The sequence below is a fragment of the Pantoea sp. SGAir0418 genome (assembly GCF_043529865.1).
The window spans coordinates 3141386-3199056 of the sequence record NZ_CP027911.1; the positions used below are offsets into that span (position 1 = coordinate 3141386).

The 57671-nt window shown below is 56.5% G+C and carries 48 protein-coding genes, 2 tRNA genes, 3 rRNA genes and 1 pseudogene (2 of these 54 running past the window's edge); 19 read left to right on the forward strand and 35 right to left on the reverse strand.

The window, feature by feature from the left end; translation table 11 throughout:
• Window positions 1–293: pseudogene (rnhA, locus tag C1N84_RS14785) on the forward strand (ribonuclease HI) (it extends 275 nt beyond the left edge of the window).
• Here rnhA and C1N84_RS14790 read toward each other — a convergent pair.
• Window positions 278–1012 carry a class I SAM-dependent methyltransferase gene (locus tag C1N84_RS14790; RefSeq protein ID WP_394541654.1) on the reverse strand — a complete coding sequence of 245 codons (735 nt, stop codon included), beginning with the start codon at window positions 1010–1012 and terminating at the stop codon, window positions 278–280. The pseudogene rnhA and the gene C1N84_RS14790 overlap by 16 nt on opposite strands.
• 40 nt (window positions 1013–1052) lie before the next feature.
• Between C1N84_RS14790 and gloB the strand changes: the two genes are divergently transcribed.
• Both gloB and mltD read left to right on the forward strand, forming a co-directional pair.
• Window positions 1053–1808, forward strand: a complete 756-nt coding sequence (gloB, locus tag C1N84_RS14795; protein WP_059010980.1) for a hydroxyacylglutathione hydrolase — start codon at window positions 1053–1055, stop codon at window positions 1806–1808.
• Window positions 1809–1879: 71 nt separating this feature from the next.
• Entirely contained in the window at window positions 1880–3256 is a 1377-nt protein-coding gene (mltD, locus tag C1N84_RS14800; protein WP_031279674.1) for a murein transglycosylase D, read from the forward strand.
• A gap of 193 nt (window positions 3257–3449) precedes the next feature.
• Here the strand turns inward: mltD and C1N84_RS14805 are convergent, their stop codons facing one another.
• Entirely contained in the window at window positions 3450–4250 is an 801-nt protein-coding gene (locus C1N84_RS14805) for an endonuclease/exonuclease/phosphatase family protein (RefSeq protein ID WP_031279675.1), read from the reverse strand.
• 148 nt (window positions 4251–4398) lie between these two features.
• Complete coding sequence (locus C1N84_RS14810; RefSeq protein ID WP_394541655.1) at window positions 4399–5577, reverse strand: MFS transporter; 1179 nt, start codon at window positions 5575–5577, stop codon at window positions 4399–4401.
• Window positions 5578–5677: 100 nt separating this feature from the next.
• On the opposite strand from C1N84_RS14810, the gene yafC reads away from it, so the two are divergent.
• Complete coding sequence (gene yafC / locus C1N84_RS14815) at window positions 5678–6586, forward strand: DNA-binding transcriptional regulator YafC (protein ID WP_021507312.1); 909 nt, start codon at window positions 5678–5680, stop codon at window positions 6584–6586.
• A 12-nt stretch (window positions 6587–6598) separates the two neighbouring features.
• On the opposite strand, the gene dkgB is transcribed toward yafC, so the two are convergent.
• The 7 genes from dkgB to gmhB form a co-directional block, all read right to left on the reverse strand.
• The gene (gene dkgB, locus C1N84_RS14820; protein ID WP_264441613.1) at window positions 6599–7402 is read right to left on the reverse strand and encodes a 2,5-didehydrogluconate reductase DkgB; all 804 of its coding nucleotides are present in this window, start codon (window positions 7400–7402) and stop codon (window positions 6599–6601) included.
• Window positions 7403–7572: 170 nt separating this feature from the next.
• Window positions 7573–7649, reverse strand: a tRNA-Asp gene (locus tag C1N84_RS14825).
• Window positions 7650–7749: 100 nt separating this feature from the next.
• A 5S ribosomal RNA gene (gene rrf / locus C1N84_RS14830) occupies window positions 7750–7865 on the reverse strand.
• A 197-nt stretch (window positions 7866–8062) separates the two neighbouring features.
• Window positions 8063–10967: ribosomal RNA gene (locus C1N84_RS14835) — 23S ribosomal RNA — on the reverse strand.
• A 214-nt stretch (window positions 10968–11181) separates the two neighbouring features.
• Window positions 11182–11256 (reverse strand) — tRNA-Glu (locus C1N84_RS14840).
• An 88-nt stretch (window positions 11257–11344) separates the two neighbouring features.
• A 16S ribosomal RNA gene (locus C1N84_RS14845) occupies window positions 11345–12886 on the reverse strand.
• Together the 16S, 23S and 5S rRNA genes with 2 tRNA genes alongside form the textbook arrangement of a ribosomal RNA operon.
• A gap of 405 nt (window positions 12887–13291) precedes the next feature.
• Window positions 13292–13852, reverse strand: a complete 561-nt coding sequence (gene gmhB, locus C1N84_RS14850) for a D-glycero-beta-D-manno-heptose 1,7-bisphosphate 7-phosphatase (RefSeq protein WP_058780475.1) — start codon at window positions 13850–13852, stop codon at window positions 13292–13294.
• Window positions 13853–14040: 188 nt separating this feature from the next.
• On the opposite strand from gmhB, the gene metN reads away from it, so the two are divergent.
• From metN to proS, 6 genes are all read left to right on the forward strand, one after another.
• Complete coding sequence (metN, locus tag C1N84_RS14855) at window positions 14041–15072, forward strand: methionine ABC transporter ATP-binding protein MetN (protein ID WP_127833709.1); 1032 nt, start codon at window positions 14041–14043, stop codon at window positions 15070–15072.
• A complete protein-coding gene (locus C1N84_RS14860; protein ID WP_021507464.1) occupies window positions 15065–15718 on the forward strand; it encodes a methionine ABC transporter permease MetI in 654 nt (217 codons plus the stop codon). The genes metN and C1N84_RS14860 overlap by 8 nt, the downstream gene beginning before the upstream one ends.
• 37 nt (window positions 15719–15755) lie before the next feature.
• Window positions 15756–16571 carry a MetQ/NlpA family lipoprotein gene (locus C1N84_RS14865; RefSeq protein ID WP_021507465.1) on the forward strand — a complete coding sequence of 272 codons (816 nt, stop codon included), beginning with the start codon at window positions 15756–15758 and terminating at the stop codon, window positions 16569–16571.
• A 127-nt stretch (window positions 16572–16698) separates the two neighbouring features.
• Complete coding sequence (gene rcsF / locus C1N84_RS14870) at window positions 16699–17100, forward strand: Rcs stress response system protein RcsF (protein WP_021507466.1); 402 nt, start codon at window positions 16699–16701, stop codon at window positions 17098–17100.
• Window positions 17097–17804, forward strand: a complete 708-nt coding sequence (gene tsaA, locus C1N84_RS14875; RefSeq protein ID WP_104094480.1) for a tRNA (N6-threonylcarbamoyladenosine(37)-N6)-methyltransferase TrmO — start codon at window positions 17097–17099, stop codon at window positions 17802–17804. Before rcsF ends, tsaA begins: the two co-directional genes overlap by 4 nt.
• 91 nt (window positions 17805–17895) lie before the next feature.
• Complete coding sequence (proS, locus tag C1N84_RS14880) at window positions 17896–19614, forward strand: proline--tRNA ligase (RefSeq protein WP_021507468.1); 1719 nt, start codon at window positions 17896–17898, stop codon at window positions 19612–19614.
• A gap of 32 nt (window positions 19615–19646) precedes the next feature.
• Here the strand turns inward: proS and arfB are convergent, their stop codons facing one another.
• Window positions 19647–20057, reverse strand: a complete 411-nt coding sequence (gene arfB / locus C1N84_RS14885; protein WP_394541656.1) for an alternative ribosome rescue aminoacyl-tRNA hydrolase ArfB — start codon at window positions 20055–20057, stop codon at window positions 19647–19649.
• Between the two features lie 216 nt (window positions 20058–20273).
• Between arfB and C1N84_RS14890 the strand changes: the two genes are divergently transcribed.
• Together C1N84_RS14890 and rof are read left to right on the forward strand one after the other, a co-directional pair.
• Window positions 20274–20474, forward strand: a complete 201-nt coding sequence (locus C1N84_RS14890) for a YaeP family protein (RefSeq protein ID WP_021507470.1) — start codon at window positions 20274–20276, stop codon at window positions 20472–20474.
• On the forward strand, window positions 20461–20724 hold the full coding sequence (gene rof / locus C1N84_RS14895; protein ID WP_021507471.1) for a Rho-binding antiterminator: 264 nt from the start codon (window positions 20461–20463) through the stop codon (window positions 20722–20724). Before C1N84_RS14890 ends, rof begins: the two co-directional genes overlap by 14 nt.
• A gap of 39 nt (window positions 20725–20763) precedes the next feature.
• Here the strand turns inward: rof and C1N84_RS14900 are convergent, their stop codons facing one another.
• The 4 genes from C1N84_RS14900 to C1N84_RS14915 form a co-directional block, all read right to left on the reverse strand.
• On the reverse strand, window positions 20764–21072 hold the full coding sequence (locus tag C1N84_RS14900) for a c-type cytochrome (RefSeq protein WP_058780481.1): 309 nt from the start codon (window positions 21070–21072) through the stop codon (window positions 20764–20766).
• The gene (gene tilS, locus C1N84_RS14905; RefSeq protein ID WP_264441614.1) at window positions 21072–22385 is read right to left on the reverse strand and encodes a tRNA lysidine(34) synthetase TilS; all 1314 of its coding nucleotides are present in this window, start codon (window positions 22383–22385) and stop codon (window positions 21072–21074) included. Before tilS ends, C1N84_RS14900 begins: the two co-directional genes overlap by 1 nt.
• Before the next feature lie 54 nt (window positions 22386–22439).
• Entirely contained in the window at window positions 22440–22829 is a 390-nt protein-coding gene (locus tag C1N84_RS14910; protein ID WP_058770579.1) for a VOC family protein, read from the reverse strand.
• Window positions 22830–22904: 75 nt separating this feature from the next.
• Complete coding sequence (locus C1N84_RS14915; protein WP_264441615.1) at window positions 22905–25055, reverse strand: lysine decarboxylase LdcC; 2151 nt, start codon at window positions 25053–25055, stop codon at window positions 22905–22907.
• A 348-nt stretch (window positions 25056–25403) separates the two neighbouring features.
• Between C1N84_RS14915 and C1N84_RS14920 the strand changes: the two genes are divergently transcribed.
• Window positions 25404–26366 carry an IS110 family RNA-guided transposase gene (locus C1N84_RS14920; RefSeq protein WP_104189859.1) on the forward strand — a complete coding sequence of 321 codons (963 nt, stop codon included), beginning with the start codon at window positions 25404–25406 and terminating at the stop codon, window positions 26364–26366.
• Between the two features lie 116 nt (window positions 26367–26482).
• On the opposite strand, the gene accA is transcribed toward C1N84_RS14920, so the two are convergent.
• The 17 genes from accA to rpsB all read right to left on the reverse strand — a co-directional run bounded on the left by accA (window position 26483) and on the right by rpsB (window position 46135).
• Window positions 26483–27442 carry an acetyl-CoA carboxylase carboxyl transferase subunit alpha gene (accA, locus tag C1N84_RS14925; protein ID WP_021507476.1) on the reverse strand — a complete coding sequence of 320 codons (960 nt, stop codon included), beginning with the start codon at window positions 27440–27442 and terminating at the stop codon, window positions 26483–26485.
• Window positions 27443–27454: 12 nt separating this feature from the next.
• Window positions 27455–30937: a DNA polymerase III subunit alpha gene (gene dnaE / locus C1N84_RS14930; protein WP_264441616.1), complete on the reverse strand. Its 3483-nt coding sequence runs from the start codon at window positions 30935–30937 to the stop codon at window positions 27455–27457.
• Window positions 30938–30968: 31 nt separating this feature from the next.
• Window positions 30969–31595: a ribonuclease HII gene (rnhB, locus tag C1N84_RS14935; protein WP_058759533.1), complete on the reverse strand. Its 627-nt coding sequence runs from the start codon at window positions 31593–31595 to the stop codon at window positions 30969–30971.
• Window positions 31588–32736: a lipid-A-disaccharide synthase gene (gene lpxB / locus C1N84_RS14940; protein WP_058759532.1), complete on the reverse strand. Its 1149-nt coding sequence runs from the start codon at window positions 32734–32736 to the stop codon at window positions 31588–31590. The genes rnhB and lpxB overlap by 8 nt, the downstream gene beginning before the upstream one ends.
• A gap of 3 nt (window positions 32737–32739) precedes the next feature.
• Window positions 32740–33528: an acyl-ACP--UDP-N-acetylglucosamine O-acyltransferase gene (lpxA, locus tag C1N84_RS14945; RefSeq protein ID WP_021507480.1), complete on the reverse strand. Its 789-nt coding sequence runs from the start codon at window positions 33526–33528 to the stop codon at window positions 32740–32742.
• A 3-nt stretch (window positions 33529–33531) separates the two neighbouring features.
• Window positions 33532–33987 (reverse strand): 3-hydroxyacyl-ACP dehydratase FabZ, encoded by a 456-nt coding sequence (gene fabZ, locus C1N84_RS14950; protein ID WP_013507953.1) that lies wholly within the window; start codon window positions 33985–33987, stop codon window positions 33532–33534.
• Window positions 33988–34181: 194 nt separating this feature from the next.
• A complete protein-coding gene (gene lpxD, locus C1N84_RS14955; RefSeq protein ID WP_264441618.1) occupies window positions 34182–35207 on the reverse strand; it encodes a UDP-3-O-(3-hydroxymyristoyl)glucosamine N-acyltransferase in 1026 nt (341 codons plus the stop codon).
• Window positions 35208–35210: 3 nt separating this feature from the next.
• Window positions 35211–35708 carry a molecular chaperone Skp gene (gene skp / locus C1N84_RS14960; protein ID WP_021507482.1) on the reverse strand — a complete coding sequence of 166 codons (498 nt, stop codon included), beginning with the start codon at window positions 35706–35708 and terminating at the stop codon, window positions 35211–35213.
• Window positions 35709–35821: 113 nt separating this feature from the next.
• Entirely contained in the window at window positions 35822–38233 is a 2412-nt protein-coding gene (gene bamA, locus C1N84_RS14965; protein WP_021507483.1) for an outer membrane protein assembly factor BamA, read from the reverse strand.
• 51 nt (window positions 38234–38284) lie between these two features.
• Window positions 38285–39634, reverse strand: coding sequence for a sigma E protease regulator RseP (rseP, locus tag C1N84_RS14970; RefSeq protein WP_058759530.1), 1350 nt, complete (start codon window positions 39632–39634; stop codon window positions 38285–38287).
• Between the two features lie 12 nt (window positions 39635–39646).
• A complete protein-coding gene (gene cdsA / locus C1N84_RS14975) occupies window positions 39647–40504 on the reverse strand; it encodes a phosphatidate cytidylyltransferase (protein WP_010616187.1) in 858 nt (285 codons plus the stop codon).
• Between the two features lie 18 nt (window positions 40505–40522).
• Entirely contained in the window at window positions 40523–41275 is a 753-nt protein-coding gene (gene ispU / locus C1N84_RS14980) for a (2E,6E)-farnesyl-diphosphate-specific ditrans,polycis-undecaprenyl-diphosphate synthase (RefSeq protein WP_058759529.1), read from the reverse strand.
• Window positions 41276–41480: 205 nt separating this feature from the next.
• Window positions 41481–42683 carry a 1-deoxy-D-xylulose-5-phosphate reductoisomerase gene (gene ispC / locus C1N84_RS14985; protein WP_264441619.1) on the reverse strand — a complete coding sequence of 401 codons (1203 nt, stop codon included), beginning with the start codon at window positions 42681–42683 and terminating at the stop codon, window positions 41481–41483.
• Between the two features lie 115 nt (window positions 42684–42798).
• The gene (gene frr / locus C1N84_RS14990) at window positions 42799–43356 is read right to left on the reverse strand and encodes a ribosome recycling factor (protein WP_021507488.1); all 558 of its coding nucleotides are present in this window, start codon (window positions 43354–43356) and stop codon (window positions 42799–42801) included.
• Window positions 43357–43504: 148 nt separating this feature from the next.
• Entirely contained in the window at window positions 43505–44230 is a 726-nt protein-coding gene (gene pyrH, locus C1N84_RS14995; protein WP_010616191.1) for a UMP kinase, read from the reverse strand.
• 153 nt (window positions 44231–44383) lie between these two features.
• The gene (tsf, locus tag C1N84_RS15000; protein ID WP_058759527.1) at window positions 44384–45235 is read right to left on the reverse strand and encodes a translation elongation factor Ts; all 852 of its coding nucleotides are present in this window, start codon (window positions 45233–45235) and stop codon (window positions 44384–44386) included.
• A gap of 180 nt (window positions 45236–45415) precedes the next feature.
• Window positions 45416–46135, reverse strand: coding sequence for a 30S ribosomal protein S2 (rpsB, locus tag C1N84_RS15005; RefSeq protein WP_031279692.1), 720 nt, complete (start codon window positions 46133–46135; stop codon window positions 45416–45418).
• A 317-nt stretch (window positions 46136–46452) separates the two neighbouring features.
• On the opposite strand from rpsB, the gene map reads away from it, so the two are divergent.
• From map to C1N84_RS15025, 4 genes are all read left to right on the forward strand, one after another.
• A complete protein-coding gene (gene map / locus C1N84_RS15010; protein WP_021507491.1) occupies window positions 46453–47247 on the forward strand; it encodes a type I methionyl aminopeptidase in 795 nt (264 codons plus the stop codon).
• A 197-nt stretch (window positions 47248–47444) separates the two neighbouring features.
• On the forward strand, window positions 47445–50099 hold the full coding sequence (gene glnD / locus C1N84_RS15015) for a bifunctional uridylyltransferase/uridylyl-removing protein GlnD (protein WP_021507492.1): 2655 nt from the start codon (window positions 47445–47447) through the stop codon (window positions 50097–50099).
• Between the two features lie 172 nt (window positions 50100–50271).
• Window positions 50272–51096 (forward strand): 2,3,4,5-tetrahydropyridine-2,6-dicarboxylate N-succinyltransferase, encoded by an 825-nt coding sequence (gene dapD / locus C1N84_RS15020; protein ID WP_021507493.1) that lies wholly within the window; start codon window positions 50272–50274, stop codon window positions 51094–51096.
• A 294-nt stretch (window positions 51097–51390) separates the two neighbouring features.
• A complete protein-coding gene (locus C1N84_RS15025) occupies window positions 51391–51783 on the forward strand; it encodes a DUF3461 family protein (protein ID WP_010616197.1) in 393 nt (130 codons plus the stop codon).
• Window positions 51784–51821: 38 nt separating this feature from the next.
• Here C1N84_RS15025 and C1N84_RS15030 read toward each other — a convergent pair whose 3' ends face one another.
• From C1N84_RS15030 to dgt, 3 genes are all read right to left on the reverse strand, one after another.
• Window positions 51822–52979 (reverse strand): CdaR family transcriptional regulator, encoded by a 1158-nt coding sequence (locus C1N84_RS15030; protein ID WP_021507495.1) that lies wholly within the window; start codon window positions 52977–52979, stop codon window positions 51822–51824.
• Between the two features lie 200 nt (window positions 52980–53179).
• The gene (gene degP / locus C1N84_RS15035) at window positions 53180–54619 is read right to left on the reverse strand and encodes a serine endoprotease DegP (RefSeq protein WP_058759526.1); all 1440 of its coding nucleotides are present in this window, start codon (window positions 54617–54619) and stop codon (window positions 53180–53182) included.
• A gap of 136 nt (window positions 54620–54755) precedes the next feature.
• Entirely contained in the window at window positions 54756–56249 is a 1494-nt protein-coding gene (dgt, locus tag C1N84_RS15040) for a dGTPase (RefSeq protein WP_021507497.1), read from the reverse strand.
• A gap of 98 nt (window positions 56250–56347) precedes the next feature.
• Between dgt and mtnN the strand changes: the two genes are divergently transcribed.
• Entirely contained in the window at window positions 56348–57046 is a 699-nt protein-coding gene (gene mtnN / locus C1N84_RS15045; protein ID WP_021507498.1) for a 5'-methylthioadenosine/S-adenosylhomocysteine nucleosidase, read from the forward strand.
• Window positions 57039–57671 carry the 5' portion of a vitamin B12 ABC transporter substrate-binding protein BtuF gene (gene btuF, locus C1N84_RS15050; protein WP_058774800.1) on the forward strand. Its footprint extends 174 nt past the window's final position, so only the first 633 of its 807 coding nucleotides appear in the window; the start codon lies at window positions 57039–57041; the stop codon falls past the right edge of the window. The genes mtnN and btuF overlap by 8 nt, the downstream gene beginning before the upstream one ends.

Consider the following 57671-nt stretch of genomic DNA (forward strand, 5'->3'; position numbering starts at 1 on the left):
TGACCCAGCCATGTGACGTGGTGCTCAGCACCGACAGCCAGTACGTGCGCCAGGGCATCACCAGCTGGATTCACAACTGGAAAAAGCGCGGCTGGAAAACCGCAGAAAAGAAGCCGGTGAAGAACGTTGATCTGTGGCAGCGACTCGACGCGGCGCTCAGTACCCATCAGATTCAGTGGGAGTGGGTAAAAGGCCATGCCGGTCATCCCGAAAACGAACGCTGTGATGAACTGGCACGCAGCGCTGCCGGCAATCCTTCCCTCGACGATATTGGCTATCAGGTTGAGTCCTGATCGCTGGCTTCACGAAACTGCCGCGTGGCATTGACCGCTGGCCGTAACTGGGTTTTGCCGGGCATCATCTTCACTTTGCCCGGCGTCAGCGGGAAGGTGCGCTTACGCGCAACCACGATATTCAGACAGCCCAGCGCCGGCAGGTGCGTGCTGATCATCTTCCCGCCCTGGCGGTGCCACGGCACCACCTGAAAACGCGTACGATACACCACTTCATAGTTGAGTAAGCTCAGCCAGTCGAGCAGGCGCACCTGGCTGAACATCCGTCCGCTCCACGGTGCGCGGCGCTGTAATCCGGGCAGGCCTTTACTGATGCCCAGCAGGCTGAACGGATTGAAGCCGCTAATAATCATCCAGCCGTCATCAATCAGTACACGATCCACTTCGCGCAGTACGCGGTGCGGATCCTGGCTCCAGGCCAGCGTGTGCGCCAGCAGACAGGCATCAATTGATTTGGACTCAAATGGCAACTGCGTTGCGCTGGCGATGACCTGCAGCCCATCGCCCTCATTGCCCACATTAACCTGATGCGATATGGCACACTGGCGGGTATTGATTTCTGCGCTGAGGCTGCCAATTTTAAGCATATGAAAGCCGTACAGCTTGCCGAGATACGGTTGCAGTTGCTGAGTTAACGCGTCGCGGAAATAGTCGCCCCAGGGCATATCCTGCCAGGAGCGCGGCGCAGTCAGGATTTGGCGTGTTTTCGCTGGCTTCATGCTCTACCATTTTCCTTTTTCTACGACCTGAGAGGTGTTTATGAATCTTACCAGTATTCCCGCGTTGCAGGATAACTACATCTGGACACTGAACGATGAACAGGGACGCTGTCTGATCGTCGATCCGGGTGAAGCCCGGCCGGTGCTGGAAAAAATTCGCGCCAATCACTGGCAGCCGCAGGCCATTCTGCTGACCCATCATCATCACGATCACGTGGGCGGCGTTAGCGAACTGCTGGAGCACTATCCGCAACTTGAGGTTTATGGTCCGCAGGAGACCGCCGATGAAGGCGCGCGCACTATTCTCAGTGACGGTGATGAATTTACGCTGCTCGGGCTAAATTTCCGCGTCATCGCAACGCCTGGACACACTTTAGGACATATCTCATATTTCAGCTCACCTTATCTTTTCTGTGGCGATACGATGTTTTCGGGTGGCTGCGGACGACTGTTCGAAGGCACTGCGCAGCAAATGTTTGAGTCGTTTCAGGCGCTTAATCAACTCCCTGCCGATACGCTTATCTGCTGTGCGCATGAATACACTTTATCCAATATGAAGTTTGCTGCGGCTATTCTGCCTCAGGACCCGAAAATTTTGGCAAGGTATCAGCAAATTAAGGACTTACGCGCAGAAAATCGCATTACTTTGCCAACAAAACTGGCGCTGGAGCGTGAAATAAATTTATTCCTGCGTACGCAAGATCCTGATTTGCAAAAGGCTTTGGGCATTAATGTGTCGTCGGCTCCGTTATGGCAGACTTTTGCCGATCTACGCGAGAAGAAAGACCGTTTTTGATATTTCTGGTTGTGTTGTGCCGGTCGCTAACGTATAGTTGCTCGTCTTTTAAGCGAACTATTGACACACACATGAAGGCTAAAGCGATATTACTCGCCTCGGTCTTGCTGGTTGGATGTCAGGCATCAAGGAATGACGCCAGTATCCCGGTACAGCATGCACAGAGTCTGTCTTCAGCTGGTCAAGGTGAAAATGGAAAGTACGGAGATCGCTTGTTGTCGCCGCGCTGGCAAGATGATGGAACCAGCCTCGCAGAAGACACTGATCTCTGGAATCACATTAGTGACGAGTTGAAGATGGGGATTCCGGAAAACCCGCGAATCCGCGAACAAAAAACAAAGTACTTAAAAAATAAGAGCTATCTCCACGATGTAACATTACGGGCAGAGCCGTACATGTACTGGATTGTCGAGCAGATACAGAAACGTAAAATGCCGATGGAACTGGTACTGCTACCCATAGTGGAGAGCGCTTTTGACCCACACGCAACCTCTTCTGCGAATGCCGCTGGCATCTGGCAGATCGTTGCGCAAACGGGCAAAAACTATGGTTTGAAACAGAACCAATGGTATGACGGACGCCGCGATGTGGTGGCCTCAACCAAAGTTGCGCTGGATATGATGCAACGTCTGAACGGCATGTTTGACGGTGACTGGTTACTGACCATCGCCGCCTATAACAGCGGTGAAGGGCGTGTGCTGAAGGCGATGAAACAGAACAAGGCGCGCGGTAAGCCGACCGACTTCTGGCATTTATCGCTGCCACGCGAGACTACGGTTTACGTACCTAAAATGCTGGCCCTGAGTGATATTCTCAAGAACAGCAAGCGTTACGGTATTAAGCTGCCAACCGCCAATGAGAGCCGTGCACTGGCTCGCGTTGAAGTGGGACAGCAGATTGAACTGACGCAGGCCGCAGATATGGCCGGTATGTCGCTCAGCAAGCTGAAGACATTCAATGCCGGGTATAAAAACGGCACCACCGCGCCAAACGGACCGCACTATATTATGGTGCCAAAGTCCAACGTGGCTCAGCTGCGCAATTCACTGGCTTCCGGTGATATTGCTGCGGTACAGCCCGGCGAGCTGGCGAAAGTCAGCGCTGCAGGCAATAGCTATAAGGTCCGCAAAGGCGACACCTTATCGGGCATTGCCAGTAAGCTTGGTGTGAGCGTTAGTGCACTGAAGCAGCAGAATAACCTGCGCAGTGCGTCAGTACGCATCGGTCAGACACTGACCGTTGGCAGCAAAGCTGGCGCGTCGCAGCTGGCGGATAACGGCAACAGCATCACCTACCGTGTACGTAAGGGTGATTCTTTTGCCAGTATCGCCAAACGTCACGGTGTTAACACCAAAGACGTGATGCGCTGGAACAGTGACGCTAAAGACATTCAGCCCGGCGACAAGCTGACGCTGTTTGTGAAGAATAGCGCAACACCTGATACCTGATGCACCGAAAAGGCTGACTTTTGTCAGCCTTTTTCATTATTTACCTTTTCCCGTTCCCGCAGTCCGACACACTCACGCGTAAACCTCGTTATTATCGCCGTTGCGCCATGCCTTTAGCAGTCTGAAGTGGCTTATTGAGCAGGGTGCGGCATCAGCGCAGTGAATCATTCGCCTTTGGCGCGCCGCGCCTGGCTTAACGTTTAGCCGCGCCGGGACTGAATTCAACCAGCAGAGGATTGTGGTCAGAGGCACGCGTCACCAGCACCGACGCCTCGCTGACTTTCATGTCGCGGTAAAAGACAAAATCCAGCGGGCGGCCAAATGCCTTGCGTCGATGATCATCAGTAAAGTTTACTTCGCGCAGCGCCATCTCACGGGCAAAGCGGTAGAGCGCGTTCATACGCTGGCGGCTCCAGGCATTGAAGTCGCCGGCCATGATCACCGGCCCGCGATGATGCTGGATTTGCTCGCCAATCGGCCCCAGCTGTTTGCTGTACACATCAACGCCGAGGCTGAAATTGACCGCATGAATGTTGACCACCATCAGCATTTCGCCGGTGGGAAGCGGATAGGCAGTGACCAGAGCGGATTTAGACAGCCTCAGTAGCGGCTCACGCTCACGCAGCGGACAGCAGTAGACCGGATGGGCAGAAGCCAGCGTCATGACGCCAGAGGGGTGTTGCGGCAGCACAAAGGCCGGTACCTGATCGGCCGCCAGATAATTACTGGTGGCGAACTGCACCAGTTCCGGGGTGGTCTGCGCCTCCTGCAGCAGCACCAGATGGGCATCTTTACCGAAGCCCTGCAGTACTGACATCCAGTCTGCCCGCTGCTGTTTGAAGATATTCCACACCAGCACGCGCAGGGTTGGGTCGGCTGGCAGCGGTGCACCGGGCGGTAACGCCTGCCCAAGATGCAGCATCGCCCCTGGCGGAAAAATCCGCTCAGCAGGCTGACCTGCTACATACCGCATTGCATAAGTTTTTTTTCGCACTGTCCCGCCTGGCTGATTTTCGACTACAACTTCACCTGACTGTTATAGGGATTTTAGCGCGGGGTTTCAATTGCTGTTATTGATTGTCGGAATTCGCCTCACAGCCAGCAACGGCAACAGCCCGCCATGCGGCAGGCTGTGGTGTGGCTTATTCAATGATGGCTGCCGCGCGTGGCTTATCCAGCTGGCCACTGAGGCGGACCAGCAGCAGAGCCGCAAACACGATGACGGCACCCACCCATGGCGTCTGCGCCAGACCGTAATGTTCCACGATGTGACCGCCGACGGTTGAACCCAGTGCGATGCCAATATTAAAGGCCGCGATATTCAGCCCGGACGCGACATCAACTGCGCCTGGCGCATAGTGTTCGGCCTTTTGCACCACGTAAACCTGCAGGCCGGGTACGTTAGCAAAGGCAAAGACGCCCATCACCAGCACCGTGAGCAGCGCGGGGTAATGCATGCTGGCGGTGAACTGAAATACCACTAACAGAATGGCCAGCGCGATAAAAATCAGCGTCAGCGCCGGTACCGCCCCGCGGCGATCGGCCAGCCTGCCGCCCCAGATATTCCCGATCGCCACTGCAATACCGTACCCCAGCAGCACGCCGCTGACGGCGGTCGGCGAGAAACCGGCCAGCGATTGCATCATCGGTGCCAGGAAGGTAAAGGTGGTAAAGATGCCACCGTAGCCCAGCGCGGTAATCGCGTAGATCAGCAGCAAACGCGGATTGATCATCACCGCGGCCTGCTGTGCCAGGGAGGTGGCAGGCGGCTGTGCGATGTTGCGCGGTACCAGTATCATGCTGCTGACCAGCGCAATCACGCCCAGCAGAGAGACCGCCAGAAAACTTTCACGCCAGCCAAAGTGCTGACCAATCAGTGTGCCAAGCGGTACGCCGGTAACCAGCGCCACGGTTAAGCCGCCAAACATGATGGCTATCGCACTGGCAGCTTTCTCTTTGCTTACCAGGCTGGTCGCAATGGTTGAGCCGACGGAGAAGAAAACACCGTGCGCCAGACCGGTCAGCAGACGCGCCATCACCAGCGTTTCATAGTTGGGTGCCAGCCAGGCCACCAGATTACCGACGGTAAACAGCGCCATCAGCCCCATCAGCAACTGCTTGCGCGGCAGCTTGCCGGTTAAGGCGGTGAGCACTGGCGCGCCGACGGCCACGCCAAGCACGTAGATGGATACCAGCATCCCGGCAGAAGGTAACGTAATGCTGAGCTGTTCAGCGATGGTCGGAATCAGCCCGACGATAACAAACTCGGTGGTTCCGATAGCGAAGGCGCTGATGGTCAGCGCCCAGAGTGCAAGTGGCATGGTTGACTCCCAATAATGTTTTGATGGGCGCCATTATCGACTCGTGCTTTAATAACAAAAAGAAGCAAAGTAACAATAAACTTTTGCCTGAGGAGGCATAATGAAGGCATCTTCAGAGGAGTTAAAAGTCTTTATCGCTGTGGTGGAAAGCGGCAGTTTTAGCCGTGCAGCGGAGCAGTTACAGATGGCCAATTCGGCGGTGAGCCGCACGGTGAAGAAGCTGGAGAACAAGCTTGGCGTGTCGCTGCTGACGCGTACCACCCGTCAGCTGGCGCTGACTTATGAAGGCGAACTCTATTTCCGGCGCGTGCAGAAGCTGATCCTTGAGATGGCGACAGCAGAGAATGAGCTGATTGAGCGCCAGCAGGCGCCACAGGGCGTGCTGCGCATCGACGCGGCAACACCGGTGATCCTTAACCTGCTGATGCCGATGATTAAACCCTTTCGCGAACGCTATCCGGCGGTCACGCTATCGCTAATCTCTTCCGAAAGCTTTATCAACCTGATTGATCGTAAAGTGGATGTCGCTATTCGTGCCGGGGATTTAACCGACTCCACGCTGCGTGCCCGGCTGCTGTTCACCAGCTATCGTAAAATGGTCGCTACGCCAGCTTATCTGGCGAAATATGGTACGCCGGCGTCGGTGGAGGCGCTGGCACAGCATCAGTGCCTCGGTTTTGTCGAGACGCCTCGTCTTAATCGCTGGCCCGTGTCGGCCAATGGCAGCGATCTGTATGAAATTGATGCGGCGATGTCATCAAACAGCGGAGAGACGATTAAGCAGCTGTGCCTGAACGATCAGGGTATCGCCTGCCTGTCGGACTTTATGGTGAATGCGGAAATTGCGGCGGGCACTTTTGTTGAGGTGCTCGCGCACCAGTCGGTACCGGTTGAGATGCCTTTTAATGCGGTGTATTACAGCGATTTAGGGGTGAGCCAGCGCGTGCGGGCCTTTATTGATTTTCTCAGCGAGTGGGTCAGAGATCAGCCCTGGCGCGTGCAGGGCTGATGCATGGGAGAATTAATCCCAGTCTGGTGCCAGACCTTCCGGGCTGACCAGACGCTGCTGGCGATCCAGCGCGGCGATCTGCGCCATGTCGTCCGCATCCAGTTTCAGATCCTGCGCCGCCATATTGCTGGCCAGGTTCTCACGTTTGGTTGAGGAGGGGATCACGGCATAACCCAGTGCCAGTGCCCACGCCAGGACGACCTGCGCGGGTGTGGCCTGATGTTTCTGCGCAATCTGCTTTATCACCTGTTCTTTTAACGCTTCGCCATACGCCAGCGTCATGTATGAAGTGATATGAATGCCCTGCTGTTTCGCGAAGTCCACGACCTGGCGATTTTGCAGGAACGGGTGCAGCTCAATCTGGTTGGTCGCAATGTTCTCTGCGCCCACAGCGGCAATGGCCTCTTTCATCAGGGCAATCGGGAAGTTAGAGATACCAATCTGACGCGTCAGTCCCGCCTCTTTCGCTGCAATCAATGCCTGCATGCTCTCTTTGACTGATACCGCTGCACCCGGCGATGGCCAGTGGATCAGCGTCAAATCGACATAGTCGGTACGCAGTTTCGCCAGGCTCTGCTGCAGGCTGGGGATCAGTTTGTCGGCGGCGAGATTCTCAATCCAGATTTTAGTGGTGATAAACAGCTCATCACGTGCCACGCCGCTTTCAGCAATAGCCTGACCTACGGCAGCTTCGTTTTCATAAATTTGAGCGGTATCGATAGTACGATAACCGAGTTCCAGTGCGGTTTTCACTGAATGAATAACGACATCGTCCTGCAGACGAAATGTTCCTAAACCAAAAGCGGGGATTGTCATGTTTTCCTCATCATTGCGTTGAATGTTGCGATGAGGCGTATTGTGGCAGGATTATTGTTGCTGAAAAATCCGCTTATGAGCAGAGGAATTTTGCGTTTTACTCAACAATGGCGGGTTTTTAGCGGACATGAAAAAGCCCTGACTTTGCAGTCAGGGCTTCTCAATTTAAGTGGCGGAACGGACGGGGCTCGAACCCGCGACCCCCTGCGTGACAGGCAGGTATTCTAACCAACTGAACTACCGCTCCACCGATTCTGTACTGATATCAGACCGTCGCTGATTTCAGGTGTTTCGCCCTTTCCGCGTCACCGGGAAGGTCACGACCCGATTAGGGGTCTTAAATTGATGCCTGGCAGTTCCCTACTCTCGCATGGGGAGGCCCCACACTACCATCGGCGCTACGGCGTTTCACTTCTGAGTTCGGCATGGGGTCAGGTGGGACCACCGCGCTGTTGCCGCCAGGCAAATTCTGTTTTCGTCCGCGTCTTTCGCGCTCTGACTGCGTTGCCCCGCTCGCGCCGCTCAGTCACATACTCGTGTATGCTCCTTCACGTCGTCTCGCGTGCCGCCTTGTCACAGCACAAAATCCACTGGACGTAATCCGGTGAACAAAGCTGAAAATTCTTTCGGTCTCTCAGACCAAAACGCCTCTGGCGTTGTAAGGTTAAGCCTCACGGGTCATTAGTACCGGTTAGCTCAACGCATCGCTGCGCTTACACACCCGGCCTATCAACGTCGTCGTCTTCAACGTCCCTTCAGGACCCTTAAAGGGTCAGGGAGAACTCATCTCGGGGCAAGTTTCGTGCTTAGATGCTTTCAGCACTTATCTCTTCCGCACTTAGCTACCGGGCAGTGCCATTGGCATGACAACCCGAACACCAGCGGTGCGTTCACTCCGGTCCTCTCGTACTAGGAGCAACCCCCCTCAATTCTCCAGCGCCCACGGCAGATAGGGACCGAACTGTCTCACGACGTTCTAAACCCAGCTCGCGTACCACTTTAAACGGCGAACAGCCGTACCCTTGGGACCTACTTCAGCCCCAGGATGTGATGAGCCGACATCGAGGTGCCAAACACCGCCGTCGATATGAACTCTTGGGCGGTATCAGCCTGTTATCCCCGGAGTACCTTTTATCCGTTGAGCGATGGCCCTTCCATTCAGAACCACCGGATCACTATGACCTGCTTTCGCACCTGCTCGAGCCGTCACTCTCGCAGTCAAGCTGGCTTATGCCATTGCACTAACCTCCTGATGTCCGACCAGGATTAGCCAACCTTCGTGCTCCTCCGTTACGCTTTGGGAGGAGACCGCCCCAGTCAAACTACCCACCAGACACTGTCCGCAGCCCGGATCACGGGCCTACGTTAGAACATCAAACATTAAAGGGTGGTATTTCAAGGTTGGCTCCACGCAGACTGGCGTCCGCGCTTCAAAGCCTCCCACCTATCCTACACATCAAGGCTCAATGTTCAGTGTCAAGCTATAGTAAAGGTTCACGGGGTCTTTCCGTCTTGCCGCGGGTACACTGCATCTTCACAGCGATTTCAATTTCACTGAGTCTCGGGTGGAGACAGCCTGGCCATCATTACGCCATTCGTGCAGGTCGGAACTTACCCGACAAGGAATTTCGCTACCTTAGGACCGTTATAGTTACGGCCGCCGTTTACCGGGGCTTCGATCAAGAGCTTCTCCTTGCGGATAACCCCATCAATTAACCTTCCGGCACCGGGCAGGCGTCACACCGTATACGTCCACTTTCGTGTTTGCACAGTGCTGTGTTTTTAATAAACAGTTGCAGCCAGCTGGTATCTTCGACTGGCCTCGGCTCCGGGAGCAAGTCCCTTCACCTACGCGCCAGCGTGCCTTCTCCCGAAGTTACGGCACCATTTTGCCTAGTTCCTTCACCCGAGTTCTCTCAAGCGCCTTGGTATTCTCTACCTGACCACCTGTGTCGGTTTGGGGTACGATTTCGTGTTACCTGGAGCTTAGAGGCTTTTCCTGGAAGCAGGGCATCAGTTACTTCACCGCCGTGGCGGCTCGTCGTCACGCCTCAGTGTTAAAGAAGACCGGATTTGCCTGGTCTTCACACCTGCACGCTTAAACCGGGACAACCGTCGCCCGGATAACCTAGCCTTCTCCGTCCCCCCTTCGCAGTAACACCAAGTACAGGAATATTAACCTGTTTCCCATCGACTACGCTTTTCAGCCTCGCCTTAGGGGTCGACTCACCCTGCCCCGATTAACGTTGGACAGGAACCCTTGGTCTTCCGGCGAGCGGGCTTTTCACCCGCTTTATCGTTACTTATGTCAGCATTCGCACTTCTAATACCTCCAGCGTGCCTCACAGCACACCTTCAGCGGCTTACAGAACGCTCCCCTACCCAACAACACATAGTGTCGCTGCCGCAGCTTCGGTGCATGGTTTAGCCCCGTTACATCTTCCGCGCAGGCCGACTCGACCAGTGAGCTATTACGCTTTCTTTAAATGATGGCTGCTTCTAAGCCAACATCCTGGCTGTCTGTGCCTTCCCACATCGTTTCCCACTTAACCATGACTTTGGGACCTTAGCTGGCGGTCTGGGTTGTTTCCCTCTTCACGACGGACGTTAGCACCCGCCGTGTGTCTCCCGTGATAACATTCTCCGGTATTCGCAGTTTGCATCGGGTTGGTAAGCCGGGATGGCCCCCTAGCCGAAACAGTGCTCTACCCCCGGAGATGAGTTCACGAGGCGCTACCTAAATAGCTTTCGGGGAGAACCAGCTATCTCCCGGTTTGATTGGCCTTTCACCCCCAGCCACAAGTCATCCGCTAATTTTTCAACATTAGTCGGTTCGGTCCTCCAGTTAGTGTTACCCAACCTTCAACCTGCCCATGGCTAGATCACCGGGTTTCGGGTCTATACCCTGCAACTTAACGCCCAATTAAGACTCGGTTTCCCTTCGGCTCCCCTATGCGGTTAACCTTGCTACAGAATATAAGTCGCTGACCCATTATACAAAAGGTACGCAGTCACCTAACAGGTAGGCTCCCACTGCTTGTACGTACACGGTTTCAGGTTCTGTTTCACTCCCCTCGCCGGGGTTCTTTTCGCCTTTCCCTCACGGTACTGGTTCACTATCGGTCAGTCAGGAGTATTTAGCCTTGGAGGATGGTCCCCCCATGTTCAGACAGGATACCACGTGTCCCGCCCTACTCGTCGGACTCACAACTCATGCATCTTCGTGTACGGGGCTGTCACCCGGTATCGCGCGACTTTCCAGACGCTTCCACTGATGCACAAGCTGATTCAGGTCCTGGGCTGCTCCCCGTTCGCTCGCCGCTACTGGGGGAATCTCGGTTGATTTCTTTTCCTCGGGGTACTTAGATGTTTCAGTTCCCCCGGTTCGCCTCGTTTGACTATGTATTCATCAAACGATGATGCACAGAGTGCACCGGGTTTCCCCATTCGGACATCGACGGCTGTAGCGGCTCATATCACCTTACCGTCGCTTTTCGCAGATTAGCACGTCCTTCATCGCCTCTGACTGCCAGGGCATCCACCGTGTACGCTTAGTCGCTTAACCTCACAACCCACAGGCGTTTTGCAACGCTGCAGACTGCAAGCATTTGAGAGACCCGAACGCATCGTGATTTCATTCTTATTACGGAGAATGAATACGACGCGTCGTTTCAAATTTTCAGCTTGTTCCGGATTGTTAAAGAGCAATATCTCAAACACGACGTTACCGTCAGTTTTGAGATATTCTGTGGAGACACCTTTCACCTGTCACCAAGCAGTGGCGTCCCCTAGGGGATTCGAACCCCTGTTGCCGCCGTGAAAGGGCGGAGTCCTAACCGCTAGACGAAGGGGACACAAAGTGTCACGACTTCGCAGCCGTCCTGCTCGTTACTTTTCTATCAGACAATCTGTGTGAGCACTTCGCGGGAAGGTATCTTCAGGTAAGGAGGTGATCCAACCGCAGGTTCCCCTACGGTTACCTTGTTACGACTTCACCCCAGTCATGAATCACAAAGTGGTAAGCGCCCTCCCGAAGGTTAAGCTACCTACTTCTTTTGCAACCCACTCCCATGGTGTGACGGGCGGTGTGTACAAGGCCCGGGAACGTATTCACCGTAGCATTCTGATCTACGATTACTAGCGATTCCGACTTCATGGAGTCGAGTTGCAGACTCCAATCCGGACTACGACGCACTTTATGAGGTCCGCTTGCTCTCGCGAGGTCGCTTCTCTTTGTATGCGCCATTGTAGCACGTGTGTAGCCCTGGCCGTAAGGGCCATGATGACTTGACGTCATCCCCACCTTCCTCCGGTTTATCACCGGCAGTCTCCTTTGAGTTCCCGGCCGAGCCGCTGGCAACAAAGGATAAGGGTTGCGCTCGTTGCGGGACTTAACCCAACATTTCACAACACGAGCTGACGACAGCCATGCAGCACCTGTCTCAGAGTTCCCGAAGGCACCAAAGCATCTCTGCTAAGTTCTCTGGATGTCAAGGCCAGGTAAGGTTCTTCGCGTTGCATCGAATTAAACCACATGCTCCACCGCTTGTGCGGGCCCCCGTCAATTCATTTGAGTTTTAACCTTGCGGCCGTACTCCCCAGGCGGTCGACTTAACGCGTTAGCTCCGGAAGCCACGCCTCAAGGGCACAACCTCCAAGTCGACATCGTTTACGGCGTGGACTACCAGGGTATCTAATCCTGTTTGCTCCCCACGCTTTCGCACCTGAGCGTCAGTCTTCGTCCAGGGGGCCGCCTTCGCCACCGGTATTCCTCCAGATCTCTACGCATTTCACCGCTACACCTGGAATTCTACCCCCCTCTACGAGACTCAAGCCTGCCAGTTTCAAATGCAGTTCCCAGGTTAAGCCCGGGGATTTCACATCTGACTTAACAGACCGCCTGCGTGCGCTTTACGCCCAGTAATTCCGATTAACGCTTGCACCCTCCGTATTACCGCGGCTGCTGGCACGGAGTTAGCCGGTGCTTCTTCTGCGGGTAACGTCAATCGGCAAGGTTATTAACCTCACCGCCTTCCTCCCCGCTGAAAGTACTTTACAACCCGAAGGCCTTCTTCATACACGCGGCATGGCTGCATCAGGCTTGCGCCCATTGTGCAATATTCCCCACTGCTGCCTCCCGTAGGAGTCTGGACCGTGTCTCAGTTCCAGTGTGGCTGGTCATCCTCTCAGACCAGCTAGGGATCGTCGCCTAGGTGAGCCATTACCCCACCTACTAGCTAATCCCATCTGGGCACATCCGATGGTGTGAGGCCCGAAGGTCCCCCACTTTGGTCTTGCGACGTTATGCGGTATTAGCTACCGTTTCCAGTAGTTATCCCCCTCCATCGGGCAGTTTCCCAGACATTACTCACCCGTCCGCCACTCGCCACCCAAAGAGCAAGCTCTTCTGTGCTGCCGTTCGACTTGCATGTGTTAGGCCTGCCGCCAGCGTTCAATCTGAGCCATGATCAAACTCTTCAATTTAAGTTTGATTTGCTGCAACCAGTGCAGCGATGCTCTGTGAATTAAACTTCGTAATGAATTACGTGTTCACTCAGCAAAGACTTGATATTTTTTACGTCCGGAGACGCTGATATCAATCCTGCGAGTGCCCACACAGATTGTCTGATAAATTGTTAAAGAGCGGTGCGACGCGGCGTTCGGCCTGCTGTCGCGAGGTGGCGTATATTACGCTTTCCTCCTTCAGAGTCAAACACTTTTTTCAGCGTTTTTCTCCGGCGGGGTGAATCGCTTCACGCCCTGCTGAGCCGTCTGCGTTGCCGCTTTGCCGTCTCAGTGGTGGCGCATTATAGGGCGAACTTATGGAAGCGCAAGTGCAAATTTCAACTTTTTTACTGTTCGCTTAAGATTTGTGCAGAAGGCCTGATTTCAGGCCTTTTTCATGCGCGCCGGCAGCTCTGCGAGACTATCAATCACCCAATCCGCAGCCGCTTCGCCTTCGGCGGTGACCGGCTTACCACTGCGCACCAGCACTTTGGTTCCCACACCTGCCGCCTGCGCTGCCAGCATATCTTCCAGCTTATCGCCCACCATATAAGAAGCTGCCATATCGATGTTCAGGTGTTTCTGCGCCGAAAGCAGCATGCCCGGTTGCGGCTTGCGGCAATCGCAAGTCTGGCGGTACTCCACGACCGTTGCATCAGGCAGATGCGGACAGAAATAGATGCCGTCGAGATCGACATCGCGATCGGCCAGTGACCAGTCCATCCACTCGGTGAGTTGCATAAACTGATCTTCGGTAAACATGCCGCGCGCGATGCCAGACTGGTTGGTCACCAGCACCAGCGCGTAGCCCATCTTCTTTAACGCCTGCAGCGCTTCAATGGTGCCATCAATAAACTGAAAATTATCGATCTCATGAACATAGCCGTGATCGACATTCAGGGTGCCATCACGATCGAGAAAAATAGCCGGGACTGGGTTCGCCACGTAGAAACTCCTGCTGCAAATAGTGCCGCGCAGTATCGCATGATTGCGCGTACCGTGAGAATGGCAGATTGAATGACTTTGATTGATTTAGCCGTCTGGATGCCTTACCATCCATCCAGATTTCGCCTGCCCCGGCGGCGCGAAAACCGATACACCACGGACAACGCAACACGATAACAATTAAACTAATGATTAAACTCGAAAATATCACCAAAGTGTTCCAGCAGGGTTCACGCACTATTCAGGCGTTGTCAAACGTTAGCCTGCACGTGCCTGCCGGACAAATTTATGGCGTCATCGGTTCATCCGGTGCCGGTAAAAGTACGCTCATCCGCTGCGTCAATCTGCTGGAGCGCCCGACATCCGGTCGCGTGCTGGTTGACGGTCAGGAGCTCACCGCGCTCTCTTCCGGGCAGTTAACGCTGGCGCGCCGCCAGATTGGCATGATCTTCCAGCACTTCAACCTGATGAACTCCCGCACCGTGTCGGGCAACGTTGCGCTGCCGCTTGAGCTGGGTAACCTGTCACGCGAAGCGATCAAAAAGCGCGTCAGCGAGCTGCTGGAGCTGGTCGGTCTGGCGGACAAACACGACAGCTGGCCGGCGAATCTGTCCGGCGGTCAGAAACAGCGCGTCGCGATTGCCCGTGCGCTGGCCAGCAATCCGAAGGTGCTGCTGTGTGATGAAGCCACCAGCGCGCTGGACCCGGCCACCACCCGCTCGATTCTGGAGCTGCTGAAAGACATCAACCGTCGTCTCGGCATCACTATTCTGCTGATTACTCACGAGATGGATGTGGTGAAACGCATCTGCGATCAGGTGGCGGTGATCAGCAACGGCGAACTGATTGAAAAAGACAGCGTCAGCGAAGTGTTCTCGCACCCGAAAACGCCCCTGGCCCAGCAGTTTATTCAGTCAACGCTGCATCTGGATATTCCGGATGATTACCAGCAGCGCATGCAGGCGAGCGCGGGCAGCGAGAGCGTGCCGCTGCTGCGACTGGAGTTCACCGGTAAATCGGTGGATGCGCCGCTGCTGTCAGAAGCCGCGCGCCGTTTCAACGTCAATAACAACATTATCAGTGCCCAGATGGATTACGCCGGTGGCGTGAAGTTCGGCATCATGCTGGCCGAAATGGACGGCAGTGAAACAGATACACAAGCCGCTATTGCCTGGCTGAAAGAAAATCATGTGAAAGTAGAGGTGCTGGGTTATGTCTGAAGCGATGCTGTGGTTACTGACGCGTGGCGTCTGGGAAACGCTGATGATGACCTTTGTTTCTGGTTTCTTTGGCTTTGTGCTTGGCCTGCCGGTTGGCGTACTGCTGTACGTCACCCGTCCGGGGCAGATTCTGGCCAACACTGCGCTGTATCGCGTGCTGTCAGCCATCGTCAATATTTTCCGTTCCATTCCTTTCATTATCCTGCTGGTGTGGATGATTCCGTTTACCCGCGCCATCGTCGGCACCTCCATTGGGCTGCAGGCGGCCATCGTTCCGCTGACCGTGGGCGCGGCGCCGTTTATCGCCCGTATGGTAGAGAACGCGCTGCTTGAGTTGCCGACCGGACTGATTGAAGCCTCGCGCGCCATGGGTGCCACACCGCTGCAGATCGTGCGTAAGGTGCTGCTGCCGGAAGCGCTGCCAGGGCTGGTGAATGCCGCTACAATTACCCTGATTACGCTGGTGGGCTACTCCGCCATGGGCGGTGCTGTGGGCGCGGGCGGTCTGGGCCAGATTGGCTATCAGTATGGTTACATCGGCTATAACGCCACCGTGATGAATACCGTGCTGATTTTGCTGGTGGTGCTGGTGTATTTAATTCAGTTCTGTGGTGACCGCATCGTGCGTGCGGTGTCACATAAATAAGCAAACAACATCAATAGTCCTCTATTAAGGAAAGGATATGTCTTTCACATTTAAAAAGATTGCCGCTGTGGGTGCTCTGATTGGCGCGATTGCGCTGGCAGGATGCGATCAGAAAGAGAAAGATCCCAACCACATTAAAGTGGGTGTGATTGTCGGGGCTGAGCAGCAGGTTGCGGAAACTGCCGTGAAAGTCGCGAAAGAGAAATACGGTCTCGATGTTGAACTGGTTACCTTTAACGATTACGTGCTGCCTAACGAAGCGCTGAGCAAAGGCGATATTGACGTTAACGCCTTCCAGCACAAGCCGTACCTCGATCAGCAGATCAAAGACCGCGGTTACAAACTGGTGCCGGTCGGCAACACCTTCGTTTATCCGATTGCCGGCTACTCGAAAAAAATCAAATCGCTGGATGAGCTGCAGAACGGTGCGCAGATCGCTATCCCGAACGATCCAACCAACCTCGGTCGTTCTCTGCTGCTGCTGCAGAAAGTGGGCCTGATCAAACTGAAAGATGGCGTGGGCCTGCTGCCAACCTCACTGGATATCACTGAGAATCCAAAGAACCTGAAGATTGTTGAGCTGGAAGCGCCACAGCTGCCACGTTCACTGGACGATCAGCAGATTGCGCTGGCGGTGATCAACACCACTTACGCCAGCCAGATTGGCCTGACCCCGGCGAAAGACGGCATCTTCGTAGAAGATAAAGACTCGCCGTACGTGAACCTGATCGTTAGCCGCGAAGACAACAAAGACGCGGAGAACGTGAAGAAGTTTGTTGAGGCTTATCAGTCAGACGAAGTGTCTGAAGCCGCCAACAAAATCTTTAACGGCGGCGCAGTGAAAGGCTGGTAATTATCCCTTTCATGCGGTGCAGGGCGGCTTCGGCCGCCCTTTCTATTTCAGCATGTGGCAGCTGACTTGTTATTTCTGGTCGTCCTTGTTTCAATAACGCCACTTTTTATTACATGAGGATGTTGCCATGCGTTTTTTACCGCTCTGCTTGTTGGCATTGATGCTGACCGGGTGCGTGCGTGAATATCACCCAATAAGCAGTGCTCCGTCTCGCCCGCAGCAATCAACCAGCGAACCTCAGCGCAAACCGGCTGCGCGTCCGGCCCCGGTGAAGATCTATACCGATGCGACCGATCTGGTCAGCAATCCGTTCCGCGATCTGGGCGAAGTGTCGGGTGATGATTGCCAGAGCAGCACCCAGGACTCACCGCCGAACCTCAATACCGCGCGTAAACGCCTGCAGATTAAAGCGGCCGGCATGAAAGCCAACGCCGTGCTGCTGCACAAGTGCGAAATTGTCTCCAGCACGCCAGGCTGCTATCGCCAGGCCGTATGCCAGGGCTCCGCGCTGAAAGTCTCCAATCAATGAGTGAATTTGCCTTTGCGCAAATCGGCGTGATCCGTTCGCCGTGGAAAGAGAAATTTGCCGTACCGCGCCAGCCGGGTCTGGTGCAGGACGGCGGTGGCGAACTGCATCTGCTGGCGCCGTATAACCAGCCGGAAGCGGTGCGCGGACTGGAGGCATTCAGCCATTTGTGGGTGTTGTTCGTCTTTCACCAGACCATGGCCGGCGGCTGGCGCCCAACCGTACGCCCGCCGCGCCTCGGCGGTAATGCCCGCATCGGCGTATTTGCCACCCGCTCGACCTTTCGCCCCAATCCTATCGGCATGTCGCTGGTTGAGCTCAAAGGCATTCGCTGCGAGCAGCAACAGGTGATTCTGCAATTAGGCAGCCTCGATTTGGTGGACGGCACCCCTGTGGTGGATATCAAGCCTTACCTGCCCTTCGCCGAAGCGCTGCCTGAGGCGCGCGCGGGTTTCGCCCAGAGCGCGCCCGACGCCAGCATGCCGGTGCGTTTCTCCGCGCAGGCGCAGCAGCAGTTGCAACAGCAGCAACGCCACTACCCGCAGCTGGCGCGCTTTATCACTGAAGTGCTGGCGCAGGATCCGCGCCCGGCTTATCGCAAAGGTGAAAGCCCTGGCCGTGAATATGCAGCCTGGCTGCTCGACTTTAATGTGCGCTGGCGCATTGACGCGGCGGGAACCGAGGTGATCGCGCTCGATCCGCGCTAAAACAAGCTTTTGAGTGACGGATCTCGCTGGTACACTAGCCGCCAGCAAATTTTTTGTTCGTATCCTTCCGTACAACTGGAATCGTAAATTAATGCGTACTACTCAATATCTGCTCTCCACCCTGAAGGAGACGCCTTCCGATGCTGAAGTGATCAGCCACCAGCTGATGCTGCGCGCCGGTATGATCCGCAAACTGGCTTCCGGTCTCTATACCTGGCTGCCGACCGGTATTCGCGTGCTGCGAAAAGTTGAAAACATCGTGCGCGAAGAGATGAACAACGCCGGTGCGATTGAGATCTCCATGCCGGTGGTTCAGCCAGCCGATCTGTGGGAAGAGAGCGGTCGCTGGGAGCAGTACGGCCCGGAGCTGCTGCGCATTAAAGACCGCCACGAACGTCCGTTTGTGCTGGGTCCGACCCATGAAGAAGTGGTCACCGACCTGATCCGCAACGAGCTGAGCTCCTATAAGCAGCTGCCGCTCAACGTCTATCAGATCCAGACCAAATTCCGTGATGAAGTACGCCCGCGTTTTGGCGTGATGCGTTCGCGCGAATTCATCATGAAGGATGCGTATTCGTTCCACACCTCGCAGGAGTCGCTGCAGGAAACTTACGACGCGATGTACCGCGCCTACAGCCAGAGTTTCAGCCGCATGGGGCTGGATTTCCGCGCCGTACAGGCCGATACCGGTTCGATTGGCGGCAGTGGCTCGCATGAGTTCCAGGTGCTGGCGCAGAGTGGTGAAGATGATGTGATCTTCTCCAGCGAGTCCGATTACGCGGCCAACATTGAGAAAGCCGAAGCGCTGGCTCCTGCCGGTGAGCGCCCGGCGGCAACGCAGGCGCTGACGCAGTTCGCTACGCCAAACGCGAAAAGCATCGCCGAGCTGGTCGAACAGCACCAGATCCCGGTAGAAAAAACGGTGAAAACGCTGATTGTGAAAGCCAGCGAAGAGAGCGGTCATTCGCTGGTTGCGCTGCTGTTACGCGGCGACCACGAGCTCAACGAAATCAAAGCCGAGCATCTGGACATTGTGGCCGCGCCACTGGAAATGGGCAACGAGGAAGAGATTCGCGCCGCCATCGGTGCCGGTTTTGGCTCTCTCGGTCCGGTCGGTCTGACCATCCCGGTGATTGCTGACCGCACCGTGGCAAAAATGAGTGACTTCGCGGCAGGCGCCAACATTGATGGCCAGCACTATGCCGGCATCAACTGGGGCCGCGATCTGCCAGAAGCACGCGTAGAAGATATTCGTAACGTGGTAGAAGGCGATCCGAGCCCGGATGGCAAAGGCGTGCTGATGATTAAGCGCGGCATTGAAGTCGGCCACATCTTCCAGCTCGGCACCAAATATTCGGACGCGATGAAAGCAGCGGTACAGGGTGAAGATGGTCGCAATCAGATCATGACCATGGGCTGCTACGGTATCGGTATCACCCGCGTCGTGGCGGCGGCTATCGAACAGAACCACGACGAGCGCGGGATTATCTGGCCAGCGGCGCTGGCACCGTTCGAAGTGGCGATTCTGCCAATGAACATGCACAAATCCTTCCGCGTGAAAGAGCTGGCGGAACAGCTGTACAACGAGCTGCGCGCCAAAGGCATCGATGTCATTCTTGACGATCGTAAAGAGCGTCCGGGCGTGATGTTCGCCGATATGGAACTGATCGGCGTACCGCACACTATCGTGATTGGCGACCGCAACCTGGATAACCAGGAGATCGAGTACAAAGCCCGCGCCGCCAGCGAGAAGCAGATGATTAAGCAGCACGACATCGTCGACTTCCTCAGCCGCGCCCTCAACAAGTAATCCCCTGACGCCTCCTGCCGGAGGCGTTTTTTTTAGCGCAGCTTGCCGCGCAGCGCCTTCACATTGCTGCGTCGTGATTTACCTTCCAGCCGCCGCTCTCGGGACGCCCGCGTCGGGCGCGTCGCGCGGCGCACTTTCTCCACCGTCGTCAGCTCGCGTATCAGGTTGATCAGCCGCTGCAGCGCCGCTTCGCGGTTCATCTCCTGGCTGCGATACTCCTGCGCTTTGATAATCACCACGCCATCGGCGCTGATCAAATGGTGGTTCGCCTCCAGCAGCCGCTGTTTATAAAACGGCGGTAGCGACGAGGCGTGAATATCGAAACGCAGATGGATAGCGGTCGACGTCTTATTGACGTGCTGGCAGCCCGCGCCCTGAGCGCGAATGGCACTGAGCTCCACTTCATTGTCCGCAATTGAAACACTACGTGACAGCACAATCATCTGCCACCTGCCGTTATCAGCGCGGTTGTATCCGGAAATAACCTGTTCATCAACTTAACCTTTTGTGCGCCGCCAGGCTGGCTGAGACCAGTGCTGGCTGTCACTTTTTGCCCTTTCTTTGCCACCTTCCCTGCGCCCCCTGGCTGATTTCCAGCGAACCCCTGTGATATAGTCGCATATCAACCAGAGTATTGATGCTCTGCTGAGGAGGTGTATGTGCAAAAGTATTGTGAGTTAGTTCGCCAGAAGTATGCCGGGATTGGCAGCGGCGACCTGGGGTATGTGCCAGACGCGATCGGATGCGCACTGAAAGCACTCAATGATATTGCCGCTAATTCTGCGCTAAACTCTTCTGTCAGGGAACAGGCAGCGTATGCCGCTGCAAACTTATTGGTGAGCGACTATGTTGACGAATGAAGCCTACAAACCCATCAACTGTGATGACTACGACAACCTCGAGCTCGCCTGTACCAAACACTGGACGCTGTCGCTGGAGCTCAAAAACGGCGACCAGCTGAAGGCGAAAGCCGTGGACATGGTCTCACGTAAAAACGTCGAGTATCTTGCGGTCGACCTCTCCGGTGAAACGCGCGAGCTGCGTCTCGACCACATCGCCAGCTTCAGCCATCCTGAGCTGGGCACCGTTATCGTCAGCGAAGACGAATAATCTCTCCCCGGGCGGGAAAGCTGTTCCCGCCCACCTCGCTTAAGGCTGCAGCGAAGCGTAGTACGCCGCTAAATCATCCATATCCTGATCGCTCAATCCAGCAACAAAGGCTTTCATCACCTCTGCCTGACCGCCACTGCGCTCGCCTTTTTTGTAGGCCTGCAGCGAATGCAGCAGGTAGGGCGCATGCTGTCCGGCCAGATTAGGGTAAAGCGGCACCGCGCTCTTACCTTCCGCGCCATGGCACGCCATACAGCTGGCGGCTTTCTGCGCGCCGGCCCTGACGTCGCCCTGCGCAAACGCCGGCAGCGCAGCAGCCAGTAGCGCCGCGACAATCCACTGTTTCATCATTGCTGTTCCTTTTTAGATGTTGACCAGATCGCCTGCCAGCCTTGCGTCTCGCCCGCCGCGCCTGCGCGGGTGACAAACAGCCCGGGCGCAGCAATCAGCGTCTGGTTGTAGTAAATCAACGGAATGCGTTCGCGCTGCCACGGCGGGACGCCCAGCTCCTGCCACAGTTTTTTCATTTCGCGACCACCAGCCCGGCCGACAACATGGTGATAGCCGCGGGCCTGAAAGCGCACAATAACCTGCTCATCCGCCGCCGGCTGGCGCAGTTCCGCCTGCGCCGGGCTGGCGCGCAGTTCACCCAGCCCATCAGGCAAAATTAATGGCTGCGTCAGCGGCTGCCAGGTTAGCGAATGCTGACTCAGTGAGTGCTGTCGCGGCAGCCAGTAAAGCCGCTCCCGGTAGCGCCGCAGTTCGTGCGCGCCAAAGCGCAGACACGGCTGCGCATCTTCACGGCTGTGCATCACCTCGTCGGTAATGCGCTGCAGCGCGTCGCGCGCGGGCATTGCGCCACCGCGTTCGCTAATCCAGCGCCGCAGCAGCGCGTGCCGCCGTGCCTCGCTACAGGCCAGCAGCGGCGGAAAATGCAGTGCGCCCTGGGCATCGGTCAGCTGCGCCAGCTGCTCGCTGAGCAGCTCATCCAGCAGTTGCTCCTGCTCACCGCATAGCGCTGCGCTGCGGGCACTGGCCGCGCTGAAGTGCGGCCAGCGCGCCTGCAGCAGCGGCAGCACGTCCTGGCGCAGGAAATTGCGATCGTAGCGACGGTCAGCGTTGCTCTCATCGTCAATCCAGTCCAGCTGGTGCCCGACAGCGTAAGCTTCCAGCTGCTGACGGCTGAGGTTGAGCAACGGGCGCAGATGCCAGTGGCCGTTAACCTGCCGCTGCTGCGGCATCGCCGCCAGACCAGCCGGACCACTGCCGCGTTTCAGCGCCAGCAGCAGCGTTTCAGCCTGGTCATCGAGGTGCTGAGCAGTAAGTAAGTACTCACCGGGTTGCAGGTGTGTGAATAACGCCTGATAGCGCGCCGTGCGGGCTGCGGCTTCGATCCCACCGGCGCGAGCGTCCACCTGCACGCGCAGCACCTCGCAGGGAATGTGCCACTGCTGACACTGCTGCTGGCAGTGCGCCGCCCAGCGATCGGCGTTGGGGCTTAAACCATGATGCACGTGTAATGCGCGCACGCGCAGCTGCGGCTGCTGGCGTTGCCAGCTCACTAACTGATGCAGCAGGACGCTGGAATCGAGCCCGCCGCTGAATGCCAGCACGCAGCGGGCATCGGCTGGCAGCAGCGCAGCAAGATGAGAAAAGGACATGCACGCATTCCGTTGAGGTGAACCGCCGGATTGCGGCTCACTGCGCGCGCTATTTTACGCCTGATACAGCTCCAGCGGCAAACCATCCGGATCAGGGAAGAAGGTGCAGGCTTTACCGGTGAGAGCATCGATGCGGATCGGCTCGCACACCACGCCCTTTTCTGCCAGCGCGGCAACCGACTGTTCGACATCATCCACACAAAACGCCAGATGGCGCAGCCCGCACGCTTCCGGCCCGCTGACGCGCGGCGGCGGCGCAGGAAATGAGAACAGCTCAATGGTATAGACGCCATTAAGGCCAAGGTCGCCTTTCCATGAATCGCGCTCAGCGCGATAGTATTCACCCAGCAGCTCAAAGCCCAGCACGTCGCAGTAAAACGCCTTACTGCGCTGATAATCGGTGGCAATAATGGCGATGTGGTGGATCTGTTTTATCTGCAGCATAGCGGCTCCGAAAGTATTCTGAGCCGCTTAGCCTACGTGCCCGGCGCGGCGCTGAAAAGAGGCAATTATCTGAAGTTAGCGCACAGGTTCGTCGTGCAGCACGCGCACCAGATAGCGACCGTCGTCGGTGAGCGTGGCACCGTGAATATCCGTTTCAAAGCCGGGATAGTGCCGCCCGATGGTACAGAGCATCAACAGGAAATCCAGCACCGCCCGGCTCTGTTCGGTAATCATCTCGCCCGGCATCACCAGCGGCACGCCTGGCGGATAAGGCAGGATCATGTTGGCTGAAATCCGCCCGACCAGCTCGCGAATGTCCACGGTTTCCACCTGCCCCTGCACCTGCCGCTGAAACGCCTGGTGCGGCGTCATCTTCATCTCCGGCAGAACGTCGAATGCCCGCAGCATCAGACGCGGCAGATCGTGCTGCAGGATCAGCTGATGAATGCCCTGCGCCAGCGTCTGGATGCGCATGTTACGGTAGAAGTCAGGATCTTCAGCATAGAGATCCGGCAGCATGTTTTTTACCCGCAGGTTGAGATCGTAGGCGCGTTTGAACTCCGTCAGTCCGCGCAGCACGCTCATCGCTTTGGTTTTATCGATGCCAATGCTGAACAGGAACAGCAGATTGTACGGCCCGGTCTTCTCCACCACGATGCCACGCTGGTCGAGGAATTTCGCCACCAGCGCGGCCGGAATGCCCTCTTCCGCCATCTGGCCCAGTTCGCTCATGCCCGGCGTGAGAATGGTGACTTTGATGGGATCGAGATACATATGATCGCGATCGGCGTGGGTAAAGCCGTGCCACGCCTCGTCGCCCGGCTGAATCGGCCAGCATTCGGCTTCATCCACCTGCTCCGGCTGCCAGATATCAAAGAACCAGCCGTCAGACTCTTCGCGCAGCCGCTGGATCTCGCGGCGAAAATGCAGCGCGCGCTCCACCGAGCGATTAATCAGCCGCCGGCCCGGATTACCGCGCAGCATCGCCGCCGCGGTCTCAATCGAAGAGACGATCGCGTAGCTCGGCGAGGTGGTGGTGTGCATCATGTAGGCTTCGTTGAAGGTGTCGTGATCGTAATCGCCCTTGATGTGAATCAGCGACGCCTGTGAGAACGCCGCCAGCAGTTTGTGGGTCGACTGGGTTTCATAGATCACTTTGCCTGGAATACGCTCGCCGCTCATGCCGCTTTTGCCGCTGTAGATAGGGTGAAAATTGGTGTACGGCACCCAGGCGGAATCGAAATGGATGGACGGCACGTCCAGCGTCTGTTTGATGTATTGCGTGTTATACAGCAGACCATCGTAGGTTGAGTTGGTGATCACCGCATGCACCGGCCAGCTGGCGCGCGGGGTCGCGTTAACTTTCTGCTGAATGCTGTCGCGGGTGAATTCGCGCTTAGGGATGCCACCCAGGATGCCCAGCGCGTTGCGCGTCGGTTTGAGCCAGATGGGGATGATGTCGCTCATCATCAGCAGATGGGTCAGCGATTTGTGGCAGTTGCGGTCAATCAGTACCGTGCTGCCGGCCGGTGCGGCGTACATTCCGACGATTTTATTTGAAGTCGACGTGCCGTTGGTAACCATATAGCTCTGTTCAGCGCCAAAGGTGCGCGCCACATACTCTTCTGCTTCAAGGTGCGGACCGGTGTGATCGAGCAGCGAGCCCAGTTCGGTGACCGAGATCGATACATCCGCTTTCAGCGTGTTGGCGCCGAAGAAATCATAGAACAGGCTGCCGACCGGGCTTTTCTGAAACGCCGTGCCGCCCATGTGGCCCGGCGTGCAGAAGGTGTATTTCCCCTCTTTGACGTAGGTGAACAGCGCTTTGGTCAGCGGCGGCATAATTTTGTCGATGTACTCATCGGTGTACTGCCGGATATGCAGTGCAATATCGTCAGCGGCGTTGAGCGCGTATTCGAAGAAGTGCAGCGCCATGCGCATTTCATTAATGCTGACATCCATCTGCGAATGGGTGTTGATGAAGGCATACAGCGGCAGTGATTCGTTAAGCTGATTGATGTCGCTGCACAGCGCCAGGCTGTAGTCGTCCCAGTCAAATATCACCCCGCAGACGCGCGGGTTGTGTTCAATCAGTTTCAGCAGGTCGCTGGCATTGTTGGGATAAACGGTCTGGAAACCCTGCAGCTTCAGCGCCGCGTCCAGTTCGCGAATCGGTTCATCTTTGTAGAACGCGCCGTGCGGTCCCATGATCGCAATAATATTCAATGCTCACCTCCTGTGGTGTTGTGGCACGGAATAAGGATAGCGAAAAGTGGCGGGTGAATGTTCCGGAATAGCGCCGTTGTTGGCCTGATGTTTGCCAGCGATGCATCTCAGGTCGCCATGAATGGCGCCCCTTATATCCCGATCATTCTCCTCCGGGTATGATGATCCCCGACTGATCATCGGGAAGTTGCTGGTGAGATGGGGGCGCCCCCTGGGCATAAAGCCTGCTTCGTAGATTCATCCCCGGCAACTTAACTCCCGCCTTCAAGACCGGACGGTATCCTGTGCCCCGAGCACGCATCCATAAGGATGGTCATGGCGGTTTCCCTGTGCTGTTAAGGAGAATCTATGCAAACCCGTATGCCTGTCGGCATTGATATTGCCTCCGGAAAGTTTGATGTGGCCGTCTGGAAAGGCGACACGTCTTACAAAACCAAAGTCTTTCCCAACACCCCTAAGGGCTTTATCGCCCTGAAAAAATGGCTGGAGCCGTTCGGCTGCTGCCATATCTGCATGGAGGCTACCGGCGCGTACAGTGAGCCGCTGGCCACCTTCCTGCACGACGAAGGCTATGATGTCAGCGTGGAAAATCCCGCGCGCATCAGGCGCTTCGGACAGGCGGAGCTGAGCCGTAACAAGACGGATAAAGACGATGCGCGCATGATAGCGCGCTACTGTAAACTGCACGGCCCGTCGCTGTGGCAGCCGGCGCCGCTGAATGAACGCAGGCTGAAGGCGCTGGTGAAGCGCCTGACGAATCTTCAGGAAATGCGGCAGATGGAAGAGAACCGGCTGGAGGTCTCGGATGCGGTGGTGCAGCCCTCAATCCGCGTGGTCATTGCGGCGCTGGATGCGCAGATAGACGAAACGAAGCGGGCAATAAACGACCATATCGACAATGATCCGGGCCTTAAAAAGAACAGGGAACTGCTGGAGTCCATCCCGGGCATCGCGGGCGTGCTGAGCAGCACGATGCTGGCGTATCTGGGGGACATGTCGAGGTTCAGCAGCAGCAAGGCGCTTGTGGCGTGGGTGGGTCTGAATCCGATGCGGCAGGAGTCCGGTGAGTGGAAGGGCAAAAGCAGGATATCGAAGATGGGCAACAGCGCGATGCGCAAGGCCCTGTACATGCCTGCGATAGTGGCGATGAAGTGGAATCCGGCGGTGAGTGCGCTGAAGAAACGGCTGGATGCGGGTAAGAAAACGGGAAAAGTCGTGGTGTGCGCGGCGATGAAGAAGCTGCTGCAGCTGGCTTATGGCGTGCTGAAATCGGGTCGTCCGTTCGATGCCGAAATATGTCTTGCCAGGTAACCGGCAAGACGGTATCTACAGGATTACTACCCGGTTTTTCCCAGGGTGCGCATTGAGGTACAAACAGGCATAAAAAAAGCGGACCGGGGTCCGCTTCTGTGAAGACTTTTCGGCGCTTACGCGTAGCCGTAGCTCATCAGGCGCTGATAGCGGCGGTTAAGCAGCTCTTCCGTACTCAGCACATCGAGATCGGCCAGATCGGCCAGCAGCTGCTGCTTGAGCGCTGCCGCCATGTCCACCGGATGACGGTGCGCGCCGCCCAGCGGTTCCGGGATGATCGAATCGATCAGCTTCAGCTCTTTCAGACGCCCGGCGGTGATGCCCATCGCTTCTGCGGCGAGTGGCGCTTTGTCGGCGCTCTTCCACAGAATTGACGCACAGCCTTCCGGTGAGATCACCGAGTAGGTGCTGTACTGCAGCATATTCACTTTATCGCCAACGCCAATCGCCAGCGCGCCGCCGGAGCCGCCTTCGCCGATCACGGTACAGATCACCGGGATCTTCAAACCGGACATCTCGCGCAGGTTGCGGGCAATCGCTTCAGACTGACCGCGCTCTTCCGCGCCCACGCCCGGATAGGCACCCGGCGTGTCGATGAAGGTGATCAGTGGCATCTTAAAGCGCTCGGCCATCTCCATCAGACGCAGTGCTTTACGGTAGCCCTCGGGTGCTGGCATACCGAAGTTACGCCGGATTTTCTCTTTGGTTTCGCGGCCTTTCTGATGGCCAATGACCATCACCGGACGCCCATCCAGACGAGCGATGCCGCCGACAATGGCTTTATCATCGGCATAGGCGCGGTCACCGGCCAGCTCGTCAAAATCGTCAAACGCATTGCGGACATAGTCCAGCGTATAAGGACGCAGCGGATGGCGCGCCAGCTGCGCAACCTGCCATGCACCCAAATCGGAGAAGATTTTACGGGTCAGCTCGACGCTTTTCTCGCGCAGACGCTGCACTTCCTCATCCAGATTAATATCGTGTTTCTCATCCGAACGACCAATCGATTTCAGCGAGTCGATTTTCGCTTCCAGTTCAGCGATTGGCTGTTCAAAATCCAGGTAATTAAGACTCATAATGTTCCTGTTTTAGTCAAACTCCAGTTCCACCTGCTCCGACCCTACTAACGACCGCAAATCGTTGAGTAAACGATCGCTGGGCGAAATACGCCACGCTGCACCAAAGCGCAGCTTCGCCCGCGCATCTGCTCTCTGATAATAGAGATGCACCGGAATGGTCCCGGAGCGATGAGGCTCCAGAGACTGGCGGAGACGGTTTAAAAGCTGGTCATCAATTTGCCTGTCCGTCAGCGAGATAGCAAGTCCGCGCGCGTATTTTTCCCGCGCTTCGTCGATGTCCATGACTTCCCGGGCGGTCATTTTAAGCCCACCGCTAAAGTCATCAAAGCTGACCTGTCCACTGACGATCAGGATACGGTCCTTCTCCAGCAGCTGCTGGTATTTATCTAACGCATCGGTAAATAACATCACCTCGAGACGGCCAGAGCGGTCGTCAAGAGTACAGATACCAATTCGGTTGCCGCGCTTGGTGACCATGACGCGAGCGGCAATCACCAGCCCGGCCGCAACGGTCACTTTACCACGTTCTGTTGGATGCATGTCTTTCAGGCGCATGCCGCCAACGTAGCGCTCAATTTCTTTCAGATACTGATTGATCGGATGGCCGGTGAGATACAGACCGAGCGTCTCACGCTCGCCATCCAGCTGCACCTGTTCCGGCCACGGCGTAATGGCCGCATAAGATTGCTCAACCTGCTCGGGCTCTTCGGCCAGCACGCCGAACATATCCGCCTGTCCCGTCGCTTCGGCTTTGGCATGCTGATCCGCCGCCTTCAGGGCGTCACCCAGCGCGCTCATCAACGCGGCGCGGTGCGGGCCAAGACGATCGAACGCGCCGGACATGATCAGTTTTTCCATCACGCGACGGTTGATCTTTTTGGTGTCGGTGCGCGCGCAGAGATCAAACAGCTCTTTAAAGTAGCCGCCCTGATTACGCGCTTCGAGGATCGCTTCGATCGGCCCCTCACCCACGCCTTTGATGGCGCCGATGCCGTACACGATCTCCCCGTCATCGTTGACGTGGAACGGATAGAGCCCGGAGTTAATGTCTGGCGGCAGCACTTTCAGCCCCATGCGCCAGCACTCATCCACCAGTCCAACCACCTTCTCGGTGTTATCCATATCGGCGGTCATCACCGCCGCCATGAACTCGGCCGGATAGTGCGCTTTCAGCCACAGCGTCTGATAGGAGACCAGCGCATAAGCAGCAGAGTGCGACTTGTTAAAGCCGTAGCCTGCGAACTTCTCCACCAGATCGAAGATTTTCATCGACAGTTCGCCGTTGATACCCATCTTCTCAGCACCGTCCTGGAACACCGAACGCTGCTTGGCCATCTCCTCCGGCTTCTTTTTACCCATGGCACGACGCAGCATATCCGCGCCGCCCAGCGTATAGCCGGACAGCACCTGCGCAATCTGCATCACCTGTTCCTGATACAGGATGATGCCGTAGGTCGGCTCCAGCACGGGCTTCAGGCTCTCATGCTGCCACTGAATATCCGGGTAAGAGATGGCTTCACGGCCGTGCTTACGGTCAATAAAGTTATCGACCATGCCCGACTGCAGCGGCCCCGGACGGAACAGCGCTACCAGTGCGATCATATCTTCGAAGCAGTCCGGCTTGAGGCGCTTGATCAGATCTTTCATGCCGCGCGATTCAAGCTGGAATACCGCGGTGGTTTCCGAGCGTTGCAGCATGTCGAAGCTTTTTTTGTCATCCAGCGGGATGGCGGCGATATCGATCGGCGGTAAACCCTGCTTTTCGCGCCGCGGATTGATCATCTTCAGCGCCCAGTCGATGATGGTCAGCGTGCGCAGGCCGAGGAAGTCAAACTTCACCAGTCCGGCGTATTCCACGTCGTTTTTATCGAACTGGGTGACCGGGAACTGGCCGTTCTCATCACAGTACAGCGGCGCAAAATCGGTGATTTTGGTCGGCGCAATGACCACGCCACCGGCGTGCTTGCCAGCGTTACGCGTGACCCCTTCCAGCTTGCGCGCCATATCGATCAGCGCTTTGACCTCTTCGTCAGCTTCGTAGATCTCCGGCAGCTGCGGTTCCGCCTGGAACGCTTTTTCCAGCGTCATGCCGGGATCCGGCGGGATCAGTTTTGAGATGCGATCAACAAAGCCGTACGGATGCCCCAGCACCCGGCCGACGTCGCGAATCACCGCTTTCGCCGCCATGGTACCAAAGGTGATAATCTGCGACACCGCATCGCGGCCGTACATCTCAGCCACGTGATCGATCACCTGGTCACGTTTTTCCATGCAGAAGTCGACGTCGAAGTCGGGCATCGAGACACGTTCCGGGTTAAGGAAACGTTCGAACAGCAGGTCAAACTCCAGCGGATCGAGATCGGTAATTTTCAGCGCGTAGGCCACCAGCGAACCGGCGCCGGAACCACGCCCCGGCCCGACCGGAATGCCGTTGTCCTTCGACCACTGGATAAACTCCATCACGATCAGGAAGTAGCCGGGGAAACCCATCTGGTTAATGACGTTGAGCTCGATGTCGAGACGCTCGTCATACTCCGGCCGGCGTTCAGCACGCACCTGCTCATCCGGGAAGAGAAACGCCAGGCGCTCCTCCAGCCCTTCGCGCGACTTCATCACCAGAAAATCTTCGGTCGACATGTCGCCGGTCGGGAATTGCGGCAGGAAGTATTCGCCGAGGCGCACCGTGACGTTACAACGCTTAGCAATCTCTACGCTGTTTTCCAGCGCTTCCGGGATGTCCGAGAACAGCTCGCACATCTCCTCTTCGCTGCGCATATATTGCTGAGGACTGTAGTTGCGCGGACGTTTGGGATCGTCCAGCGTGTAGCCGTCGTGAATCGCTACGCGGATTTCGTGCGCATCGAAATCTTCTTCATTCAGGAAGCAGACTTCATTGGTGGCCACCACCGGCACCGATTCAGCGATCGCCAGTTCCACCGCGGCGTGCAGATACGCCTCTTCGTCTGGCCGGCCGGTGCGCGTCAGTTCCAGGTAATAGCGGTTGGGAAAATGCTGCTGGTAGAAACTCAGGCACTGCGCCACCAGCGCGTTATTGCCGCGCAGCAGGCTGCGACCAACGTCGCCGCGCCGTCCGCCCGACAGCAGAATCACCCCTTCGCCCAGCTCCAGGAGCCAGTCGCGATCGATAATCGGTCCGGCGATACCGTATCCGCGCTGGTAAGCGCGCGAAATCAGTAGCGTCAGATTCTGGTAACCGGTGTTATTAGCGGCCAGCACGGTGAGCTGCGTCAGCTCATCGCCCATCAAATCGCTGGCCACCTGGAAGTCGGCCCCGACGATCGGTTTGATACCGGCGCTGTGCGCGCTGCCATAAAAGCGCACCAGCCCGCACAGGTTGGTGTAGTCGGTGATGGCAATGGCGGGCATGCCGAGCGCGGCCGCCTTTTTTACCAGCGGCCCGGTCTTGGCCAGACCATCGACCATGGAGTAATCGCTGTGTACGCGCAGATGTATAAAACGAGGTTCAGCCATATCAGTTTCCGGTTAAAACAGCGTCAGGCTATTAAAGCGTAGTCGGCTGGCGCGCGGCCAGCACATCAGCATCAATCAGGGCGTTACGCACCGGCGCAAAGCTGCGGCGGTGGTGAGGTGTGGCACCAAACTGCGTCAGTTTTTCCATGTGCAGCGCGGTCGGATAGCCTTTGTGCTGGGCGAAACCGTACTGCGGAAACAGCAGGTCCAGCTCGGCCATTTCACGGTCGCGCGTGACTTTGGCAATAATCGAGGCGGCGCTGATTTCCCGCACCAGACTATCGCCCTTCACCACCGCCTGCGACGGCATCGGCAGCGCCGGACAGCGGTTGCCATCAATCAGGACAAAATCCGGTGCAATATGCAGACCGGCAACCGCGCGCTGCATCGCCAGCATGGTGGCGTGCAGGATGTTCAGCTGATCGATCTCTTCCGGTTCAGCGCGGCCCAGGCTCCACGCCAGCGCTTTCTCTTTGATTTCATCAAACAGCGCAAGGCGGCGCTTTTCAGACAGCTTTTTGGAATCCGCCAGGCCGGCAATCGGCCGCGCTGGATCGAGGATCACGGCGGCGGTCACCACGGCACCGACCAGCGGGCCACGTCCGACTTCATCAACGCCGGCAATCAGCCGGGCATCAGGATAGATAAATTCAGCCATTGGCAATCTCCAGTACCGCATCCGCCGCCTGTTCGTCGGCGTTCCAGCGAATCTGCTGATGCAATTGGGTGAAAGTGGCCAGCAGCGCGTCACGCTCCGGACCGGCATGCAGCAGCGGCTCCAGCGCCGCGGCTAACGCTGCAGGCTGGCACTCCTCCTGCAGCAGCTCCTGCACCAGCTCACGGCCGGCCAGCAGGTTAGGCAGCGAAACGTACGGGGTTTTCACCAGCCGCTTCGCCAGCCAGAAGGTGAACGGCTTCATACGATAGCCCACCACCATCGGGCATTTCGCCAGCATGCACTCCAGCGCTGCAGTGCCGGAAGCCAGAATCGCCGCGTCGCTGGCGATCATCGCCTGGCGCCCTTTGCCATCCAGCAGGTGCATCGGCAATTCCGGCGCGACGCTGGCTTTAATCTGCTCGAACTGCGCGCGCCGCTTCGCGTTAACCAGCGGCACCACGATCTCCAGCGCCGGATAGCGCTGGCGCAGCAGCTGTGCAGCGCGCAGGAAATCGGCGCTGAGCATCTCCACTTCCGCGCCACGGCTGCCCGGCAGCAGGCCAAGGCACAGCGCATCGTCAGCGATGCCTAATTCACGCCGCGCGGCCAGTTTGTCCGGCTGCAGCGGCATCGCATCGGCCATGGTGTGCCCGATAAAGCGGCACGGCACGTTGTAGCGATCGTAAAACGCTTTTTCAAAAGGCAGAAACGCCAGCACCAGATCGGTGTTGCGGCCAATTTTGAACACGCGCTTTTGTCGCCAGGCCCACACGGAGGGACTGACATAATGAATGGTGCGAATGCCGGCACGCTTGAGGTTGCCTTCCAGCGTGATGTTGAAATCCGGGGCATCGATGCCGACGAAGACATCCGGCCGCAGCTCGGTAAAGCGCTGGGTTAAATCCTTGCGGATGTGCAGCAAACGGCGCAGGCGGCCAAGCACCTCAACGATGCCCATTACCGCCAGCTCTTCCATCTCGTACCAGGCTTCGCAGCCTTCGGCCTGCATCAGCGGACCGGCAACGCCAACGAAGCGCGCGTCAGGATGGCGCGCTTTCAGCGCACGAATCAATCCGGCACCAAGAATATCGCCGGAGGTTTCTCCGGCGACCAGGGCAATCGTTAAGGGACGCACTGACATGAATTAACGAATCAATCCACGGGTAGAACGGGCAAAGAAGTCGTAGAAAGGCTGCACTTCGCTATGAAGTTTGGCCAGTTCTTCAATCTCCGGCTTCACTTCATCCAGCGTTTTACCGCTGCGGTACAGCAGCTTGTACGCGTTACGAATGGCGTGCAGTGCTTCTTTGCTGAAGCCACGACGCTTCAGGCCTTCGATATTGACACCGAACGGCGTGGCATGGTTGCCCTGCGCAATCACATACGGCGGCACGTCCTGCGCGACGCCGGAACAACCGCCTACCATCACGTGGGCACCAATGGTGCACCACTGGTGCACCGCCGTCACGCCGCCGATGATGGCAAAATCATCCACGGTAACGTGGCCGCCCAGCGTTACGTTGTTGGCCAGAATACAGCGATTGCCGATCACGCAGTCATGAGCAATGTGCGCATTGACCATCAGCAGGTTGTCGCTGCCGACTTTGGTCAGGCCGCCACCCTGCGTGGTGCCACGATGAATGGTGACGCTCTCGCGGATGCGGTTGCGATCGCCGACTTCAACGCGGGTCGGTTCACCGGCATATTTCAGATCCTGATTCACTTCGCCAATCGAAACGAACTGGTAGATCTGGTTATCTTTACCGATACGCGTGTGGCCATTCACCACCACGTGCGATTTCAGCACCGTGCCTTCACCAATTTCCACGTTCGCTCCGACAACACAAAACGGACCGATTTGGACGTTGGCGCCGATCACCGCACCTTCTTCAATGATGGACGTTGGATGGATGCTGGCGGTTGAATCAATCACTAATTATGCCTCCCGGCTACGGGCACACATCATGGTCGCTTCACAGACAATCTTACCGTCTACGGTTGCCACGCCTTTAAAGCGCGTCAGGCCACGGCGGGTCTTCTCGAAGGTGACTTCCATGATCATCTGGTCGCCCGGCACTACCGGACGCTTGAAACGGGCTTCGTCGATACCGGCGAAATAGTACAGCTCGCCCGGTTCCAGTTTTCCAACGCTTTTAAACGCCAGAATACCGGTCGCCTGCGCCATCGCTTCCAGGATCAGAACGCCTGGGAAAATCGGTTTACCAGGGAAGTGTCCCTGGAAAAACGGTTCATTAACAGAAACGTTCTTTACCGCACGCAGATATTTATGCTCTTCAAATTCCAGCACGCGGTCAACCAGCAAAAACGGGTAGCGGTGCGGCAGCAGTTCTAAAATCTCTTCAATTTTCAGAGTATGCGTTTCAGTTGTCAAAATACTCTTCCTGTCCTAAAAAATCTGATGGCAACAATAACACGGCCTGCACCGATCAAAATGATCTTTCGCAGGCCGCAAATCAGTTCAGTGGCGTTTCGCTTACCATGATACCTGCTGCCGCACTCTGGTTAACCCCGAGGTGAAAGAAGGTACGCTGCTTTATTATGAAAGCGGGTAGAGCCGGGATGTGCTCAGTCGTCTTTGCCGACCTTGCGTTCGATGGCTTTTAAGCGTTTGCTCATGTCATCGATGTTCATCACCAGCGCTGCCGTTTTACGCCAGGTTTTGTTGGGTTGCAGCGGGATACCCGATGAGTATACCCCAGGCTCTGTGATGGGACGCATGACCATGCCCATGCCGGTTACCGTCACTTTGTCACAGATTTCCATATGGCCGTTAATGACGCTGGCTCCGCCAATCATACAGTAACGCCCAATCTTCAGACTACCCGCCATGATCACACCACCGGCAACCGCGGTGTTATCACCAATCACGACGTTGTGCGCAATCTGACACTGGTTGTCTATGATAACACCATTGCCGATCAGAGTGTTATCCAGCGCACCGCGATCGATCGTGGTACAGGCACCAATTTCTACCCGATCGCCAATCACCACGGTGCCCAGCTGAGGAATTTTCACCCAGTTGCCGCGGTCGTTAGCATAACCGAAACCATCGGCACCAATCACGGTGCCAGACTGAATCAGACAATCCTGACCCATCTGAATCTCATGATAAACCGTAACGTTGGCCCACAGACGGGAACCACGGCCAATGCGCGTGCGCTTGCCGACAAAGCAGCCGGCGCCAATCACCACGTCATCACCCAGCTCAACGCCGGACTCGATGACCGCGTTAGCGCCCACCGAGACATTGCTCCCCAGCTTCGCGCTCGGATCGATCACGGCGCTGGGCGCGATATTTTGCGCGGGCTGCGGCGTGGTGTCCAGCAGTTGTGCCATGCGGGCATAAGTCAGGTAAGGGTTTTTCACCACCAGCGCGGCGGTTTTACACCACTCCAGATCCGCTTCCGTCAGCACCACGGCTGAGGCCTGAACCTGTGCGAGCTGCTCGCGGTAGCGGCTGTTGGCAAGAAAAGTGATTTGACCAGGGGTGGCGGATTGCATAGAAGCAATGCCGGAGATGGCGATATCGCCATCTCCGTGCAATTCTGCATCCAACTGCTGGGCTAAATCAGCCAGTCGAATTGATGACATCGATTATTTAACCTGTTTCAGCACGTCAGCAGTAATGTCTTTCGCGTTAGAAGCATAGGCAACGGCATTGGCGTCGATTACCACGTCATACCCTTCGCTGTCCGCCACTTTCTTCACTGCGTCCTGAATACGGCTCAGCAGTTTGTTACGCTCTTCCATCTGACGACGGCGGTTATCCTGATCGAAAGCCTGCGCTTTCGTCGAGAATGCTTCGCGCTGTGACATGATGTCTTTTTCCATGCGGCTGCGGTCGCTGGCCTTCATGGTTGAACCATCACGCTGCAGTTTCTGCATTTTAGTCTGCAGATCGCGCTCCTGGCTCTGCAGCTCAGTGGCACGGCCCTTGAATTCGTTTTCCAGCTGTTTAGCAACGGTCGCACGTTGCGGTAACTGTTGGAAAATGCTGGACACGTTTACCACTGCAATTTTGTCAGCAGCCTGAACGCCCGCGGAAACCGCTAAAGCAAGACCCAGACCTGCGGCACACAACAACTTTTTCACTATAAACTCCTTACCATCAACGTTTGTGTCAGCGACACAGTGTTGGCATCGTCCGGCTCCCGTCTGGCGCCGGCGCGATGCCGTACTACGACTCTGCTTCCGTGCTCAGAACCTTACCAGGTTTTACCGATGTTAAACTGGAACTGTTCTGCTTTGTCTCCCTCGACTTTTTTCACTGGCTGTGCGTAGGAGAACACCAGTGGTCCAAGTGGCGACATCCACTGCAGCGCAAGACCGGCAGAGACGCGAATGTTGTTCGGGTCGCTGTAGTCCGGAATGCCCGCCGCGCGGGTTTCCGCGGTGTTCTGCCACTTGGTATCCCAGACGGTACCGGCATCCATAAATACCGAGGTACGTACTGAGTTTGCATATTTTTCGCTCAGGAACGGCGTTGGCGTAATCAGCTCAAGGCTGGCGATCGCCATGGCGTTACCGCCCACCGCATCGTCAGACTTACAGATGCCGTCCGGATCGGTCAGATTACAGCTCGACGAACGATCGTTCAGATAAGCGGCTTTCGGACCAATGGTGTTGGACTGGAAGCCACGCACGGTGCTGGAACCGCCGGCGTAGAAGTTCTCATAGAACGGCATCTCTTTGCCACCGAGTCCGTCACCGTAGCCAACACGGCCACGACCCAGCACCACCCAGGTGCCATCACGGTTCAGCGGCACGTACTGCTGGGTGTCCAGCGTCGCTTTGTAGAACGAGTTATCAGAGCCCGGGATGGTCACTTTACCGTTCAGGTTGGTACGGTTACCGCGCGTCGGGAAGAAACCACGATCGAGCGTGTTGTACGTCCAGCCGTAGTTGAAGGTGAAGTCATCCGCAGAGAAATCACCGTCATCATTCAGCCCCTGATGACGACCCACCGAGTCAAGGTAACGCCACATCGCCACCTGCGGACGCATGTTGGACAGGTCGTTGTGCACATAACCTAAGCCGACGCGCAGCGTGTTGTTTTCGTTAACCGGGAAGCCGAGCGTACCGTCCACACCGTAACTTTTGTTGGTGTAGTCGGAGAGATCAGCATCATCCGCTTTAAAGTCGTTGTAGAAGAGGCGGCCGCCGAGGCTCACACCGTCCACCGTGAAGTACGGATCGGTGAGTGAGAATTCTGCGTAAGTCTGGTAGTCGTTCTTGGTACCGCTGATGCCGACGGTATTACCGGTGCCGAGCCAGTTCTCCTGGGTCACGCCAACCTGGAAGCTGACGCCACTCTCCGTACCGTAACCCACACCAAAGTTGAAGGTACCGGTGTTACGCTCTTTGACTTTGTAAACCACGTCAACCTGGTCTGGCGAGCCCGGAACGCGCTGGGTATCAACGTCCACGGTTTCGAAGTAACCGGTACGGTTCAGGCGCTCTTTGCCCTGATCGACGAGGTCGCTGCCCAGCCATGCGCCTTCCATCTGACGCATTTCGCGGCGCAGTACGGCATCTTTCGAGGTGTCGTTACCTTCAAAACGCACTTTACGCACGTAGTAACGGTTACCGGCATCAACGTTGATGTGCAGCTTAACGGTTTTATCCGCATCGTTGATTTCCGGCTGCGTCACCACGCGTGGATAGGCGTAGCCATAACGGCCCAGCAGCTTCTTGATGTCATCTTCCATCTGGGTGACTTTGGTGCCGTTATACAGCTCACCGTTTGGAATCTGCGTCAGGTGCTCAATTTCCGCCGAGTGGCCCGCCATGCTGCCGTTGACGATCACGCCGGCAATCTTGTACTGATCGCCTTCAGTGATGTTGACGGTGATGTAGATGCCTTTCTTGTCCGGCGTCAGGCTCACCTGCGTGGAATCAATATTGAAACGCGCATAACCGCGATCCAGATAGAAGCTGCGCAGGGTTTCGAGATCGCCCGCCAGTTTCTGTTTCTGGTATTTACGATCGCCCACCACGTTCCACCACGGCACTTCATCGCGCAGCTGGAAGCGGGAGATCAGTTCGTCTGAGCTGAACGCTTTGTTGCCGACAATGTTGATCTGCTGGATCTTGGCCGAGACGCCTTCCTGGAAGACGAATTTCAGATCGACACGGTTACGCGGCAGCGGCGTCGCGATGGCTTTGACGCTGGCGGTATATTTACCGACGCTGTAGTAAAAGTCCTCCAGCCCCTTCTCGATGGAAGAGAGCGTGGTGCGGTCAAGCGCTTCGCCGACGCGCACACCGGAGGCCTCAAGGTTCTCCTTCAGCTGATCCTCTTTCACCGCTTTGTTACCGGAGAAGGTGATGCTGGCAATGGTCGGACGTTCCTTCACCTGAACAATCAGGGTGGTGCCGTCACGCAGAACCTGGACATCTTCAAAGTTACCGGTAGCGAACAGTGAGCGAATGGTGTTTCTGATGTCATCATCATTCACCGTATCACCGACGCGTACCGGCATGCTGAGCAGAGCCGCGCCGACGGCGACTCGCTGTAGACCTTCGAAATGAATGTCCTTCACTACGAAATCGTCTGCACCGTAAACGGTGGCGCTGCTAAACAGCAGCGACGCTATGAGCAACTTTTTCATCGCCATCGTTGTTATGCGTTTTCCTAACACATCCCGCGCCTGTCTGCGTTCCAGCGATTACAGGCGAGAGAAATCATTGAAAAGTGCAAGCCCCATTAAAAGCACCAGCAAAATTGAGCCGATGCGATAACTGAAGTCCTGAACTCGCTCGGACACCGGTCCACCTTTGATCTTTTCGATCGCCAGAAAGAGCAGATGTCCACCATCTAAAACCGGCAGAGGGAACAGATTGATGATCCCTAAGTTGACGCTAATCAGCGCGAGGAACATCAGGTAATAAATCACCCCATATTCAGCTGATAATCCGGCACCCTGCGCAATCGAAATTGGCCCGCTCAGGTTATTCAGCTTGACGTCCCCGGTTATCAACTTGCCCAGCATCGAAACCGTCAGCTTCATCAGTTGCCAGGTTTTGACACCGGCTTCACCAATCGCGGCGAAAGGTCCGTACTGTTTTACCGTTTTGTACTCATCCGGCAGCGGGATCACACGCGGGATCACCCCGGCAAAACCTTCCGCTGCGTTGCCCGGTTTCGCTTCCGGCGTTAGCGTCAGCGTTAACGGTTCACCGTTACGCTCAACCTCCAGCGCCATGTTTTTGCCGGGATTATCCCGAACCTGAGCCGCAAAAACCTGCCATTGCGTTAATGGCTGACCATCGACTTTAACGATCCTGTCGCCGGCTTGCAAACCGGCAGCACTTGCCGGTGAACGCGCCTGCACTTCTGCCAGCGTGGTTTCGATTTGCGGCCCGCGCGGTCGAATACCTAAAGCGACCACCGGGTCCTGTTTGTCCGGTTCAAATTGCCAGTCACGCAGATTGAGCTGTTTCTGCTGCGTCGCCTGCTGACCAAACTGTGACACGGTCAGCGTGGCGCTGCTGTCGCCGATTTTACCGATCAGCGCCAGGCGCACAGCATCCCAGTCAGGCGTTTCGATACCGTCAACCGCTTTAAGTTCCATGCCGGAGGTAATTTGCGCTTCTGCCGCGACGGAACCGCTCATAATTTCGCCGACCACCGGGCGAACACCCGGCACACCATGGATGAACACCACCCAGTAGGCAAACACGGCAAAGATGAAATTGGCGATGGGACCGGCGGCAATGATTGAGGCACGCTGCAGCACGGTTTTATTGTTGAAGGCCTGATGACGCAGCTCAGCGGGCACGCTCTCTACGCGCTCGTCGAGCATTTTGACGTAGCCACCGAGCGGAATCAGCGCGATCACGTATTCCGTGCCCTGGCGGTCAGTGCGACGCCACAGGGCTTTGCCGAAACCGATCGAGAAGCGTTCTACTTTGACACCGCAGCGACGCGCTACCCAGAAGTGGCCGAACTCGTGCACCGTAATCAGCACGCCGAGCGCCACGATAAAGGCGACAAAACTCCAGAGTATGCTCAACATCGTCGCTTATCCTCAGAGGGTGCGGAACACCAGCAGCAGCAGGCAGGCAAATACCGGCACCGCGGCTGTCAGGCTATCAATGCGATCGAGGATACCACCGTGCCCCGGAATCAGGTTACCGCTGTCTTTGATACCGGCTTCACGTTTGAACATACTTTCCGTGAGATCGCCCAGCACGGAGGCCAGCGTGGCAATCACGGCGCAGATAATCAGCGTGCCCGGCGCCACCGACAGCGGGGCCAGCAGCGCAAACAGCCAGGCGATAATCGCCGATGACAGCAGTCCGCCAAAGAAGCCTTCCCAGGTTTTGCCCGGCGAGACTTTCGGCGCCAGCTTATGCTTGCCGAACAGACGACCAAACATGTAAGCACCGGAATCCGCGCCCCAGACGAGGAACATCACGAACAGCAGCCACCAGGCGCCGGCGAAATGGTCGGTGTCATAGTGATACTGGCGCAGCGCCATCATGCCCCAGAAGAACGGCACCACGGTCAGCACGCCAAACAGCAGGCGCAGCGGACGCGATGCGCGCCACAGCGCAGCGGAGGCCGGATAAAACAGCACGAGAAACAGCGCGACAATCCACCAGCCCAGCGAGGCCCAGAGCGAGCTCTCCATCTGGAACTGGTGCAGATTACGTTGATAGGGTTGCAGGGTGAACAGCATCACCGCCAGCAGCAGGCCGCATAGCACCGCCAGCCAGATACGCTGCTGACGCGTTGCCATCCCCGCCAGCTGCCCCCACTCCCAGGCGGCAAGCATGCAGATGATGATGGTGGTAATCGCAAAACCGGACAGCGGCAACCAAAACAGAGCAGCGATCACCAGCGGAATCAGAATAAACGCGGTGATCAGACGAGACTTCAGCAAAGGTTACCCCCAGGTTGCTCAGGCGCCGCCTGGTGCAGCGCCGCCATAGCGTCGCTCCCGCAGAGAGAATGCATTCAGTGCACCTTCAAAAACGTGTTCATCAAAATCAGGCCAGAGAACATCGGTAAACCAAAACTCAGCATAGGCGATCTGCCACAGCAGGAAGTTGCTGATCCGATGCTCTCCCCCGGTCCTTATCACTAAATCCACCGGCGCCAGCTCCTGCATACACAGATGCGGAGCCAGACTTTCTTCAGTTATCTGGTCAGGACGTAGCAGTCCTTCCTGAACCTGTTCAGCCAGTTTTTTTACACCCTGGATAATATCCCAACGGCCGCCATAGTTGGCAGCAATGTTGAGGGTGAGTCCATCATTTTGCTGAGTCAGTTCCTCGGCGCGGCGAATGCGTTCCTGAATGCGGTTATTGAAACGGCTGATATCACCAATAATGCGCAGACGCACATTGTGCTTGTGCAGGCTTTTGACTTCGCTGTCGAGCGCCCAGACAAACAATTCCATTAAGGCCGTCACTTCCTGTACCGGTCGGCTCCAGTTTTCACTGCTGAACGCATAGAGCGTGAGCGCTTCCAGCTTGTTGCTGACCGCAAAGCTGACAGCCCGGCGTACTGATTTTACCCCGGCTTTGTGGCCTGAAATACGCAGTTTGCCCTGATTTTTTGCCCAGCGACCATTACCATCCATAATGATGGCCACGTGACGTGGCGTGCAGTACGACCCGTCATCGATTGTATTGTGATTGTTGGACGACATAACGCGTAATAATTCCTTTCATCAGAAATGCTGTGGTTTCTGAATACATTGCGCCTGCGGCAAACGCCGGTAACCTCACCGGATGACATCGAAACAATGTCGGGCCGTAAAACGCGAGCGAGCGACTATACCATTTTCGTCGGGCCGTAAAACGCGAGCGAGCGACTATACCATTTTCACCCTGAGCGAACAAATAGCGCCACCATCAACCGGCTAAACGAAAGCGCGGCAGCAACGCCGTGGCCCGCACGCGTGCGATCCGATCAATCTCCATCACGTCATCCACGCTGCACGGCTCCTGACACTGCAGGGTTGCCAGCACTTCACTGTTGATGGCCGCGATATCGGTAAAGCGAATCTGATGCTGCAGAAATGCCGCTACCGCGACTTCATTGGCTGCGTTCAGCGTGGTGGTGGCCGCCTGTCCGGTTGCGCATGCATCGATTGCCAGCTTCAGGCAGGGATAGCGTTCGTAGTCCGGCTCAGCAAACGTCAGCGCCTTCATTCGGGTGAAATCAAGCGGCGTTACGCCTGCGGTAATACGTGCCGGCCAGGCCATGCTGTGGGCGATTGGCGTGCGCATATCGGGTGAACCCAGCTGCGCCAGCACGCTACCGTCGCAGTATCGCACCATGGAGTGAATCACCGACTGCGGATGCAGGATGACCTCCATTTGTGCGTCGGTGGCGTTAAACAGCCAGCGGGCTTCAATGTATTCAAGACCTTTATTCATCATGGTGGCCGAATCAACGGAGATTTTACGCCCCATTGACCAGTTCGGATGCGCACAGGCCTGATCTGGCGACATAGCGGCCAGCTCGGCTAATGGCGTGTCACGAAAAGGACCACCCGATCCCGTAAGGAGAATCGACTCGATGCCATTCTCACGCAGATCAGCGTACCCCAACTGATGCTGTATGGAAGCGGGCAAACTCTGAAAAATGGCGTTGTGCTCGCTGTCAACCGGCAGCAACTGCGCCTGATGCTGGCGCACCGCCTCCATAAACAAACGGCCGCATGTGACAAGCGATTCTTTATTGGCAAGCAGGACGGTTTTGCCGGCGCGAATGGCGGCCAGCGTCGGTTGTAAACCGGAAGCGCCCACAATGGCGGCCATCACCTGATCGACCTCATCCAGCGCGGCCAGTTCGCAGGCGGCCTGAACGCCGGAGAGCACTTCCGTATCTATGTTGAGTGCTTTCAGTCGTTCACGCAGCGCCGCAGCGGAAGCGTCATCGGACATCGCCGCGTAGCGCGGTTTAAATTGCTGACACTGTTCGGCCATCAGCGCCACATTCTGACCGGCCACCAGCGCAGTCACCTGATAGCGCTCAGGATGCGCCGCCACTACCGCCAGCGTGCTGGTGCCAATTGAGCCGGTCGAACCCAGCAGAGTTAATCGCTTCATGGTGCTGTCCCTGTGAAGTCGTGGTGCGCGCCCGCGCGTACGCCGGGCACAATGTAAAACGCCGCCAGAGTCGTACTACGTCTCTGAACGGCGTTTTGTCAGGCAAATGACGGAATCAGAATTCCATCAGTTCCTTCTCTTTCTCGGCCAGCGCCGCATCAACGTGCTTGATGCGAACGTCGGTCATTTTCTGGATCTCGTCCTGCGAGCGACGTTCGTCGTCTTCGCTGATCTCTTTGTCTTTCAGCAGCGCCTTGATCTTGTCGTTCGCGTCACGGCGCACGTTGCGCACGGAAACACGGCCCTGCTCGGCTTCGCCACGCACAACCTTGATCAGATCTTTACGACGCTCTTCGGTCAGCGCAGGCAGTGGAACACGAATGTCGCTACCGGCTGAGCTTGGGTTGAGGCCGAGGTCAGAAGCCATGATAGCTTTCTCGACTGCCGGACCCATTGAGCGATCGAACACGTTGATTTTCAGCGTGCGTGAATCTTCAACGGTGACGCTGGCCAGCTGACGCAGCGGCGTTGGCGTACCGTAATATTCCACAACGATGCCGTCGAGCAGTGAAGGCGAAGCACGACCGGTGCGCACTTTGCTGATGGTGTTTTTGAATGCTTCCACGCATTTGTCCATGCGCGTTTCAGCATCTTTTTTAATATCGTTAATCACGTTGAAACCCTTGGATTCGGTTTGACCTGGCCACTTCCGGACGCAGCGGAACGGAAACGGTATCGATAAACATCGATCATCCTGAATGCTGCGCGACAGCAGTGCAGCGCGCCAACAGAATATACCTTATTTTATCCTGCGTCGGGTATTAATGCGTAATCAGGGTGCCTTCTTTTTCACCCATCACCACGCGACGCAGCGCGCCAGGCTTGTTCATATTGAAGACGCGGATCGGCAGTTGATGGTCGCGCGCCAGCGTAAAGGCGGCCAGATCCATCACTTTCAGCTCTTTTTCCAGCACTTCACCGTAGGTCAGCTGTTCGTACAGCGTGGCATCCGGATTTTTCACCGGGTCGGCTGAGTAGACGCCGTCGACCTTGGTGGCTTTCAGTACCACGTCCGCTTCGATTTCGATGCCGCGCAGGCAGGCCGCTGAGTCGGTGGTAAAGAACGGGTTGCCGGTACCGGCAGAGAAGATCACCACGCGGTTATTGCGCAGCAGGCTGATGGCTTCTGCCCAGCTGTAGTTATCACACACGCCGTTCAGCGGAATCGCCGACATCAGGCGCGCGTTAACGTACGCACGATGCAGTGCGTCACGCATTGCCAGGCCGTTCATCACGGTCGCCAGCATCCCCATGTGGTCGCCGACCACGCGGTTCATACCTGCCTGCGCCAGACCCGCGCCACGGAACAGGTTACCGCCACCAATTACCACACCCACCTGAATGCCCAGCTCAACCAGCTCTTTCACCTCTTGCGCCATACGGTCAAGTACGCTCGCGTCGATACCAAAACCTTCGGCACCCTGCAGTGCTTCGCCGCTCAGTTTCAGTAAGATACGTTGATATACAGGTTTTGCGTTGGTCGCCATGGTCAATTCTTCCTGGAAGATAAGATGAATGAGAAGTTAAATCTGATCGATCATCCGCTTAGCGCGTGAGAAAAGCTATTGGGATGAGACTGAAAATTGCTGCGCCAAAACGCAGACAAAAAAGAACCGCCTCTCGGCGGTTCCTGCAAACCATTAAGACTGTTTGGACATGGCAGCAACTTCGGCTGCAAAGTCAGATTCGACTTTCTCAATGCCTTCGCCCACTTCGAAGCGGATGAAGTTGATCACGTCAGCGCCTTTCTCTTTCAGCGCCTGGCCAACAGTTTTGCTCGGATCGATAACGAAAGCCTGACCGGTCAGAGAGACTTCGCCGGTGAATTTCTTCATACGGCCTTCAACCATCTTCTCTGCGATCTCTTTTGGCTTGCCAGACTGCATCGCGATGTCCAGCTGAACCTGGTACTCTTTCTCAACCACGTCAGCAGAAACGTCTTCTGGCTTCACGAACTCTGGCTTGCTGGCAGCAACGTGCATCGCAATCTGCTTGCTCAGCTCTTCATCAGCGCCGGTGGTAGAAACCAGTACGCCGATGCGCGCGCCGTGCAGATAGCCGTTCAGCTCAGCACCTTCGAGGACAGCAACACGACGGATGTTGATGTTCTCACCGATTTTCGCAACCAGTGCCACGCGCTCTTCTTCGAACTGCGCTTTCAGAACTTCCACATCAGTCACTTTACCGGCAGCAGCAGCGTCCAGCACTTTGTCAGCAAAGGCCTGGAAACCGGCATCTTTTGCCACGAAGTCAGTCTGGCAGTTCACTTCCAGAATCACGCCATAGTCGCCAGCGATTTTGGTTTTGATCACGCCGTCAGCAGCCACGTTGCCTGCTTTCTTAGCGGCTTTGATCGCACCAGACTTGCGCATGTTCTCGATCGCCAGCTCAATGTCGCCGTTCGCTTCGGTCAGCGCTTTTTTGCAGTCCATCATGCCTGCGCCAGTACGCTCGCGCAGTTCTTTTACCAGTGCAGCGGTAATTTCAGCCATTCCAGAATCCTCGATTCGTCTCGCAGTGCTTTCACACTGTCAGAAACTTGTTGCGGAAAATTTACTTGCCCCGCCAGCCCGAACAGGGTGCGTGACTAAGTGAGATAAATAAAGGGGCCTTCACGGCCCCTTAACAGATCACATCTGATGTCTAAGGGCTCTCAGAAAGAGCGAACCTTATTAAGCTTCAGCAGCTTCTTCAGCCTGCTCAGCCAGGTCCTGTGAACGGCCTTCGCGCACGGTAGTGGCAACGGCAGTCAGGTACAGGCTTACAGCACGGATCGCATCGTCGTTACCTGGGATAACGAAATCAACGCCGTCTGGATCAGAGTTAGTATCAACGATAGCAAATACCGGGATACCCAGGTTGTTTGCTTCTTTGATTGCGATGTGTTCGTGGTCAGCGTCAACAACGAACAGTGCATCCGGCAGACCGCCCATATCTTTGATACCGCCCAGGCTGTTTTCCAGCTTGGCCAGCTCACGAGCACGCATCAGTGCTTCTTTCTTGGTCAGTTTGTCGAAAGTACCGTCCTGAGACTGAGTTTCCAGATCTTTCAGGCGTTTGATTGACTGACGAACGGTTTTCCAGTTGGTCAGCATACCACCCAGCCAGCGGTGGTTAACGAAGAACTGGTCGCAGCTCAGCGCAGACTCTTTTACCGCTTCGGCAGCAGCGCGCTTGGTACCAACAAACAGAATCTTACCTTTACGGGAAGAGATCTTGTTCAGCTCAGCCAGGGCTTCGTTGAACATTGGTACGGTTTTCTCAAGGTTGATGATGTGAACTTTGTTACGCGCACCAAAAATGAATGGCTTCATTTTTGGGTTCCAGTAACGGGTCTGGTGACCGAAGTGAACACCAGCCTTGAGCATGTCGCGCATGGAAACAGTTGCCATGATTACCTCTAAAAGTTTGTTTGGGGTTGGGCCTCCATGTATCCCATACAACCGACCTCTTACGAGGCACCCCGGCGTACGTGTCGATACATGTGTGTTTTAGTACACATAATGAGATTTATGCGTTTCCTGCCCTCTCATACGAGGTGACAGAGAATCGTCGGCGCGCTTTATACCACAATGCGCAGGAATACGCCAACAGTTGTTAGCATGAGCGGCAGGGTATAATCCCGATTTGGCAGCCCATTTGCTGACTGCTAACATGACTGCCACAGAACTCATTATTGTCGAAAATTGCGGCGATTGCGGATTATTTAATGGCCATTTCAATCAAAACCCCAGAAGAAATCGAAAAAATGCGCGTGGCGGGCCGTCTGGCTGCAGAAGTGCTGGAGATGATTGCTCCACACGTCGTGCCAGGCGTCACCACCGGCGAGCTTGACCGTCTGTGCCACCAGCACATCACCGAAAAGCAGCAGGCCATTTCAGCCTGTCTCGGCTACCACGGTTTCCCGAAATCAGTGTGTATTTCGGTCAACGAAGTGGTATGTCACGGTATTCCCAGCGACGATCGCGTGCTGAAAGACGGGGATATCGTTAACGTCGACGTCACGGTGATCAAAGATGAGTACCATGGCGATACGTCAAAGATGTTCATCGTCGGCAAACCGACGATTCAGGGCGAGCGCCTGTGCCGGGTTACGCAGGAGAGCCTGTACATTGCGCTGCGTCTGGTGAAGCCGGGCATTCGCCTGCGTGAACTGGGCCGGGCGATTCAGAAATACGTGGAAGCACAGGATTTTTCCGTGGTCCGCGAGTATTGCGGACACGGCATCGGTAAAGGCTTCCATGAAGAGCCGCAGGTGCTGCATTACGATGCCGACGACAGCGGCGTGGTGCTGCAGGCTGGCATGACGTTTACCGTCGAACCGATGGTAAACGCCGGTGATTATCGCATCCGCACCATGAAAGATGGCTGGACGGTGAAAACCAAAGATCGCAGCTTGTCCGCACAGTATGAGCATACTATTGTGGTGACGGAAAACGGCTGTGAGATCCTGACGCTGCGCGCCGACGACACTATTCCAGCGGTGCTGGAAAACAACGCGTAACGCTCGTCATCAGGATAACAGGCCGGCTCAAAACGAACGCCTGTCAGTTTAGGTTCACCCATCCCTGCACCTCCCGTAGCGGCGCCATCAGTTGCGCGTTAACCCGCGCCGCTACTGCGGTGATGTCACGGACGGTGGCTAACTGAACGGCATCACGGCGTTAAGCCCGCTTTTTATGGCGCAGAAGAGGCATGTTGATGAGTGGTAGCGTGACCGAAGCAGTACACAAAGGCCTGACCGATTCCCCCGCCAGCTGGCCAGACGACGCGCTGACGCGCGACAAACTCAAACAGTATCTTGAACAGTTCCAGCAGCATCTGGGCAGCGCTTTTGACGCCGGCAGCGATATTGAATCGCTGATTGATGCGCGCACGCTGTTTATCGATCGCCTGCTGCGCCGGCTGTGGCGGCTGTTTGGCTTTGACCAGATGAAAGAGATCGCGCTGGTGGCGGTGGGCGGCTATGGCCGCGGCGAGCTGCATCCGCTGTCGGACATCGACGTGCTGATCCTGAGCCGTCAGCCACTGGACGAAGCTGCCGCGCAGCGCACCTCAGAACTGCTGACGCTGATGTGGGATCTCAAGCTGGAGGTCGGCCACAGCGTACGCACGCTGGAAGAGTGTCTGCTGGAGGGCTTGTCGGATCTCACCGTCGCCACCAACCTGATTGAGTCGCGCATGCTGACCGGCGACGTGGCGCTGTTTCTCGAACTGCAAAAGAATATCTTCAGCGACGGTTTCTGGCCGTCGTCACGCTTCTTCGCCGCCAAAATTGAGGAGCAGCTGGAACGCCATCAGCGTTATCACGGCACCAGCTACAACCTCGAACCGGATATCAAAAGCAGCCCGGGCGGGCTGCGCGACATTCATACTCTGCAGTGGGTCGCGCGCCGCCACTTTGGCGCCACCACCATGGATGAGATGGTCGGCTTTGGCTTTCTCACTGAAGCCGAACGCAATGAGATTAATGAGTGCCAGGAATTTCTCTGGCGCATCCGTTTCGCGCTGCACCTGACGCTGCCGCGCTACGATAACCGCTTACTGTTCGATCGTCAGCTCAACGTGGCACAGCGCCTCAACTATGGCGGCGAAGGCAATGAGCCGGTTGAGCGCATGATGAAAGATTTCTATCGCGTCACGCGCCGTATCGGCGAGCTGAACCAGATGCTGCTGCAGCTGTTTGACGAAGCCATTCTGGCGCTGTCGACCACCGAGAAGCCGCGCAGCATCGATGAGGATTTTCAGCTGCGCGGTAATCTGATTGACCTGCGCGATCCCACGCTGTTTGAGCGCGAGCCGCAGGCGATTCTGCGCATGTTTTACGTGATGGTGCGTAACGAAACCATCACCGGCATCTATTCCACCACGCTGCGCCAGCTGCGCTACGCCCGCCGTCATCTGCAACAGCCGTTATGTCAGATCCCCGAAGCGCGCCGCACCTTTATGGCGATTCTGCGCCACCCTGGCGCGGTAAAGCGCGCGCTGCTGCCGATGCATCGCCACAGCGTACTGTGGGCCTATACGCCGCTGTGGGGCAACATTGTCGGCCAGATGCAGTTCGACCTGTTCCACGCCTACACCGTGGATGAGCACACCATCCGCGTGTTGCAGAAGCTGGAAAGTTTTGCCGACGAAGCCACGCGCCCGATGCACCCGCTGTGCGTCGAGCTGTGGCCGCGCCTGCCACAGCCGGAGCTGCTGCTGATGGCCGCGCTGCTGCACGATATCGCCAAAGGGCGCGGCGGCGACCACTCGATTCTTGGCGCGCAGGACGCGCTGGACTTTGCTGAGCTGCACGGCCTCAATTCGCGCGAAATGCAGCTGGTGGCGTGGCTGGTGCGTCATCACCTGCTGATGTCGGTGACTGCTCAGCGTCGCGACATTCAGGACCCCACGGTGATTCAGCAGTTTGCTGAAGTGATGCAAAATGAAAACCGGCTGCGCTATCTGGCCTGCCTGACGGTTGCCGACATCTGTGCCACCAATGAAAGCCTGTGGAACAGCTGGAAACAGAGCCTGCTACGTGAGCTGTTCTTCGCCACCGAAAAACAGCTGCGCCGCGGTATGGAGAACAGCCCGGATCTGCGCGAGCGCGTGCGTCATCACCGGCTGCAGGCGCTGGCGCTACTGCGCATGGAAAATCTCAACGAAGAGCGCCTGCACCATATCTGGAGCCGCTGCCGCGCCGACTACTTCCTGCGCCATACGCCCAACCAGCTGGCGTGGCACGCGCGGCATCTGATCAATCATGACCTCAGCAAACCGCTGGTGCTGGTGAGCCCGCAGGCCACGCGCGGCGGCACCGAGATCTTCATCTGGAGCCCGGATCGCCCTTACCTGTTTGCCGCCGTAGCCGGAGAACTCGATCGCCGTAATCTGAGCGTGCACGATGCGCAGATCTTTACCAGCCGCGACGGCATGGCCATGGACACCTTTATTGTGCTGGAGCCGGACGGCAGTCCGCTGGCAGCGGATCGCCATCCGCTGATTATCCAGGCGCTGGAGCAGGCGATCACGCAAACGCAGTGGGTGCCACCGCGTACGCGCCGGCCGTCGTCACGTCTGAAACACTTCAGCGTCGATACCGAAGTCAACTTTTTGCCCACCCATACTGACCGCCGCAGCTATCTGGAGCTGGTGGCGCTGGACCAGCCAGGTTTGCTGGCGCGCGTCGGCGAAGTGTTTGCTGACCTCGGTGTTTCGCTGCACGGCGCCCGCATCAGTACCATCGGCGAACGGGTGGAGGATTTGTTCATCCTTGCCAACAGCGAACGACGTGCGCTGGATGCCGAAATGCGCTCCGTGCTGCAACAACGGTTGACAGAGGTACTTAATCCAAACGATAAAATGTGACCCGGCTTCCATTCTTCACGTTGCCGATGCATTGGCCTGGTGACCCGGCCCATCCGTGGATCTCGCCGCAATGGGCGCGCCACCGTTCTGCAGCATGAAGGATGTTTGCCCGATAATTTTACTCTGCACGCCAGCTGGCGTGCATCCGCAATGACAGACTCAGGAATTAAATATGCAACAGTTACAGAGCGTTATCGAATCTGCCTTTGAACGCCGCGCCGACATTACGCCGACCAGCGTGGACAGCGCCACCCGTGAAGCGATCAACCAGGTGATTGGCCTGCTGGACAGCGGTGAACTGCGCGTGTCAGAAAAGATCAACGGCGAATGGGTAACGCATCAGTGGCTGAAAAAAGCGGTACTGCTGTCGTTCCGTATCAACGACAACCAGGTGATCGACGGGGCAGAAACCCGCTTCTACGACAAAGTGCCGATGAAATTTGCCGGCTGGGATGAAGCGCGCTTTAAAAGCGCCGGCTTCCGCGTCGTGCCACCGGCCGCAGTGCGTCAGGGTGCATTCATCGCGCGCAACACCGTGCTGATGCCGTCCTATGTCAACATCGGCGCGTATGTCGATGAAGGCACCATGGTAGATACCTGGGCCACCGTCGGCTCCTGTGCGCAGATTGGTAAAAACGTGCACCTGTCCGGCGGCGTTGGCATCGGCGGCGTGCTGGAACCGCTGCAGGCCAATCCAACCATCATCGAAGATAACTGCTTTATCGGTGCCCGTTCCGAGATCGTTGAAGGCGTGATCGTCGAAGAAGGTTCGGTGATCTCTATGGGCGTTTACATCGGCCAGAGCACCAAAATTTATGACCGCGAAACCGGTGAAGTGCACTACGGCCGCGTACCGGCGGGTTCGGTGGTGGTTTCCGGTAACCTGCCGTCTAAAGATGGCAGCTACAGCCTGTACTGTGCGGTGATCGTGAAGAAAGTCGACGCGAAAACGCTGGCAAAAACCGGCATCAACGAACTGCTGCGTACCATCGATTAAGTTTTTTCTTCCCGCCTATTTTTATACCCACGGGCCTGTATTCAGGCCCGTCATTTTTTCTTTACACTCCTGCCGCTATTACCTGTTTCGCGCCGCGAATTAACAGGTGCGTTTGTTTTTCAAACAGGTCATAATCCGCGCCAGTTAACTCCGGTCGCGCACTGTTCATCCCGGTTTTTGTGTCTACAGTTGATTAAGTATGCCGTAAGCGTTCGGTTCGTTGCGCTTATTACGCAGCCGAATGATGATGATAATCCTGCGCGCTCACTCACTCTCAGATGGAATATAAACGCTATGTACGACAACCTGAAAAGCTTAGGTATCAGCAATCCTGAAGACATTGACCGCTACAGCCTGCGTCAGGAAGCCAACAACGACATCCTGAAAATCTACTTCCGCAAAGACAAGGGCGAGTTCTTCGCCAAAAGCGTGAAGTTTAAATACCCGCGTCAGCGCAAAACCGTGGTGGCCGATCACACTACCCAGGGTTATAAAGAGATTCAGGAAATCAGCCCTAACCTGCGTTACGTGATCGACGAACTGGATCAGATCTGCCAGCGCGATCAGGTAGAAGTGGATCTGAAGCGCAAAATTCTCGCCGATCTGCGCCATCTGGAGAACGTGGTGTCGAACAAAATCGCCGAAATCGAATCCGATCTCGATCAGCTGACCCGCAACGGTCGCTAATTCCCGCCGCTTCTCAGGCCAGCCACTGCTGGCCTTTTTTATGCCTGCTCATCAAGCTGCAGCGCCACATACAGCAGCAGCCGATCGTCAAAGTTCGCCAGGTTAAGGCCGGTCAGTTCCGAGATGCGGTTCAGGCGGTACTCCAGCGTATTGCGATGAATAAACAGCGCGCGCGCTGTGGCGCTCGGCTGCACGTTATGACTGAACCACGCAACCAGCGTGCGCCGTAGCAAACCGTTATTGTCCATGCTCTTCAGTTTTGCCAGCGGACGTGCCAGCTCGCTGGCCTGCCAGCCGCCGCGCAGGCTATCCAGTAGCACTGGCAGCACCAGATCCTGATAGAAGAAGCTCCGCTGCTGCGGCATGCGCTGTTTGCCCACCATCATGGTGGTGCGGGCGGTGCGGTAAGAGCGCGCAATGCTGCCGGGCCCGGTAAAGAAATTGCCGAGCGCGATACGCATCCGCACCTGACCGCTCTCTTTCATGCGCTGCAGCAGTTGATCGACGCGGCGGCGATGATCGTCCTGATCGTAACGGCCATGGGCATTCAGCGCTGGCTTCAGCACCACCATTTCGGTGAGCGAAACAATGGCGATCAGGTTGTCGCGATCGGGCGTGGTCAGCAGCGTCTGTAATTGCTGCAGCTCCGACATTGCGCTGTCGACCCCCAGCTGTCCGCTGTCCACTTCCACCACCGCCACCACGCGCGGCTGATTGAGATCGATGCCCAGTCGCTGCGCCCATTCGTTCAGCGCTGGCGACAGCGTATCGCTGCGGATCAGGTTCAGCACCAGCTCCTCACGCAGGCGACTGTCCTGCGCCAGCATATGCAGCAGGCGCGCCTGTTCCAGCATCATCTCTGCCGTCATGCACACCAGCTCGCCGTAATGGCGTAACGTGCTGGGCTGGCCGGTCAGGCCAATCACGCCGACGATGTCGCCGTCAATGCGCAGCGGCAAATTGATGCCCGGCCGCACGCCGTGCAGGTGTTTAGCCACCGCTTCGTCAATATCAACCACCCTGCCCTGTGACAGCACCAGCAGCGCGCCCTCGTGCAATTCGCCAATACGCTCGCGATCGCCACTGCCAATAATGCGGCCGCGCGCATCCATCACATTGACATTACTGTCGATAATTTTCATGGTGCGGGCAACGATATCCTGAGCCAGTCGCGCATCAAGATGATAGGTGGCCATCAAACTCTCCAGAATTCGGGACGAACCGACAGAATACGCATCCCGATTGCCCCTGGCATTGTGCAACTGCACATAGCCGCAGGGCGATTACCGGAATTGCGGCAGCGGTCACACTGGGAAGGCACAGATGACAGAGGGCGCAGCAGCATACAGACAATAAAAAAGCGAGCCGAAGCTCGCCTGAGAGACCAATAAAAGGATTACTGCATCAGCAGATAGAGGCTGCTGTCGCCGCGCTTGACGTTGAGCGCCAGCACCGACGGTTTGGTGTCGAGGATTTTACGCAGCTCGCCAAGGTTGCTTACCGCCTGCTGGTTCACACCGAGGATCACATCGCCTTTCTTCAGGCCGATACGTGCCGCAGCGCTGCCGGCTTTCACGCTGTCAACGCGCACGCCCTTCTGGCCGTTGCTGTCAACGTTACTGAGATCGGCGCCTTCAATGCCGGTGTAAATCGTCGCGGACTGCACTTTATCCTGTGAGCTCTGCTGCAGCTCAACCGTCACGTTCAGCGGTTTGCCGTCGCGCAGCAGGCCCAGCTGCAGTTTGGTGCCGACCGGCAGCGAGCCGACTTCCGCACGCAGCGCCGCAAAGCTGGTCAGCGCTTTACCGTTCATGGAAACCACCACATCACCCGCTTTCACGCCGGCTTTCGCCGCCGCGGAGTTTGGCAGCACCTGGCTGACAAACGCACCGCGCTGCGCATCCACTTTCATCGCTTTAGCCAGCTCGGAGTTGAGCTCGGTGCCCATAATGCCCAGCTCGCCGCGTTTCACCTGGCCATACTCCACCATCTGCGCGGTCAGGTTTTTCACCATGGAACTCGGGATGGCAAAGCCGATACCGATGTTGCCACCGTCCGGTGCGAGGATCGCGGTGTTAATACCGATCAGCTCGCCGTTCAGGTTAACCAGCGCACCGCCGGAGTTGCCGCGGTTGATGGCGGCATCGGTCTGGATAAAGTTTTCGTAATTTTCGACGTTAAGGCCGCTGCGCCCCAGCGCCGAGACGATGCCGGACGTGACCGTTTCGCCCAGGCCGTACGGGTTACCGATGGCCACGGTGTAATCACCGACGCGCAGATTGTCGGAGTCTGCGATCTTAATTGCCGTCAGGTTTTTCGCATCCTGCAGCTGGATCAGCGCGATGTCAGACTGCGGATCTTTGCCGATGACCTTAGCATCGTAGCGACGGCCATCGCTCAGCTGTACCTGAATTTTGGTGGCGTTATCTACCACGTGGTTGTTGGTAACCACATAGCCTTTGTCGGCGTTGATGATTACCCCAGAACCCAGCGCGCGGAACTGCTGCTTCTGCGCGTTGGCGCCATCGTCGCTACCGTCACCGCCGCCGCCCTGGCACATGGGTGAACCCTGGAACGGCGATCCGTCCTGACAGAACGGGGAATTATCGCCAAAGAATTGCTGGAACTGCTGCGGCATGCGCGGGGTTTTCACCGTGGTACTGCCTTCCACGCTGATACTGACCACGGAAGGCATCACTTTTTCCAGCATGGGTGCCAGGCTGGGCAGTTGCTGACTGGAGGAAGACGCTGTCTCCGCCGCGAAAACACTGACAGGGCTTAACGCCATGCCCAGACTAAGCGCCAGCGCACTTAACATTAATGTGCTTTTTTTCATTCGTCTGTGTCTCTCTGAAATTAACGTGCAGACCATTGCTGTGGTCGTGATGATGAGATTAAGTTTTTAGCGCGAAGTTCCTGATAAAGTATTGGGCAAAGGTAAAAATTTATTCTTCGTCTTTACAAAACTGCGCTTATTCCACCGCCATCAACCGACGATACTCATCCCAGGCGTAATTGTCCGTCATCCCGCTGATATAGTCCTGAATCAGCCGCGAGCGATAATAACGTTCCCATAACAATCGCTGATATTTATGCTGCACCACCAGGTTACGCATCTGTTGCTGATAAGCTTTACGATGTTTACCGGAAAGTTTATGAAACAGTCGGGTTTCGATCGGATGTTTCGCGAGAAAATCCTCATTCATTAACGTGGTAAACTGTTCATAATCGAGCTGCATCAGCGACTGATAAATTTCCAGTAATCCTTTAATGACCCGATAACCCTGTAATTCCAGCTGCTCAACTTCAGGGTGATTAAACACCTGCTGGCGCGCCACGGTTTTAAATAATTTTAACAGGCGCCCTTCATCACCGTCGTCTTCCAGCAGCGCATGGTTAAAGTTGCCGGCAAAAATGGCAGGTAAATTATCAACAAAGCGGCGCACCGCATGGCTGACCAGTACACTCTGGACGTTGACCCGCAGCGACATGAAAAATTGATCGCTAATACTGCGGCGCTTTTTCTGATTGGCCTCTTTCCACGCTTCATTAATGGTGCGGCTGAACGCGTCGCCGGGTTTCACCGGGCCCCAGGCGTTGAGCAAAGAATGATAGAGCGTATCGACGGTGAAGATATCTTTTTCTACGGCGTCATCAAGGTCGGCAATACAATAGGAGATATCGTCAGCCGCTTCCATTATCCAGGTCAGCGGATAACGGTGGTGCTCAGGTATATCCGTTGCCGCGCGAAGATCGGCCACATATTCACGTTCGGATAAATAGAAACCCGGCTTTTTCATTAACACGCTGAACTCCGCCGGCTTATCGCCCTGCCACCACGCCGGCGCGGTGTATTTTAAAATACACGCTACCTGCGCATAGCTAAGATTTAGCTGCAGCAGGGTATGCACCAGCCGAATGGCCTGCGCATTCCCTTCGAAATGGCACAAATCCTGACGAATCATTGCATTTAACCGGTCGAAATCGGCACGCTGCGCGTCATCCGCCACGCCCGCCACCAGCGGATCCACCAGTTCGGCCGGCAGGTTGTCATCAAACCAGTCATTGATCGCCGCTTCACCAAAATGGCCAAACGGCGGGTTGCCGACGTCGTGCAGCAGGCAGGCCATCTCCACCAGGCTCTCGACCGCGCCCTCAAAGCCATCGAGGCCGTAAGCCGCCAGCCCGCCGCCCTGGGTTTTCAGCGTATGCAGAATCTCTTTGGTGATGTAACGCCCGGTTTGCTGCACCTCAAGCGAATGGGTCAGGCGCGAGCGCACGGCCGCATTCCGCTCCAGCGGAAACACCTGGGTTTTTTGTTGCAGACGGCGAATCGCGGCAGAATTAATAATGCGTCCACGATCGCTTTCAAAGTGGCGGGTAATAAAGTATTCGCCTTCGGGATCTTTGCGGCTGGTATAAGGGCGGGTGAAACTGATCTTCTTCCTGAAATTGATCGTCGCCATTGTTACCCCTTATTTTTTCCTGAATTGATCCCCATTGAGCCATGTTAGACTATGCCTCACTTTAGCCTTATACATCCATAACTACAGCGAGATTCTTTATGAAAGCAGGCATTATTGGCGCGATGGAGCAGGAAGTCACACTGCTGCGTGACAAAATTGAAAACCGTCAGACGCTGACGCTGGCCGGCTGCGAAATTTACACCGGTACGCTCAACGGCGTTGAGGTGGCTCTGCTGAAATCGGGCATCGGCAAAACCGCGGCGGCGCTGGGTACCACGCTGCTGCTGGAGCTGTGCAAACCAGATCTGGTGATCAACACCGGTTCCGCAGGCGGTCTGGCACCAACCCTGCAGGTGGGCGATATCGTGGTGTCCGATGAAGTGCGTTATCACGATGCCGATGTCACCGCTTTTGGCTATGAGCCTGGTCAGATGGCGGGCTGCCCGGCGGCGTTTGTCGCGGACAGCGCGCTGATTGCCGCCGCAGAGCAGGTGATCAAACAGCTGGATCTCAACGCGGTGCGCGGTCTGGTGGTCAGCGGTGACGCCTTTATTAATGGCGCCGCACCGCTGGAGCGTATCCGCAGCACCTTCCCGCAGGCGATTGCGGTAGAGATGGAAGCCACGGCGATTGGTCACGTTTGCCATCAGTTTAAGGTGCCGTTCGTGGTGGTACGCGCTATTTCTGACGTGGCCGATAAAGCGTCGCATCTGAGTTTCGAAGAGTTCCTCAGCGTGGCGGCTAAACAGTCGTCGCTGATGGTGGAAAACCTGCTGGCTCAGCTGGCGCGTGGCTAAATATCTGCTGCTCGGGCTGTGGCTGCTGTGCCACAGTCTGCTGGCCGCACCGCGCGTCATTACCCTGTCGCCGCATCTCACTGAACTGGCGTTTGCCGCCGGCATCACGCCGGTGGCGGTGAGCGCGTGGTCAGACTATCCCGCTGCTGCTCGCCAGCTGGAGCAGGTGGCGAACTGGCAGGGCATTCGCGTTGAACGCATTGTGCAGCTCAGGCCGGATGTGGTGCTGGCCTGGCGCGGTGGCAATCCGCTGCGCCAGGTGGAGCAGCTGCAGCGTCTGGGCATCCATGTGGAATGGATCGATCCGCAATCACTCGATCAGATGATTGATGCGCTGGCGGCGCTGCAGCGCTGGAGCCCACAGCCCCAGCGTGCCACAGCGGCCGCACAGGCGTTACACCAGCAGCTGCAGACACTGCGTCAGCGCTATCAGCAGCAAACGCCGGTGCCGCTGTTTCTGCAGTTTGGCCAGCAGCCGCTGTTTACCGCCGCGCGCAGCACGCTGCAGAATGAGGTTATCACCCTGTGCGGCGGTCGCAATATCTTTGCTGACAGCAGTGTGAGCTGGCCTCAGGTGAGCCGGGAGCAGGTGCTGACGCGGCACCCGCAGGCGATTGTCACTGGC

Bases quoted from the DNA above. Each gene is read 5' to 3' on its own strand.
- C1N84_RS14790 (WP_394541654.1), bottom strand. From the start codon at position 1,012: ATGAAGCCAGCGAAAACACGCCAAATCCTGACTGCGCCGCGCTCCTGG.
- gloB (WP_059010980.1), top strand. From the start codon at position 1,053: ATGAATCTTACCAGTATTCCCGCGTTGCAGGATAACTACATCTGGACA.
- mltD (WP_031279674.1), top strand. From the start codon at position 1,880: ATGAAGGCTAAAGCGATATTACTCGCCTCGGTCTTGCTGGTTGGATGT.
- C1N84_RS14810 (WP_394541655.1), bottom strand. From the start codon at position 5,577: ATGCCACTTGCACTCTGGGCGCTGACCATCAGCGCCTTCGCTATCGGA.
- yafC (WP_021507312.1), top strand. From the start codon at position 5,678: ATGAAGGCATCTTCAGAGGAGTTAAAAGTCTTTATCGCTGTGGTGGAA.
- dkgB (WP_264441613.1), bottom strand. From the start codon at position 7,402: ATGACAATCCCCGCTTTTGGTTTAGGAACATTTCGTCTGCAGGACGAT.
- metN (WP_127833709.1), top strand. From the start codon at position 14,041: ATGATTAAACTCGAAAATATCACCAAAGTGTTCCAGCAGGGTTCACGC.
- C1N84_RS14860 (WP_021507464.1), top strand. From the start codon at position 15,065: ATGTCTGAAGCGATGCTGTGGTTACTGACGCGTGGCGTCTGGGAAACG.
- C1N84_RS14865 (WP_021507465.1), top strand. From the start codon at position 15,756: ATGTCTTTCACATTTAAAAAGATTGCCGCTGTGGGTGCTCTGATTGGC.
- rcsF (WP_021507466.1), top strand. From the start codon at position 16,699: ATGCGTTTTTTACCGCTCTGCTTGTTGGCATTGATGCTGACCGGGTGC.
- tsaA (WP_104094480.1), top strand. From the start codon at position 17,097: ATGAGTGAATTTGCCTTTGCGCAAATCGGCGTGATCCGTTCGCCGTGG.
- proS (WP_021507468.1), top strand. From the start codon at position 17,896: ATGCGTACTACTCAATATCTGCTCTCCACCCTGAAGGAGACGCCTTCC.
- arfB (WP_394541656.1), bottom strand. From the start codon at position 20,057: ATGATTGTGCTGTCACGTAGTGTTTCAATTGCGGACAATGAAGTGGAG.
- rof (WP_021507471.1), top strand. From the start codon at position 20,461: ATGTTGACGAATGAAGCCTACAAACCCATCAACTGTGATGACTACGAC.
- C1N84_RS14900 (WP_058780481.1), bottom strand. From the start codon at position 21,072: ATGAAACAGTGGATTGTCGCGGCGCTACTGGCTGCTGCGCTGCCGGCG.
- tilS (WP_264441614.1), bottom strand. From the start codon at position 22,385: ATGTCCTTTTCTCATCTTGCTGCGCTGCTGCCAGCCGATGCCCGCTGC.
- C1N84_RS14910 (WP_058770579.1), bottom strand. From the start codon at position 22,829: ATGCTGCAGATAAAACAGATCCACCACATCGCCATTATTGCCACCGAT.
- C1N84_RS14920 (WP_104189859.1), top strand. From the start codon at position 25,404: ATGCAAACCCGTATGCCTGTCGGCATTGATATTGCCTCCGGAAAGTTT.
- accA (WP_021507476.1), bottom strand. From the start codon at position 27,442: ATGAGTCTTAATTACCTGGATTTTGAACAGCCAATCGCTGAACTGGAA.
- dnaE (WP_264441616.1), bottom strand. From the start codon at position 30,937: ATGGCTGAACCTCGTTTTATACATCTGCGCGTACACAGCGATTACTCC.
- rnhB (WP_058759533.1), bottom strand. From the start codon at position 31,595: ATGGCTGAATTTATCTATCCTGATGCCCGGCTGATTGCCGGCGTTGAT.
- lpxB (WP_058759532.1), bottom strand. From the start codon at position 32,736: ATGTCAGTGCGTCCCTTAACGATTGCCCTGGTCGCCGGAGAAACCTCC.
- lpxD (WP_264441618.1), bottom strand. From the start codon at position 35,207: ATGTCATCAATTCGACTGGCTGATTTAGCCCAGCAGTTGGATGCAGAA.
- bamA (WP_021507483.1), bottom strand. From the start codon at position 38,233: ATGGCGATGAAAAAGTTGCTCATAGCGTCGCTGCTGTTTAGCAGCGCC.
- rseP (WP_058759530.1), bottom strand. From the start codon at position 39,634: ATGTTGAGCATACTCTGGAGTTTTGTCGCCTTTATCGTGGCGCTCGGC.
- ispU (WP_058759529.1), bottom strand. From the start codon at position 41,275: ATGTCGTCCAACAATCACAATACAATCGATGACGGGTCGTACTGCACG.
- ispC (WP_264441619.1), bottom strand. From the start codon at position 42,683: ATGAAGCGATTAACTCTGCTGGGTTCGACCGGCTCAATTGGCACCAGC.
- pyrH (WP_010616191.1), bottom strand. From the start codon at position 44,230: ATGGCGACCAACGCAAAACCTGTATATCAACGTATCTTACTGAAACTG.
- tsf (WP_058759527.1), bottom strand. From the start codon at position 45,235: ATGGCTGAAATTACCGCTGCACTGGTAAAAGAACTGCGCGAGCGTACT.
- rpsB (WP_031279692.1), bottom strand. From the start codon at position 46,135: ATGGCAACTGTTTCCATGCGCGACATGCTCAAGGCTGGTGTTCACTTC.
- map (WP_021507491.1), top strand. From the start codon at position 46,453: ATGGCCATTTCAATCAAAACCCCAGAAGAAATCGAAAAAATGCGCGTG.
- glnD (WP_021507492.1), top strand. From the start codon at position 47,445: ATGAGTGGTAGCGTGACCGAAGCAGTACACAAAGGCCTGACCGATTCC.
- dapD (WP_021507493.1), top strand. From the start codon at position 50,272: ATGCAACAGTTACAGAGCGTTATCGAATCTGCCTTTGAACGCCGCGCC.
- C1N84_RS15025 (WP_010616197.1), top strand. From the start codon at position 51,391: ATGTACGACAACCTGAAAAGCTTAGGTATCAGCAATCCTGAAGACATT.
- C1N84_RS15030 (WP_021507495.1), bottom strand. From the start codon at position 52,979: ATGGCCACCTATCATCTTGATGCGCGACTGGCTCAGGATATCGTTGCC.
- degP (WP_058759526.1), bottom strand. From the start codon at position 54,619: ATGAAAAAAAGCACATTAATGTTAAGTGCGCTGGCGCTTAGTCTGGGC.
- dgt (WP_021507497.1), bottom strand. From the start codon at position 56,249: ATGGCGACGATCAATTTCAGGAAGAAGATCAGTTTCACCCGCCCTTAT.
- mtnN (WP_021507498.1), top strand. From the start codon at position 56,348: ATGAAAGCAGGCATTATTGGCGCGATGGAGCAGGAAGTCACACTGCTG.